The 56,023-nt window shown below is 75.8% G+C and carries 55 protein-coding genes, 1 tRNA gene and 1 riboswitch (1 of these 57 cut by a window edge); of the genes, 30 read left to right on the top strand and 26 right to left on the bottom strand.

Annotated elements, in window-relative coordinates; translation table 11 throughout:
• The 5 genes from ACRYM6_RS06415 (at position 1) to ACRYM6_RS06395 (ending at position 4,901) form a co-directional block, all read left to right on the top strand.
• Positions 1-1,002 (top strand): LacI family DNA-binding transcriptional regulator, encoded by a 1,002-nt coding sequence (locus ACRYM6_RS06415; protein WP_432541926.1) that lies wholly within the window; start codon positions 1-3, stop codon positions 1,000-1,002.
• 94 nt (positions 1,003-1,096) lie between these two features.
• On the top strand, positions 1,097-2,290 hold the full coding sequence (locus ACRYM6_RS06410) for a Gfo/Idh/MocA family protein (protein WP_432541925.1): 1,194 nt from the start codon (positions 1,097-1,099) through the stop codon (positions 2,288-2,290).
• An 11-nt stretch (positions 2,291-2,301) separates the two neighbouring features.
• A complete protein-coding gene (locus ACRYM6_RS06405; protein ID WP_432541924.1) occupies positions 2,302-3,327 on the top strand; it encodes a sugar phosphate isomerase/epimerase family protein in 1,026 nt (341 codons plus the stop codon).
• A 198-nt stretch (positions 3,328-3,525) separates the two neighbouring features.
• Entirely contained in the window at positions 3,526-4,023 is a 498-nt protein-coding gene (locus tag ACRYM6_RS06400; RefSeq protein WP_432541923.1) for a CAP domain-containing protein, read from the top strand.
• A gap of 140 nt (positions 4,024-4,163) precedes the next feature.
• Entirely contained in the window at positions 4,164-4,901 is a 738-nt protein-coding gene (locus tag ACRYM6_RS06395) for a hypothetical protein (RefSeq protein ID WP_432541922.1), read from the top strand.
• 6 nt (positions 4,902-4,907) lie between these two features.
• Here the strand turns inward: ACRYM6_RS06395 and ACRYM6_RS06390 are convergent, their stop codons facing one another.
• The 3 genes from ACRYM6_RS06390 to ACRYM6_RS06380 are packed head-to-tail and all read right to left on the bottom strand — an operon-like array spanning position 4,908 to position 8,424.
• Positions 4,908-7,091: a YhgE/Pip domain-containing protein gene (locus tag ACRYM6_RS06390; RefSeq protein ID WP_432541921.1), complete on the bottom strand. Its 2,184-nt coding sequence runs from the start codon at positions 7,089-7,091 to the stop codon at positions 4,908-4,910.
• Complete coding sequence (locus ACRYM6_RS06385; RefSeq protein ID WP_432541920.1) at positions 7,088-7,795, bottom strand: ATP-binding cassette domain-containing protein; 708 nt, start codon at positions 7,793-7,795, stop codon at positions 7,088-7,090. Before ACRYM6_RS06385 ends, ACRYM6_RS06390 begins: the two co-directional genes overlap by 4 nt.
• Positions 7,792-8,424 carry a TetR/AcrR family transcriptional regulator gene (locus ACRYM6_RS06380; RefSeq protein ID WP_432541919.1) on the bottom strand — a complete coding sequence of 211 codons (633 nt, stop codon included), beginning with the start codon at positions 8,422-8,424 and terminating at the stop codon, positions 7,792-7,794. Before ACRYM6_RS06380 ends, ACRYM6_RS06385 begins: the two co-directional genes overlap by 4 nt.
• Before the next feature lie 180 nt (positions 8,425-8,604).
• Here ACRYM6_RS06380 and ACRYM6_RS06375 point away from each other — a divergent pair, with 180 nt between their 5' ends.
• The gene (locus ACRYM6_RS06375; RefSeq protein ID WP_432541918.1) at positions 8,605-10,428 is read left to right on the top strand and encodes a VanW family protein; all 1,824 of its coding nucleotides are present in this window, start codon (positions 8,605-8,607) and stop codon (positions 10,426-10,428) included.
• A gap of 45 nt (positions 10,429-10,473) precedes the next feature.
• On the opposite strand, the gene ACRYM6_RS06370 is transcribed toward ACRYM6_RS06375, so the two are convergent.
• Positions 10,474-10,818 (bottom strand): hypothetical protein, encoded by a 345-nt coding sequence (locus tag ACRYM6_RS06370; protein WP_432541917.1) that lies wholly within the window; start codon positions 10,816-10,818, stop codon positions 10,474-10,476.
• Positions 10,819-11,085: 267 nt separating this feature from the next.
• Here ACRYM6_RS06370 and ACRYM6_RS06365 point away from each other — a divergent pair, with 267 nt between their 5' ends.
• The 5 genes from ACRYM6_RS06365 (at position 11,086) to ACRYM6_RS06345 (ending at position 15,965) form a co-directional block, all read left to right on the top strand.
• Entirely contained in the window at positions 11,086-11,832 is a 747-nt protein-coding gene (locus tag ACRYM6_RS06365; RefSeq protein ID WP_432541916.1) for a YceI family protein, read from the top strand.
• Positions 11,833-11,904: 72 nt separating this feature from the next.
• Positions 11,905-13,569 (top strand): PP2C family protein-serine/threonine phosphatase, encoded by a 1,665-nt coding sequence (locus tag ACRYM6_RS06360; protein ID WP_432541914.1) that lies wholly within the window; start codon positions 11,905-11,907, stop codon positions 13,567-13,569.
• Between the two features lie 14 nt (positions 13,570-13,583).
• A complete protein-coding gene (gene def, locus ACRYM6_RS06355) occupies positions 13,584-14,150 on the top strand; it encodes a peptide deformylase (RefSeq protein ID WP_432541913.1) in 567 nt (188 codons plus the stop codon).
• Positions 14,147-15,190 (top strand): tRNA (adenosine(37)-N6)-threonylcarbamoyltransferase complex transferase subunit TsaD, encoded by a 1,044-nt coding sequence (tsaD, locus tag ACRYM6_RS06350; protein ID WP_432541912.1) that lies wholly within the window; start codon positions 14,147-14,149, stop codon positions 15,188-15,190. Before def ends, tsaD begins: the two co-directional genes overlap by 4 nt.
• 64 nt (positions 15,191-15,254) lie before the next feature.
• Positions 15,255-15,965, top strand: a complete 711-nt coding sequence (locus tag ACRYM6_RS06345; RefSeq protein WP_432541911.1) for a TerD family protein — start codon at positions 15,255-15,257, stop codon at positions 15,963-15,965.
• 43 nt (positions 15,966-16,008) lie between these two features.
• On the opposite strand, the gene ACRYM6_RS06340 is transcribed toward ACRYM6_RS06345, so the two are convergent.
• The 3 genes from ACRYM6_RS06340 to ACRYM6_RS06330 form a co-directional block, all read right to left on the bottom strand.
• On the bottom strand, positions 16,009-16,737 hold the full coding sequence (locus ACRYM6_RS06340; protein ID WP_432541910.1) for a zf-HC2 domain-containing protein: 729 nt from the start codon (positions 16,735-16,737) through the stop codon (positions 16,009-16,011).
• The gene (locus ACRYM6_RS06335) at positions 16,734-17,303 is read right to left on the bottom strand and encodes a sigma-70 family RNA polymerase sigma factor (RefSeq protein ID WP_432541909.1); all 570 of its coding nucleotides are present in this window, start codon (positions 17,301-17,303) and stop codon (positions 16,734-16,736) included. The genes ACRYM6_RS06340 and ACRYM6_RS06335 overlap by 4 nt, the downstream gene beginning before the upstream one ends.
• An 80-nt stretch (positions 17,304-17,383) precedes the next feature.
• Positions 17,384-18,220: a DUF4394 domain-containing protein gene (locus tag ACRYM6_RS06330; RefSeq protein WP_432541908.1), complete on the bottom strand. Its 837-nt coding sequence runs from the start codon at positions 18,218-18,220 to the stop codon at positions 17,384-17,386.
• A gap of 219 nt (positions 18,221-18,439) precedes the next feature.
• On the opposite strand from ACRYM6_RS06330, the gene acs reads away from it, so the two are divergent.
• From acs to ACRYM6_RS06310, 4 genes are all read left to right on the top strand, one after another.
• A complete protein-coding gene (gene acs / locus ACRYM6_RS06325) occupies positions 18,440-20,389 on the top strand; it encodes an acetate--CoA ligase (RefSeq protein ID WP_432541966.1) in 1,950 nt (649 codons plus the stop codon).
• Positions 20,390-20,469: 80 nt separating this feature from the next.
• On the top strand, positions 20,470-21,483 hold the full coding sequence (locus ACRYM6_RS06320) for an endonuclease/exonuclease/phosphatase family protein (protein ID WP_432541907.1): 1,014 nt from the start codon (positions 20,470-20,472) through the stop codon (positions 21,481-21,483).
• A gap of 267 nt (positions 21,484-21,750) precedes the next feature.
• Positions 21,751-22,221 (top strand): phage holin family protein, encoded by a 471-nt coding sequence (locus tag ACRYM6_RS06315; protein ID WP_432541906.1) that lies wholly within the window; start codon positions 21,751-21,753, stop codon positions 22,219-22,221.
• A complete protein-coding gene (locus ACRYM6_RS06310) occupies positions 22,218-23,147 on the top strand; it encodes an alpha/beta fold hydrolase (protein ID WP_432541964.1) in 930 nt (309 codons plus the stop codon). The genes ACRYM6_RS06315 and ACRYM6_RS06310 overlap by 4 nt, the downstream gene beginning before the upstream one ends.
• A gap of 1 nt (position 23,148) precedes the next feature.
• On the opposite strand, the gene ACRYM6_RS06305 is transcribed toward ACRYM6_RS06310, so the two are convergent.
• The 3 genes from ACRYM6_RS06305 to nth are packed head-to-tail and all read right to left on the bottom strand — an operon-like array spanning position 23,149 to position 25,687.
• A complete protein-coding gene (locus tag ACRYM6_RS06305; RefSeq protein ID WP_432541905.1) occupies positions 23,149-24,345 on the bottom strand; it encodes a MarP family serine protease in 1,197 nt (398 codons plus the stop codon).
• Positions 24,342-24,995 carry an NUDIX hydrolase gene (locus tag ACRYM6_RS06300; RefSeq protein WP_432541904.1) on the bottom strand — a complete coding sequence of 218 codons (654 nt, stop codon included), beginning with the start codon at positions 24,993-24,995 and terminating at the stop codon, positions 24,342-24,344. Before ACRYM6_RS06300 ends, ACRYM6_RS06305 begins: the two co-directional genes overlap by 4 nt.
• Positions 24,992-25,687: an endonuclease III gene (gene nth, locus ACRYM6_RS06295; RefSeq protein ID WP_432541903.1), complete on the bottom strand. Its 696-nt coding sequence runs from the start codon at positions 25,685-25,687 to the stop codon at positions 24,992-24,994. The genes ACRYM6_RS06300 and nth overlap by 4 nt, the downstream gene beginning before the upstream one ends.
• A 122-nt stretch (positions 25,688-25,809) precedes the next feature.
• Here nth and ACRYM6_RS06290 point away from each other — a divergent pair, with 122 nt between their 5' ends.
• Entirely contained in the window at positions 25,810-26,364 is a 555-nt protein-coding gene (locus ACRYM6_RS06290; RefSeq protein WP_432541902.1) for a hypothetical protein, read from the top strand.
• Positions 26,365-26,586: 222 nt separating this feature from the next.
• Entirely contained in the window at positions 26,587-27,249 is a 663-nt protein-coding gene (locus tag ACRYM6_RS06285; protein ID WP_432541963.1) for a Crp/Fnr family transcriptional regulator, read from the top strand.
• An 18-nt stretch (positions 27,250-27,267) separates the two neighbouring features.
• On the opposite strand, the gene ACRYM6_RS06280 is transcribed toward ACRYM6_RS06285, so the two are convergent.
• Genes ACRYM6_RS06280 through ACRYM6_RS06265 form a run of 4 tightly spaced genes read right to left on the bottom strand, consistent with a single transcriptional unit; the run spans position 27,268 to position 28,995 of the window.
• A complete protein-coding gene (locus ACRYM6_RS06280; RefSeq protein WP_432541900.1) occupies positions 27,268-28,011 on the bottom strand; it encodes an MBL fold metallo-hydrolase in 744 nt (247 codons plus the stop codon).
• Positions 27,998-28,459, bottom strand: coding sequence for a RidA family protein (locus ACRYM6_RS06275; protein WP_432541899.1), 462 nt, complete (start codon positions 28,457-28,459; stop codon positions 27,998-28,000). The genes ACRYM6_RS06280 and ACRYM6_RS06275 overlap by 14 nt, the downstream gene beginning before the upstream one ends.
• A complete protein-coding gene (locus ACRYM6_RS06270; RefSeq protein WP_366169643.1) occupies positions 28,456-28,611 on the bottom strand; it encodes a DUF4177 domain-containing protein in 156 nt (51 codons plus the stop codon). Before ACRYM6_RS06270 ends, ACRYM6_RS06275 begins: the two co-directional genes overlap by 4 nt.
• A 33-nt stretch (positions 28,612-28,644) precedes the next feature.
• Positions 28,645-28,995 carry a WhiB family transcriptional regulator gene (locus ACRYM6_RS06265; RefSeq protein ID WP_432541898.1) on the bottom strand — a complete coding sequence of 117 codons (351 nt, stop codon included), beginning with the start codon at positions 28,993-28,995 and terminating at the stop codon, positions 28,645-28,647.
• A 313-nt stretch (positions 28,996-29,308) separates the two neighbouring features.
• Here ACRYM6_RS06265 and ACRYM6_RS06260 point away from each other — a divergent pair, with 313 nt between their 5' ends.
• Positions 29,309-31,795, top strand: a complete 2,487-nt coding sequence (locus ACRYM6_RS06260) for a penicillin-binding protein (RefSeq protein ID WP_432541897.1) — start codon at positions 29,309-29,311, stop codon at positions 31,793-31,795.
• 57 nt (positions 31,796-31,852) lie between these two features.
• On the opposite strand, the gene ACRYM6_RS06255 is transcribed toward ACRYM6_RS06260, so the two are convergent.
• Complete coding sequence (locus ACRYM6_RS06255; protein WP_432541895.1) at positions 31,853-32,320, bottom strand: GatB/YqeY domain-containing protein; 468 nt, start codon at positions 32,318-32,320, stop codon at positions 31,853-31,855.
• Positions 32,321-32,377: 57 nt separating this feature from the next.
• Between ACRYM6_RS06255 and ACRYM6_RS06250 the strand changes: the two genes are divergently transcribed.
• From ACRYM6_RS06250 to ACRYM6_RS06235, 4 genes are all read left to right on the top strand, one after another.
• Complete coding sequence (locus tag ACRYM6_RS06250; protein ID WP_432541894.1) at positions 32,378-33,307, top strand: metallophosphoesterase; 930 nt, start codon at positions 32,378-32,380, stop codon at positions 33,305-33,307.
• 76 nt (positions 33,308-33,383) lie between these two features.
• A tRNA-Pro gene (locus tag ACRYM6_RS06245) sits at positions 33,384-33,460 on the top strand.
• Positions 33,461-33,622: 162 nt separating this feature from the next.
• Entirely contained in the window at positions 33,623-35,503 is a 1,881-nt protein-coding gene (locus ACRYM6_RS06240) for a SpoIIE family protein phosphatase (protein ID WP_432541893.1), read from the top strand.
• A 242-nt stretch (positions 35,504-35,745) separates the two neighbouring features.
• Positions 35,746-36,546 carry a peptidase gene (locus tag ACRYM6_RS06235; protein ID WP_432541891.1) on the top strand — a complete coding sequence of 267 codons (801 nt, stop codon included), beginning with the start codon at positions 35,746-35,748 and terminating at the stop codon, positions 36,544-36,546.
• Positions 36,547-36,588: 42 nt separating this feature from the next.
• Here ACRYM6_RS06235 and ACRYM6_RS06230 read toward each other — a convergent pair whose 3' ends face one another.
• The 4 genes from ACRYM6_RS06230 to ACRYM6_RS06215 form a co-directional block, all read right to left on the bottom strand.
• Entirely contained in the window at positions 36,589-37,368 is a 780-nt protein-coding gene (locus ACRYM6_RS06230; RefSeq protein WP_432541890.1) for a sporulation protein, read from the bottom strand.
• 136 nt (positions 37,369-37,504) lie between these two features.
• Positions 37,505-38,305, bottom strand: coding sequence for an ABC transporter permease (locus tag ACRYM6_RS06225; protein WP_432541888.1), 801 nt, complete (start codon positions 38,303-38,305; stop codon positions 37,505-37,507).
• Positions 38,302-39,330, bottom strand: coding sequence for an aliphatic sulfonate ABC transporter substrate-binding protein (locus ACRYM6_RS06220; protein WP_432541887.1), 1,029 nt, complete (start codon positions 39,328-39,330; stop codon positions 38,302-38,304). Before ACRYM6_RS06220 ends, ACRYM6_RS06225 begins: the two co-directional genes overlap by 4 nt.
• A 44-nt stretch (positions 39,331-39,374) precedes the next feature.
• The gene (locus ACRYM6_RS06215; RefSeq protein WP_432541962.1) at positions 39,375-40,124 is read right to left on the bottom strand and encodes an ABC transporter ATP-binding protein; all 750 of its coding nucleotides are present in this window, start codon (positions 40,122-40,124) and stop codon (positions 39,375-39,377) included.
• 76 nt (positions 40,125-40,200) lie between these two features.
• Positions 40,201-40,293, bottom strand: a riboswitch (SAM riboswitch).
• A 74-nt stretch (positions 40,294-40,367) separates the two neighbouring features.
• On the opposite strand from ACRYM6_RS06215, the gene ACRYM6_RS06210 reads away from it, so the two are divergent.
• The 5 genes from ACRYM6_RS06210 to ACRYM6_RS06190 all read left to right on the top strand — a co-directional run bounded on the left by ACRYM6_RS06210 (position 40,368) and on the right by ACRYM6_RS06190 (position 45,763).
• Positions 40,368-41,108 carry a YqjF family protein gene (locus ACRYM6_RS06210; protein ID WP_432541885.1) on the top strand — a complete coding sequence of 247 codons (741 nt, stop codon included), beginning with the start codon at positions 40,368-40,370 and terminating at the stop codon, positions 41,106-41,108.
• Positions 41,109-41,230: 122 nt separating this feature from the next.
• Positions 41,231-42,589: a hemolysin family protein gene (locus ACRYM6_RS06205; RefSeq protein ID WP_432541883.1), complete on the top strand. Its 1,359-nt coding sequence runs from the start codon at positions 41,231-41,233 to the stop codon at positions 42,587-42,589.
• Positions 42,582-43,592, top strand: a complete 1,011-nt coding sequence (locus tag ACRYM6_RS06200) for a hemolysin family protein (RefSeq protein ID WP_432541881.1) — start codon at positions 42,582-42,584, stop codon at positions 43,590-43,592. Before ACRYM6_RS06205 ends, ACRYM6_RS06200 begins: the two co-directional genes overlap by 8 nt.
• Before the next feature lie 21 nt (positions 43,593-43,613).
• Positions 43,614-45,398 (top strand): prolyl oligopeptidase family serine peptidase, encoded by a 1,785-nt coding sequence (locus ACRYM6_RS06195; RefSeq protein ID WP_432541880.1) that lies wholly within the window; start codon positions 43,614-43,616, stop codon positions 45,396-45,398.
• A 5-nt stretch (positions 45,399-45,403) separates the two neighbouring features.
• The gene (locus tag ACRYM6_RS06190) at positions 45,404-45,763 is read left to right on the top strand and encodes a hypothetical protein (protein ID WP_432541878.1); all 360 of its coding nucleotides are present in this window, start codon (positions 45,404-45,406) and stop codon (positions 45,761-45,763) included.
• A gap of 161 nt (positions 45,764-45,924) precedes the next feature.
• On the opposite strand, the gene ACRYM6_RS06185 is transcribed toward ACRYM6_RS06190, so the two are convergent.
• The gene (locus ACRYM6_RS06185; RefSeq protein ID WP_432541876.1) at positions 45,925-46,986 is read right to left on the bottom strand and encodes a helix-turn-helix transcriptional regulator; all 1,062 of its coding nucleotides are present in this window, start codon (positions 46,984-46,986) and stop codon (positions 45,925-45,927) included.
• A 142-nt stretch (positions 46,987-47,128) separates the two neighbouring features.
• Here ACRYM6_RS06185 and ACRYM6_RS06180 point away from each other — a divergent pair, with 142 nt between their 5' ends.
• On the top strand, positions 47,129-47,728 hold the full coding sequence (locus tag ACRYM6_RS06180) for an RICIN domain-containing protein (RefSeq protein ID WP_432541874.1): 600 nt from the start codon (positions 47,129-47,131) through the stop codon (positions 47,726-47,728).
• 16 nt (positions 47,729-47,744) lie between these two features.
• On the opposite strand, the gene ACRYM6_RS06175 is transcribed toward ACRYM6_RS06180, so the two are convergent.
• The 3 genes from ACRYM6_RS06175 to ACRYM6_RS06165 form a co-directional block, all read right to left on the bottom strand.
• The gene (locus tag ACRYM6_RS06175) at positions 47,745-48,983 is read right to left on the bottom strand and encodes an Nramp family divalent metal transporter (RefSeq protein ID WP_432541872.1); all 1,239 of its coding nucleotides are present in this window, start codon (positions 48,981-48,983) and stop codon (positions 47,745-47,747) included.
• 84 nt (positions 48,984-49,067) lie between these two features.
• The gene (locus ACRYM6_RS06170; RefSeq protein ID WP_432541870.1) at positions 49,068-49,532 is read right to left on the bottom strand and encodes a GNAT family N-acetyltransferase; all 465 of its coding nucleotides are present in this window, start codon (positions 49,530-49,532) and stop codon (positions 49,068-49,070) included.
• Positions 49,529-50,746, bottom strand: a complete 1,218-nt coding sequence (locus ACRYM6_RS06165; protein WP_432541868.1) for an MFS transporter — start codon at positions 50,744-50,746, stop codon at positions 49,529-49,531. The genes ACRYM6_RS06170 and ACRYM6_RS06165 overlap by 4 nt, the downstream gene beginning before the upstream one ends.
• A 213-nt stretch (positions 50,747-50,959) precedes the next feature.
• On the opposite strand from ACRYM6_RS06165, the gene ACRYM6_RS06160 reads away from it, so the two are divergent.
• Positions 50,960-52,504, top strand: coding sequence for an apiosidase-like domain-containing protein (locus ACRYM6_RS06160; RefSeq protein ID WP_432541867.1), 1,545 nt, complete (start codon positions 50,960-50,962; stop codon positions 52,502-52,504).
• A gap of 3 nt (positions 52,505-52,507) precedes the next feature.
• Here the strand turns inward: ACRYM6_RS06160 and ACRYM6_RS06155 are convergent, their stop codons facing one another.
• Positions 52,508-54,142, bottom strand: a complete 1,635-nt coding sequence (locus ACRYM6_RS06155) for an ABC-F family ATP-binding cassette domain-containing protein (RefSeq protein WP_432541865.1) — start codon at positions 54,140-54,142, stop codon at positions 52,508-52,510.
• Positions 54,139-54,687, bottom strand: coding sequence for a DUF3592 domain-containing protein (locus ACRYM6_RS06150; RefSeq protein WP_432541863.1), 549 nt, complete (start codon positions 54,685-54,687; stop codon positions 54,139-54,141). Before ACRYM6_RS06150 ends, ACRYM6_RS06155 begins: the two co-directional genes overlap by 4 nt.
• 32 nt (positions 54,688-54,719) lie before the next feature.
• On the opposite strand from ACRYM6_RS06150, the gene ACRYM6_RS06145 reads away from it, so the two are divergent.
• A complete protein-coding gene (locus ACRYM6_RS06145; protein WP_432541862.1) occupies positions 54,720-55,439 on the top strand; it encodes a class I SAM-dependent methyltransferase in 720 nt (239 codons plus the stop codon).
• Here the strand turns inward: ACRYM6_RS06145 and ACRYM6_RS06140 are convergent.
• On the bottom strand, positions 55,426-56,023 hold the 3' portion of the coding sequence (locus ACRYM6_RS06140; RefSeq protein WP_432541861.1) for a glycoside hydrolase family protein. The gene runs 284 nt beyond the window's last position; the window shows 598 of its 882 coding nt (coding positions 285-882); its start codon lies off the right edge, out of view — the gene reads right to left on this strand; it ends in the stop codon at positions 55,426-55,428. The two genes, ACRYM6_RS06145 and ACRYM6_RS06140, sit on opposite strands and share 14 nt — an antisense overlap.

Raw genomic sequence — 56,023 nt, 5'->3', positions numbered from 1 at the left:
GTGTCCCGCGCAGCGCGGACCGTGACCAGCAAGGACGTGGCGCGCGTCGCCGGCGTCTCGCAGTCGACGGTCTCCTACGTCATGAGCGGCAAGCGGCCGATCTCGGAGAAGACCCGCCGCCTCGTCGAGGACGCGATCGAGCAGCTCACCTACCGGCCCAACGCCGGGGCGCGGGCGCTGGCCAGCCAGCGCACCCAGGTCATCGCCGTCGCGATGCCCTTCGACTCCGCGCTCGGGGCGGCCGGGCTCATGGCCTTCATCGAGGAGATCACCCTCGCCGCGCGCCAGCGCGACCACGACGTCCTGCTCGTCACGGCCGCCGAGGGGGTCGAGGGGCTGCGGCGGGTGGCCGGGGGAGCGCTGTGCGACGCCATCGTCCTCATGGAGGTCCGCACCGACGACCCCCGCGCCCGGATCGCCCGCGACCTGCGCGTCCCCACGATGTTCGTCGGGTTCCCCGCCGACGACCAGGGCCTGCACTGCATCGACTTCGACTTCGAGGACGGCGCCCGGCTGCTCGTCGCCGAGCTCACCCGCAACCGCCGCGTCACCGTCCTGGGGTGGGGCCCGGAGGCCGTCGAGCGCGACCTGAACTACGTCCCCCGGTTCCGCGCCGCGGCCGAGGCGACCGCGGCGGCCGCCGGCGTCGAGCTGGACTGGGTCCCGCTGCACCGCGACCGGGTGGAGCGGCAGGTGCGCGACGTCCTCGCCGGCGGCAGCCGCGCCCTGCTCGTCACCACGCACCTGGCCCGCGTCGTCCACGCCGTGCAGGACGCCGGGCTGCGCCCCGGCACCGACCTCGACCTGGTCGCGCTGGCCACCGACGCCGACGCGACCGGCTTCCCCGTCCCGGTGACGGCGGTCTCCCAGCACCCGCGGGACGTGTCGCGGCAGGCGATGACGTGGCTGTTCGAGCTGCTCGACGGGACCGCCGCCGGGACCGGCCTGCGGCGGGTGCCGGCCTCGATCGCGCGCCGCGGGTCGGTCCGCCCGGCCCCCTGAACGACGGCGACCCCGCCGGTCCCGGCTCGCTGAACCGGTTAGTAGCATCCGCACGGAAACCGCAGACGAGGACGTCCAAGGAGGAACAGCCCGCATGACCGCTGACCAGTTCGACCGGCCGGAGCTCGGGGTCGCCGTCGTCGGCCACTCCTTCATGGGTGCGGTCCACTCGCACGCCTGGCGCTCCGTCGACCACGTCGGGACCCCCCGGTTCCGCACCCGGCGCGTCGCTCTCGCCGGCCGCGACCTGTCCCGCGCGCAGGCCGCCGCGGCGCAGTTCGGGTGGGCCGAGGGCGTCGACGACTGGCGCACGCTCATCGAGCGCGACGACGTCCAGGTGATCGACATCCTCACCCCGGGCGACTCGCACGCCGAGATCGCCATCGCCGCCCTCGAGGCCGGCAAGCACGTCATCTGCGAGAAGCCGCTGGCCAAGACGGTCGAGGAGGCGCAGCGGATGACCGAGGCCGCGCAGGCCGCCGCCGCGAAGGGCGTGCGCAGCATGGTGGCGTTCAACTACCGCCAGGTCCCCGCGATCGGGCTGGCCAAGCAGCTCGTCGACGCCGGCCGCCTCGGGGAGGTCCGCCAGGTCCGCGCCGTGTACCTGCAGGACTGGATCGTCGACCCGAGCTTCCCGCTGACCTGGCGCCTGCAGAAGGACCGCTCCGGCGCCGGCGCCCTGGGCGACATCGGCTCGCACATCATCGACGCCGCGCAGTTCATCACCGGCCAGCGGCTGACCGGCGTCTCCGGGACCGTGGAGACCTTCGTCAAGCAGCGCCCGCTGGAGGCCGCCCGCACCGGGGCGAACACGGGCCTGGGGGCGGAGGCGTCGACCGAGTTCGGCGAGGTCACCGTCGACGACGCCGCGGTGTTCTTCGGCCGCGGTGACGGCGGCGCGCTCATGACGTTCGAGGCGACCCGCATGGCGCTGGGCCGCAAGAACGGGATGCGCATCGAGGTGAACGGCTCCAAGGGCTCGATCGCGTTCGACTTCGAGTCCATGAACGAGCTGCACTTCTTCGACGGCACCCTGCCCGACGCCGAGAACGGCTTCCGCCGGATCCTCGCGACCGAGCCCGAGCACCCGGGCGTGGCGAACTGGTGGCCCGCCGGGCACGGGCTGGGGTACGACCACCCGTTCGTCCACGAGCTGCAGGAGTTCCTCGGCGCCATCGCCGACGGGCGCGACCCGAGCCCCAGCTTCGCCGACGGCCTCCAGGTGCAGCAGGTCCTGGAAGCGGTGCAGCGCAGCGCCGAGAACGACTCGACCTACACCCAGATCTGAAGGGGAGAACCATGGCTGAACCGCTGAAGACCCCCCGCCCGGTGACCCTGTTCACCGGTCAGTGGGCCGACCTGCCCTTCGAGGAGGTCTGCCGGCTGGCCTCCGAGTGGGGTTTCGACGGCCTGGAGATCGCGACCTGGGGCGACCACCTCGACTCCACCCGCGGCGCCACCGACGACGACTACATCGCCGAGAAGAAGGCGACGCTCGACAAGCACGGCCTGAAGGTGTGGACGATCTCGGCGCACCTGTCCGGCCAGGCCGTGTGCGACCTCATCGACGAGCGCCACCGGGACATCGTGCCCGTCGACGTCTGGGGCGACGGCGAGCCCGAGGGTGTCCGGCAGCGCGCCGCGGAGTACGTGAAGAACACCGCGCGGACCGCGGCCCGCCTCGGCGTGAAGACCGTGACCGGGTTCACCGGGTCCTCGATCTGGCACACCGTCGCGATGTTCCCGCCCACCCCCGAGGCGATGGTCGAGCGCGGGTACCGGGACTTCGCGGACCGCTGGAACCCGATCATGGACGTGTTCGACGAGGTCGGGGTGAAGTTCGCCCTGGAAGTGCACCCCTCGGAGATCGCGTACGACTACTGGACGACGAAGCGCACGATGGAGGCCATCGGCCACCGCGAGGCGTTCGGGCTGAACTTCGACCCGTCGCACTTCGTGTGGCAGGACCTGGACCCGGTGCCGTTCCTGCGCGACTTCGCCGACCGGATCTACCACGTGCACTGCAAGGACTCCCGCAAGCAGCTCGACGGCCGCAACGGCCGGCTGGGCTCGCACCTGGCCTGGGCGGACTCGCGCCGCGGCTGGGACTTCACCTCCGTCGGGCACGGCGACGTGCCGTGGGAGGCGATCTTCCGCGAGCTGAACAACATCGGGTACGCGGGCCCGACCAGCGTGGAGTGGGAGGACGCGGGCATCGACCGCCTGCGCGGCGCCCCCGACGCCCTCGCGTTCGTCCGCGGCCTCGGTGAGCTGTTCCAGCCGCCGGCCGCCGCCTTCGACGCCGCGTTCAGCACCAAGAGCTGATCCGCAGCGCGCGCCGGCGGGCCGGGTCCCCTCGCGGGGTCCCGGCCCGCTGCGTCGCGGGGGAGGGAACCGGCGGGGTCCGCGGTGCGTCCCATCCCTCATCACCCGTTCACTTTCCGTACTCGGACGATCACGGCGAGTGTGGTTCATCTCACATCTCAGACCTGTAACGCTCACAGGACTGGTTGAGTGCGGACCATGACGACGCTCCCCCGGCGCCCCCTCCGCACGCTCACCCTCGCCGCCTCGGCCGCCGCCCTCGCCGGCCTCGCCCTGGCCGCCCCCGCCTCGGCCGACGAGGTCGTGCCCGCCCCCCTCGCCGAGCCCGGCGAGCTGCACGTCCTGGACCGCACCAACCTCGCCCGCGCCGCCGCGGGCTGCGCCCCCCTCGCCCTCGACCAGGCCCTCGTCCTGGCCGCCGACCGGCACACCGCCGACATGGCCGCCACCGGCACCATGAGCCACACCGGCACCGACGGCAGCTCCCCGCGCACCCGCCTGGCCGCCGCCGGCGCCTTCCCCCGGATCGCCGCCGAGAACGTCGCCGTCGGCTACGACGCCGCCGCGGTCGTCGACGCCTGGCTGGCCAGTCCCGGGCACCGCGCCAACCTGCTCGACTGCCGCCTCACGACCATCGGCATCTCCGAGCAGCACAGCGCCCGGGGCAGCTGGTGGACGCAGGTCCTCGCCGGCTGACGCCCGCCTCGGCGCGCCCCACCGGGTCCGGCGGGGGCATGCTGGGGCGAGCACGCGGGACCCGCGCGGCGCACCCGGCGTCGCAGGGTCCGAGCGCCGCGGGGGTGCGACGGTCGCACCCGGAGCGTCGGGAGGTCGTCGTGTCGGGTGCGCCCTGGTGGGAGGAGTTCGGCACCACCACCGTGTCGTCCACCCCCGGGACGGCCCCGCCCGCCAGCCCCGAGGTCGTCCGGACCCCCGGACCGCCCCGGCCGCCCCGGCCGCCGCGCGGGCTCCAGGTCACCGCCGCCGTCCTCGCCGTCGTCCTGCTCGGGATGCTGGGCCTGCTCGCGGCCCGCTCCCTCACCCCGCCCGGCGGCGCGGGCGCCTCACCGCAGGGCACCCCCGCCGCGCCGACCACGCCCACCGCGGCCGTGACCGGCGCCTCCGGCACCGCCACCGGCACCGCCACCAGCGGCACCGCCGCCGCCGACGCCGCCGCGACGGCCGAGCTGGAGCAGCTGCGCGCCCGCGGCCTGGCCACCCACGCCCCGCGCGGGCAGTGGGCCGCCCAGCTCTCGGCCAAGAGCGTCGGCACCACCGACCCCGTGCAGACCGCTGCCAACGGCAGCAGCACCTTCTACGCCGTCGACATCCTCGCCCAGAGCCGCGAGATCGCCTCCGGCGTCGCCGGCGGGGACGTGTTCGTGCTCCGCACCACCGACTTCGGCGACGGCCTCGTCGACGCCCGCGGCAACCCCTACTGGGTCACCCTCGCCGCCGGGCCCTTCGCCGACGCCGACGACGTCAGGACGTGGTGCGCCAGCATGTTCGCCTCCACCCCCGCCGCCGAGCGCGCGAACGTCTGCATGCCCAAGCACCTCACGCCCCCCGGCTGAGGGACCTCACAGCGACAGGCTGGGGTGCAGCTCGGCGACCGTCCAGGTCCGCCGTCGGTGGCACGCGAGCACCGTCACCGCCAGCGCCAGCACCCCGAACCCGGCGAGCACCGCCGCGTCCGCCCACACCGGGCCCGTCGCCGCGCCCGCGACCAGGTGCCGCAGGCCGTCGGCCGCGTACGACATCGGCAGGAACGGGTGGATCGCCTCGAAGAACGCCGGCGACGTCCCCACCGGGTACGTCCCGCCCGCCGAGGTCAGCTGCAGGACCAGCAGCACCAGCGCGACCAGCCGCCCCACCCCGCCCAGCAGCGCGTTCAGGCACTGGTGGACCGCCGTGAAGACCACCGCGACCAGCGCCGCGAACGCCCCCGTCGCCACCGGGTGCGGCGAGGCGATCCCCACCGCCAGCCACAGCACCAGCCACAGGACCACGGCCTGCGCCACGCCCAGCAGCGCCCCCGGCGCCCACCCCGCCACGGCCACCCGCAGCGAGGACGCCGTGGAGGCCAGCGCCCGCTGCGACACCGCCCGCAGCACCATGTACGTCACCATCCCGCCGACCCACAGCGCCACCGGCACGAACAGCGGGGCCAGGCCGTCGCTGTACCGGGGCACCGGGTGGTCCTTGACCCGCTCGGCGGCCACCGGCGCCGCGACGACCGCGGCCCGGTCGGTGCCCTCGTCGCCGTAGTCCGGGACGCGCTGCTGCCCGTCGGCCAGCTGCGTGCGCAGCGACCCCGCGCCGTCGGCCAGCTGCTGGGTGCCGCCCGCCAGCGCGGACGCCCCGTCGCGGGCGCGCGAGGCGCCGTTCAGCAGCGCGACGGCGCCGTCGTCGACGCCGCCGGCGCCCGTCGCCAGCTGCTGCGCCCCGTCGGCGGCCGACCGGGCCCCCGCCGCCAGCGTCGTGGTCCCCGCGGCCAGGGCGTCGGCGCCCTCGGCGGCCTGCGCGACGCCCTGCTGGAGCGCGGGCGCGGCCTGCGCCACCTGCTGGGCGCCCGTCGCGACCGCCGCCGCTCCCGCCGACAACCGGTCCGCGCCCGCGGCCAGGGCGTCCACCTGGGTGCGGACCTGCGGCGCGGCACCGTCGACCGAGCCGTCGGCGAGGGTCTGCTGCACCCGCTCCAGGGTCGCGACGGCCTGCGCGAGGGACGCGTCGTCGGGGTCGGCCGCGGCCAGCGCCCGCGCCCGCTCCAGCAGCTGCCCCACGACGGGGTCGAGGTCGCGGGCCGACTCCAGCGCCGGCAGGACCCGGTCGGCCGCCCGCGCCAGCGCGTCGGCGCCCTCGGAGACCTGGCCGGCCCCCGTCGCGACCTGCGCGGCCCCGTCGGACAGCTCCGCCGTGCGGGCCGGCAGGTCCGCCGTCGCGGTGCGCAGCCGGTCCAGGCCCGTCGCCAGCCGCCCGGCCCCCTGCGCCGCGCCGTCGGCGCCCGCGGCGACCTGCGCGGTGCCGTCGGCCAGCTGCTGCGACCCCGCGCGCAGCGCCCCGGTGCCGTCGGCCAGCCGCGCCGCGCCCGTCCCCAGGTCGCCCAGCCCGACGACCAGGGTGTCCGCGCCCTCGTCGGCCCGCTGCGCGCCGTCGGCCAGCTGACCGGCCCCGTCGGCGGCCTGCCCGAGGGAGTCGTGGACCTGCGAGAACGCGACGTACACGTTCTCCAGGTAGTCCGTCGTGGCGCCGGTGGCGACCTTCGTGCGGATCGTGGTGGCGATCGTGTTCGCGACCTGGCCCACGATGTAGTTCTCGGCGTCGTCGGTCGTGACCGTCAGCCGGGCCTGCCGGGGGTCGTCCCCGCCGGTCGAGGCGAGCGCGGCGGAGAAACCCTCCGGGACGCGCAGGACCGCCGCGAACTCCCCGTCGCGCAGACCCTCCTGCGCCTGGGCCTCGGTCGCGGTCTCCCAGTGGAAACCCGCCGCGGAGTCGGGGCCGGTGAGCTCGTCGACGAGCTGGCGCCCGGCCTCCACGGTGCGCGGGGAACCGTCGACGCCCGTCACGGTGGCGGGGGTGTCGGAGTTCACGACCGCCGCCCGCAGGTTCGACAGCCGGCTCACCGGGTCGGTGTTCGACCACAGGTACAGGCCGCCGTACAGCAGCGGGACGACCACCACCGCCACCAGCGCGAGCTTCGTGATGGTCGCGCGCCGGAACCGGGCCAGTTCCAGGCCGGGGAGGGAGAACCTGGGCAGCTTCACTGTTCGTCCTGTCGCAGCTCGGGGAGGTCGAGGAGGGTGCGGCCGTCACCGGGGTGCCAGCGGATGTCGGAGGTGTCGGAGCAGCTGGCCACGACGGTCAGGTCCGGCTGCTGCTCGCGCAGCGCGGCCAGCGACTCCCAGGCCCGGCGGCGGTCCTCGCCGCGGCGCAGCGAGTCCACGTCGTCGACGACGAGGACCTCGGGGCGGCCGATGAGGGCCAGCACGACGCCGAGCGTCATGCGTTCCAGCGGGTCGATGTCGCTGACGAACTCCCGCGGCCGCAGCGCGGGGACGGCGGCGCCGGCCTCGGCGGTGCGGGCCAGCGCCCGCTCGGCGCGGTGCAGCTGCTCGGCGACCTGCTCCTCGCCCACCCACGGCCGGTGCCACGGCTGGTGCAGGACGAGGCGCTCGGCGACGTGCTGCTCCACGGTCAGGGCGTCGTCGAGCTCGTTGACGCCGCGCACCTCGGCCAGCGCGACGCGGCGGCGGACCGACCGGGCCCGGGCGGGCAGCTCCTCGCCCAGCACGCTCAGCCGCCCGGTGGTCGGGCGCATCCGGCCGGCCAGGGTCAGCAGCAGCGAGGTCTTCCCGGCGCCGGCGCGGCCGCGCACCACCAGGGTCGAGCCGGTGGGGACGTCGAGGTCGACGCCGGAGTAGACGGTGCGCCCGCCCGCGCGCAGCCCCAGGCCCTCGGCGCTGATCACGACGGCACCTCCTCGGTGAACTCCTCGGTGAACGAGGCGAGCGTCGCGCTCAGCAGGCGCGTGCCCACCCCGGGGCCCTCGCCCAGCAGGGTCGAGGTGACCAGACCCTCGTGGGCGGTGACGAGCACGCGGACGAGGTCGTCGGCCGGCACGGCGGGCCGGCGCCCGATCCGGTGCAGCGCCGCGACGAGGACGGGCGCCAGCTCGGCCCGCAGCCGCGCGCGGTGCTCGGCCAGCGCGGCCGCGGCGCCGGGGTTGCGCAGGGCCTGCGCGGTGAACTCGGCGCGCACGGCGTGCCACTGCCGGTCGACGGGCAGGACCTCCAGGACGTGCCCGACGACCTGGTCCAGGTCGGTGCCGGGCAGGCCGGCGCCCAGGCGCTCGGTGACGCGGTCGACGAGCGCGGCGGCCTGGGAGGTGTAGAGGGCGGCGACGAGGTCGTCCATGGTCGCGAAGTTGGAGTAGAAGGCCCCGCGGGTGAACCCGGCGCGCTCGCAGACGCTCTCGACGCTGCTGCGGGCCAGGCCCTGCTCGCCGAGGACGTCGAGGGCGGCGGCCAGCAGGCGGGCGCGGGTCTGCTCGCGCCGGCGCGTGGTGCGCGCGTCGGGGCCGGGTGGGGCGGTGGTCACGGTCCCAGGCTAGGGCATTTCGATACGAAATGCATCCGATGCGTTGTGCATCGTCGGGGTGGATGGTCCTGGGAAGGGCACGTGAACGGCACGTGCGGAGCACACCGAACTCCTAGGCTGGACCCGCGGGCGCGTCCAGCGCGCCGCGACGGGGGATCGGACGCAGGGGGCACGAGACAGGTGACGAACACCGACCAGCCGGCGCAGCAGGAGACGGGACGGCCCGCGGGCCGGCCCCGCCGCAGCTGGGCCCGACGGCCGACCACCTGGATCGGGCTCGGCGCCGTCGTCGCCGCCGGCGGGTACTGCGCCGCGGCCCTCGCCCTCGGCGGCCACGCCCCCCGCGGCACCACCGTCCTGGGCGCCGACGTCGGCGGCCAGGACCGCGCCGCCGTCGAGCGCGTCCTCGGCGACCGCGCCCGGGACCTGCAGACCCGGCCCCTCACCCTCGACGTCACCGGCGCCGGCGCCACCACCAGCGGCCAGGTCGTCCCCGGCGACTCCGGTCTCGCGGTCGACGTCGCCGGCACCGCCGAACGCCTCACCGGGCCCGCCTGGAACCCCGCCGACCTGTGGCGCCACGTCGCCGGCGGGACCACCACCACCCCCGACGTCGACGTCGACACCGGCGCCCTCACCGCCGCGCTGCAGCCCCTCGCCGACTCCGTCGCGCTCGCCCCCGTCGAGGGGGCCGTCACCTTCGACGTCCGCGACGGCGGCGTCGTCGAACCCGCCGTCACCGCCCCCACCGCCGGCCGCAGCCTCGACGCCCGCGCCGCCGCCGGGACCGTCGCCGCCGGCTGGCTCGACGGCGGCCCGATCGCGCTGCGGGCCGCCGTCGCCGAGCCCAGCGTCGACGACGCCGGCATCCGGGCCGCCGTCGACGCCATCGCCCGGCCCGCCGTCGCCGGGGACCTCGTCGTCGCCGGCGGCGGGCGCGAGGCCACCCTCGCCCCCGCCGGGTTCGCCCCCGCGCTCGCGGTCCGGCCCGTGGACGGCGAGGCCGCCCTCGTCGTCGACGGGCCGCGCCTGCAGGCCGCGCTCGTCGCGGCCGACCCGCAGTTCGAGACCGCCCCGCAGGACGCCCGCATCCAGATCGCCGGCGACGTCCCGCAGGTCGTCCCCGCCGTGACCGGCCGCGCCGCCCCCGTCGAGGACCTCGCCGCGGCCGCGACGGCGGCGCTCACCGGGTCGGCCCCGACGCGCCGCGCCGAGGTGCAGCTCGTCGAGAGCCAGCCGGAGCTGACGACCGAGGAGCTGACCGGCCTCGGCATCCGCGAGCGGATCTCCACGTTCGCGACGACGCTGACCTCCGACGCGAAGCGCACCGAGAACATCCGCATCGCGGCCGGGTACGTCAACGGCACGATCCTGCGCCCGGGCGAGGAGTTCTCCCTCAACGACACCGTCGGCGAGCGGACCGCCGCGCGCGGGTTCAACAAGGCGCCCGTCATCGCCAACGGCCGCCTCGTCGACGACTACGGCGGCGGCGTCTCGCAGCTGTCGACGACCCTGTTCAACAACGTGTTCTTCGCCGGGCTCGACGAGCTGGAGCACCGGCCCCACTCGCTCTACATCTCCCGCTACCCCGAGGGGCGGGAGGCGACGCTGGACTGGCGCAGCATCGACAACCGCTTCCGCAACGACTCCGGGCACGGCGTCTACATCGAGGCCGGGATCGTCGGCAACAAGGTCGTCGTCTCGATGTACGGGACGAAGTTCATGGACGTGGAGTCCGTGACCTCCCCGCGCCGCAACGTCCGCCCGGGCCGGACCGTCTACGACACCTCCGCGTCGTGCCGCCCGAACTCCACCCCGCACACCGGGTTCACGGTCGACGTCACGCGCGTCATGACGCCGGTCGGCGGGGGACCGCAGCAGCGGGAGACGTGGACGACCACCTACAACACCGACAACCGGGTGGTGTGCGGGCCGGACCCGTCCGCGCCGAAGCCCGCGCCCGCTGCGCCGGCCGCGCCGGCCCCGGCCGCGCCCCCGGCGTGAGGGGCCGGCGGGGAACTCGGAGGGGACCCGGGGGACCCGGGGGGCTCAGAGGGGGATGACGTCCAGGTCGACCGCGCGCACGGGCCACAGGTCCAGGTCGAACCGGACGCCCGGCAGGGCGCGGCTCAGCTCCGACTGCAGGCGGAACCCCTCGCTGGCGTAGGCCGTGCAGGAGGAGGGGGAGTCCCAGCCGCACAGGTCCACGGGGTGGTGCTCGTCGAAGTAGGCCTGCCACCGCAGCAGGCCGGTGCGCAGGTGCTCGTCCAGGCCCAGGTCGTCCAGGTGCGTCCGGCTGAGGACGAAGCCGCCGAGGTCGGCCGGCGCCCACACGGGCGTCGGGGCCAGGTAGTCGCTCATGAGGCGCAGCCGCTCAAGTCGCTCGAAAGGCACCCGACGAGGGTAGGCCCTCCGCGCGCGTGCTCCGAGCCACCCGGCCCCTACTGCCGCAACCGTTCAGCCCCCTCCGGCAACGACAGGGCGTCGTAGTCGGGGTGGTCCGGGCGTCGACGGCCGATCACCGGGGCGTCGCAGGGCGTTCACCCGCTGTTGTCGACAGCGGCCGCACAGGGGCGTCGGTGAACCTGGGCCCCGGCCCCCTCGTGACGCCGGGGAGCAGCCCGCGCCCCCGACCCGCGTCCCGACCCGAGGTGACCCGCCATGAGCAGCACGTCCACCACCGACCGCCCCCCGGCCCCCCGCCGCCGACCCCGCCGCCGCGGCCTGTGGACCACCCTGGCGGTCCTGGCCGCGCTGCTCGTCGTCGCCGCGTTCGTCGGGCCCCGCGTCTACGCCGCCCTCGCCGCCGACGACGCCGCCGCGCCGCTGACCACCACCGCCGCCACCGCGGCCACCACCCCCACCGCCGCCTCCGACGACGCCACCCTCGACGGCACCTGGGCGATCGCCCCCGGCGGCACCGCCGGGTACCGCGTCGAGGAGGTCCTCAACGGCCAGGACGTCACCGTCACCGGCCGCACCGACCAGGTCAGCGGCGCCCTGACCGTCACCGCCGGGCAGCTCACCGCCGCCACCGTCTCCGTCGACCTCGCCAGCGTCACCACCGACTCCAGCCAGCGCGACGGCCAGTTCCGCAGCAGCCGGATCATGGACGTCGAGCAGCACCCCACCGCCGACCTCGCCCTCACCGAGCCCGTCCCGCTCGGTGGCCTCGACGTCGGCTCCACCCTCGCCGTGGACCTCGTCGGCACCCTCACGCTCAAGGGCACCACCCGCGACGTGACGATCCCCGCGACCGTCCAGCGGACCGCCGAGGACGCCGTCACCGTCACCGGCTCCCTCGGCCTGACCTGGTCCGACTACGGCGTCCAGGCGCCGGACCTCGGCTTCGTGTCCGTCCAGGACACCGGCACCGTCGAGTTCTCCGTGAGCGCCGTCCCCGCCTGAGCGGACCGCCCCGGCCGGGCGGATGCCGCCGAAGCGCTGCGGGAGGTGGGGACCCTCCCTACGCTGAACCCCATGTCGTCCGCGGGAGCGGTGGACCCGCTGCTCCTGCGCGCGTGGCAAGAGGTCTCCGAAGGGATCATCGTGCTCGACGCGCGCGAGTGGCGCGTCGAGCACGTCAACGCCGCCGGGGCGGCCGTCTACGGCCTCACCCCCGCCGACCTCACCGGCCGGCTGCTGTCGGAGGTGTTCCCCACCGCCGTCGGCGGCGCCTTCCACGCCGAGCTGCGCCGCACCCGCGCCGAGGGCGGCCTCGTCACCTGGACCGGGCCCGTGCCCGGCACGGGCCGCTGGATCTCCGTGCGCGCCCAGCGCGTCGAGCCCGCCCCCGGCGCCCCGGGCGACGCCGGCGACAAGGTCCTGTGCTCCTTCCGCGACGTCACCGCCGAGCACGCCCTCGAGGTCGAGCGCGACGAGCTGACCCGCTCCCTGGAACGCTCCCTGGAGCACACCACCCGCCTGCTGCGGCTGTCCGAGGCGCTCACCGCCACCCGCACCGTCACCGACGTCGCCGCCGCCGCGGCCGACGCCGCCCGCGACGGCTTCGGCGCCGCCTACGCCGCGCTGTCCGTCGTCGACCACGAGCGGCGGCTGCTGCGCACCCCCTTCACCGGCGACTACGCCCCCGGCGCGCAGCAGCAGTGGCAGGACCTGCCCCTGGACGGCCCCGGCCCCGGCACCCTCGCCCTGCGGCAGGGCCGGCCCCGCTTCGACGACGCCACCAGCCTGCGCACGGGCTTCCCCGACCTCGCGCACCGCTGGGAGGTCGCCGGCGTCCGCTACCTCGCGACCGTCCCGCTCGTCGCCGCCGGCCGCCCCCTCGGCCTGCTCACGATGGCCTGGCACGAGGACCTGGAGCTGTCCGGCAGCCAGCGCGCCGCGCTCGTCGCGCTCGCCTCCTACTCCACCCAGGCCCTCCAGCGCGCCCTGCTCCTGGACGAGCGGACCGCCGCCGCCCGCACCCTCCAGACGTCGATGCTCACCCGCGACCTGCCCCAGGTCGGCGACCTCGAGCTCGCCGCCCGCTACGTGCCCGCCCACGCCGGCGACCAGGTCGGCGGCGACTGGTACGACGGGGTCCTGCTGCCCGACGGGACGACCCTGCTCGTCATCGGCGACGTCGCCGGCCACGACATCACCGCCGCCGCCGAGATGGGGCAGCTGCGGATCGCGCTGCGCGCCCTCGCCGTCGACCGCGACGACCCGCCCGCCGAGCTGCTCGACCGCCTCGAGTCCGTCGTCGACTCCCTCCGCTCCGACGCGATCCTCGCCAGCTGCCTCGTGGCGCGCGTCGAGCAGGACGAGGCCGCCCGCGCCGCCGGGCTGCGGACCCTGCGCTGGGCCAACGCCGGCCACCCGCCGCCGGTCCTGGTGCTGCCCGACGGCACCGCCCGCGTCCTGGGCGCCGCCCCCGACCTGCTCCTCGGCGTCGGAGCCGGGCGCCGCACCGACCACGTCGTCGACGTCCCCGCCGGCGCCACCCTGCTGCTGTACACCGACGGCCTCGTCGAGCGCCGCGACGACGACCTCGACGCCGGGACCGAGCGGCTGCGGGCCGAGGCCGCCGCGCTGGCCGGCGCCGACCTCGCCGACGGCCTCGACCGGCTCCTGGCCCGGGTCGGCGTCGAGGCCGGCGACGACGTCGCGCTGCTCGCCGTCCGGTTCCACCCGCACGCCTGACCTACGATCTCCCGGTGACCGAGCGGGAACCGATCGTCTTCGAGGGCCGGACCGGGGTCGTGCACCCCATCACGCGGTACTGGACCCCCGTCCTGCACCACCCCTGCACCCCCGTCACCGCCTTCGACGACGGCCTCGTGCAGCTCGTCGCCGACATGTTCGCCTCCATGGACGCCGCCGACGGGGTGGGCCTGGCCGCCAACCAGATCGGCGTGGACGCCCGCGTGTTCGTCGTCGACTGCCCCGACGCCGACACCGAGACGACGGGCCGCAACGTCGTCGCGCACGTCGTGAACCCCGTCCTGCACCTGCCCACCGGCCGCAAGCGCCGCCTCGACCTCGACGGCGAGGGCTGCCTGTCGGTGCCCGGGGAGTACGCCGAGCTGGCCCGCCCCGACACCGCCGAGGTCACCGGCGTCGACGTCCACGGCGCGCCCGTGCGGATCGTGGGGACCGGCCTGCTCGCCCGCTGCCTGCAGCACGAGGCCGACCACCTCGACGGCGTCGTCTACGTCGACCGGCTGCCGGCCGGGGAACGCCAGCAGATCCTCGCCGCCGCCGGGCTGGAGGGCCCCGCGTGATCGTCCTGGGGGTCGAGTCCAGCTGCGACGAGACCGGCGTCGGGCTCGTCAGCGACGGCGTCCTGCTCGGCGACGCCCTGGCCTCCAGCATGGACGCGCACGCCCGGTTCGGCGGCGTCGTGCCCGAGGTCGCCGCCCGCGCCCACCTGGAGTCGATGGTGCCGGTGCTGCACGAGGCCCTCGACAAGGCGTCCCTGGGCCTCGGCGACGTCGACGCCGTCGCCGTCACCGCCGGGCCGGGCCTGTCGACGGCCGTGCAGGTCGGGCTGGCCTCGGCGAAGGCGCTGGCGTTCGCGCTCGGCAAGCCGCTGTACGGCGTGCACCACCTCGCCGGGCACGCCGCCGTGGACGTCCTGGAGCACGGGCCGCTGCCGCCGCGGTGCGTGGCGCTCGTCGTCTCCGGCGGCCACACGTCGCTGCTGCTGCTCGGCGACCTCGGCAAGGACCCGATCGTGCACCTCGGCGACACCATCGACGACGCCGCGGGCGAAGCGTTCGACAAGGTCGCCCGCGTGCTGGGGCTGGGGTACCCGGGCGGGCCGGTCGTGGACCGCGTCGCCCGCGACGGCGACCCGCACGCCATCGCCTTCCCCCGCGCCCTGTCCCGGCCCTCCGACCCCGCCTACGGGTTCTCCTTCTCCGGGGTGAAGACCGCCGTGGCGCGCTGGGTCGAGGCCCGCGTCGACGCCGGCGGCGAGGTGCCCGTCGCGGACGTCGCCGCCGGCTTCCAGGAGGCCGTCGCCGACGTCCTGACCCGCAAGGCGCTCGCCGCGTGCCGCGAGCACCGCGTCGACACCCTGCTGCTGGTCGGCGGGGTCGCGGCCAACTCCCGCGTCCGGGCGCTGGCCGAGGAGCGCTGCGCCGCGGCGGGCGTGGAGCTGCGGGTCCCGCCGGTCCGGCTGTGCACCGACAACGGGGCGATGATCGCCGCGGTCGGGGACCTGCTGGTGCGCGCCGGCGCCCCCGCCTCCGGGCTGGACCTGGGCGCGGACCCGTCCGCGCCGCTGACGGGGGCCCTGCTGGCCGGTCCCTGGACCTGAGGCACTTCCGCCGCCGCGCGCGCGTTGGGTCCTGCGAACCCCTCGAACGAAAGGTGTCGGACCCGTGGCGATCGACTACTCGAAGAAGGCGAACGAGCCCGGACCCACCGCGGGACCCCCCGCGGGCGGGGGAGGGGGTGTGTCCCTGTCGAAGGTCACGCTGACCAAGGCGGCGCCGAAGGTCTCGCTGTCGAAGTCCGGCGCCACCGGCGGCACCCTGCGCGTGCACCTGGCCTGGAACGCCCGCCCCGCCGCGGCCCCCGCCTCCGGCGGCGGGTTCTTCTCCAAGCTCAAGGCCGCCGCCGCCCCCCAGAGCGGCATCGACCTCGACCTCGGCGCCCTGTACGAGTTCACCGACGGCTCCAAGGGCGTCGTGCAGGCCCTGGGCAACGCCTTCCGCGACGCCGGCGCCGGTGACCCGGTCGTCTGGCTCGACGGCGACGACCGCACCGGCGGCGGCGGGGAGAACCTGTTCGTCGACCTGCGCGACGCGGCCCGCATCAAGCGCATCCTCGTGTTCGCCTTCATCTACGAGGGCGTGCCGAACTGGGCCGCCGCCGACGGCGTGGTGACGCTGCACCCGGTGTCGGGCCCCGAGATCGAGGTGCGCCTCGACGAGCACGACGACCGCTCGCCCATGTGCGCGATCGCGCAGATCGTCTCCGACGGCCGGGAGGTCTCGGTGCAGCGCGAGGTGCGGTACGTGCAGGGCGGGCAGCAGGCCCTCGACGAGGCGTTCGGGTGGGGCATGCGCTGGCGGACCGGGCGCAAGTAGCCGCCGCGGGGGACGGGCCGCCGGTCCGGCGGCCCGTCCCCCCTCAGGCCCGCGGGAACGGCAGCGCGAGCACGGTCGCGCCGGTCTCGTCGAGCACCTCGAAGGCCGTCGCGTCGCCGCGCAGCACCGCGGCCTGCATGTCGCAGACCAGCTCACCGGCCCCGACGCCGAGGAACTCCCCGGCCGGGCGCGCGGCGCCGTCGGCGGTGCGCACCACCGCGCGGTAGGTGCGGCCGGCGGCGAACCCGGCGGCCTCGAACGACACCTCCACGCCCCAGGTGTGCGGGACGACGACCGCGGGCGCGCCCACGCTCAGGCCCCCGGCGCGGCCGGCCCCGGTGACCTGCAGGGGCAGGTTCTCGACGGCCACGGCCGGCGGCGGGTCCTGCGGCCGGGTCACCACGCGCTCGGTGACGCCCACGGCGACGGCCGCGGTGACGAGGCAGGCCGCGACCGGGACGAGCACGGCCCGCAGCCGGCGGACGCGGGTCTCCCGCCGCCGCCGCCGGTCGCGCAGGACGGACTCCTCGCGCACGGCCGCCAGCACGCGGTCGCCCAGCTCCCGGGGCGGGGCCGCCGGCCCGGGCAGCCGGCCCGGGTCGACCAGGCGCAGGTCCGCGGCCAGGGGCGCGAGGTCGGCCAGCTCGGCGCGGCACGCCGCGCAGCCGTCCAGGTGCGCCCGGAGCCGGACCTCCTCGGCCGCGGGGAGCAGCCCCAGGGCGTGCAGCCCCAGCGCCTCGCGCAGCTCGCGGTGGTCCTGCGGCCCGCTCACGGCTCCACCCCCATCTCGTCCATCGCCACCCGCAACGCCTTCAGCCCGTAGAACACCCGGCTGCGGACGGTCCCCACGGGCACCCCCAGCTCGGCGGCGACCTCGGCCGGGGGGCGGTCGCGCAGGTACGTCTCCACGATCGCGGTGCGGTGCTCCGGCGTGAGCCGGCGCAGCGCCTCCTCGACCACCCAGCCCCGCAGCAGCCGCTCGCCGGGGTCCTCCGCCGCGCCCGCCGCGTCGTCGGTCACCTCCGCCACGAGGGCACCCTGCCAGGGGCGGGCCCCGGCGGCCCGCACGTGGTCGAGCAGCGTGTTGCGGGCGATGGCGAACAGCCACACCCGCAGGCTCGCCAGCCCCGGGTCGTACCGGTCGGCCGCGCGCCAGGCCCGCAGGAACGTCTCCTGCACGACGTCCTGCGCCGCGACCGGGTCACCCAGCCCGCGCAGGACGAACCGGTGCAGCTCGGCGCCGTGCGCGGCGTACGCGCGCGCGACGTCCGCCTCCCCGTGCAGGCCGTCCGCGGGCTCGTCCGCGGTCCCCGCGCGCCGTCCGTGGCGCCGTCCCATGCTCCTCCGTCCGTCCTGCGGCTGCCCGGCGGGCCCGACCGGACCGGCAGCCCCCCTCAGGCCGCCGGTCCGCCGTCCCGTCAGGGCAGGCGCAGCGCCAGGTCGCCGACCGCGGCGTCGAGGGTGCCGACGAGCGTGGCCTTCCCGGTGAGCAGCGACACCTCGTGCACCGTCGAGCGCCCGGCCCGCTCGCCGGTGCCCGGGACGACGAGGTACCCGGTGGTCCCGGTGACGTCGAAGCCGACGTCGCCGGTCAGGTCCGCGCCCAGCTTCCCCGTGGGGGCGAGGGTGCCCGAGTTCGCCGGGGACTGCACCGCGACGACGTCGGCGTTCACGTCCACGACGAACAGGGTCGTCGCGGTGGCCGGGTCGGTGTCGTTGTTCGTGTAGGCCGCGGCCGTCACGCCGGTCGTGGTCCCGGCCGCGGGCGGGGTGGTGAGGGCGGTGTCCACGGCGGTCGCCGGGTACCCGGCGTCGGTGCGGGCGAAGGACTGGCGCAGGTTCTGCCCGGTGTCGCTGACGACGCGCAGCGCGTTGGCGACGGGGTTGAAGTCGACGCCGAAGGCGGTGCCCTCCAGCGGCACGCTCAGCTGCAGGACGCGGGTCGCGGCGGCGCGGTGCACGTCCAGGACGTACACCCCGCCCCGGTCGCCGACGCCGTACACCTGGCCGTCCTGCACCCGGGCGTCGATGCCCACGAGCCGGGTGTCGCCCTGCAGGCCCCGGACGGTGCCGGTGGGCTTCACCTTCCCGGGGTGGGTGACGGAGAACGTGACGAGCTGCGTGCCGTCGACGAGCCCGACGGCGCGCAGGTGCCCGCGGGCCTCGTGGCCCCCGGGGGTCGCGGTCGCGGCGGTGGCGGGGGCGAGGACGGCGGCCGCGGTGGCGGCGGCGGCGAACGCGGTACGGGGTCGCACGGTGTTTCCTCCTGCTCGACGGTGGGGCTGAACGGCCGGTGCCGGTCGGGGGTGCTTACGCGCGCCGTCGCCGCGGTGTTCACCGGCGGCCGGAAGTTCCTCGCCGGACCCGCCGGACCCGCCGGACTCGCCGGACCTGGCGGTGTGCCCGCGACCCCGGGCGGCTAGCCTCGTCGGCAGATCCGCGAGGCCAGTCTGTCGAGGAGGACGACCGTGACCATGCAGAACGTCGGGCAGAGCGAGGCGGTGCCGACGGTGGCGCCCGACCCCGGGTTCGCGCAGCAGGCCGTGGCCCAGCCCGACCTGTACGAGCGCGCCGCCGCCGACCGGCTCGGGTTCTGGGCCGAGCAGGCCCGCGAGAACGTCACCTGGGACACCGACTTCACCGACGTCCTGGACTGGTCGAACCCCCCGTTCGCGAAGTGGTTCGTCGGCGGGAAGCTGAACGTCGCCGTCAACTGCGTGGACCGGCACGTCGCCGCCGGGCACGGCGACCGCGTGGCCCTGCACTTCGAGGGCGAGCCCGGCGACGCGCGCGCCGTCACGTACGCCGAGCTGCACGAGCAGGTGCAGCGCGCCGCGAACGCCCTGGCCGGGCTGGGCGTGCGGGCCGGGGACCGCGTCGCCATCTACCTGCCGATGCTGGTGGAGTCGGTCGTCGCGATGCTGGCCTGCGCCCGGCTCGGGGCGGCCCACTCGGTGGTGTTCGGCGGTTTCTCCGCCGACGCGCTGAACTCCCGCGTCAACGACGCGCAGGCCAAGCTCGTCATCACCTGCGACGGCTCCTACCGCCGCGGCAAGCCCACCACGCTCAAGCCCGCCGTCGACGCGGCGCTGGCCAAGGGCGCCCCGTCGGTCACGAACGTGCTCGTGGTCAAGCGCAACGGCGAGCCGGTGGACTGGGTCGAGGGCCGCGACGTGTGGTGGCACGAGGCGCTCGAAGCCGCTGCGCCGCAGCACGAGGCGGAGGCCTTCGACGCGGAGAACCCGCTGTTCGTGCTGTACACCTCCGGCACCACGGGCAAGCCGAAGGGCATCCTGCACACCTCCGGCGGGTACCTCGTCCAGACCGCCTACACGACGAAGAACGTCTTCGACGTGCGGCCCGAGCGGGACGTGTACTGGTGCACCGCCGACGTCGGCTGGGTCACCGGGCACTCCTACGTCGTGTACGGGCCGCTGGCCAACGGCCTCACCCAGGTCATCTACGAGGGCACCCCCGACACCCCCGACAAGGACCGCTGGTGGTCCATCGTGGAGAAGTACCGCGTCACCGTCCTCTACACCGCCCCCACCGCGATCCGCACCTGCATGAAGTGGGGCGAGGAGTTCCCCGCCCGGCACGACCTGTCGTCCCTGCGGGTCCTGGGCAGCGTCGGGGAGAACATCAACCCCGAGGCGTGGAACTGGTACCGCCGCGTCATCGGCGCCGACCGCACCCCCATCGCCGACACCTGGTGGCAGACCGAGACCGGCGCCCAGATGATCGCCCCGCTGCCGGGCGTGACCGCGCTGAAGGCGGGCTCGGCGCAGGTGCCGCTGCCGGGGATCGTGGCCGAGGTCGTCGACGACGCGGGCGAGCCCGTGCCGCACGGGCAGCCCGGCTACCTGGTGCTCACCGAGCCGTGGCCGGCGATGCTGCGCGGCATCTGGGGCGACGAGCAGCGGTTCAAGGACACGTACTGGTCGCGCTTCCCGGGCCGCTACTTCGCCGGGGACGGCGCCAAGCGCGACGCCGACGGCGACATCTGGCTGCTGGGCCGCGTCGACGACGTCATGAACGTCTCCGGGCACCGGCTGTCCACCGCCGAGATCGAGTCCGCGCTGGTGTCGCACCCCGACGTGGCCGAGGCCGCCGTCGTGGGGGCCACCGACGAGACGACCGGGCAGGCCGTGGTGGCGTTCGTCATCCTGCGCGGCGGGCACGAGCAGGGCCCGGACACCGTGGCCGACCTGCGCGACCACGTGGCCCGGGAGATCGGGCCCATCGCCAAGCCGAAGTCGATCATGGTGGTGGCCGAGCTGCCCAAGACCCGCTCGGGCAAGATCATGCGCCGGCTGCTGCGGGACGTCGCCGAGCACCGCGCCCCCGGCGACGTCACCACCCTGACCGACTCCTCGGTCATGGACGCCATCACCGCGGGCCTGGGCACAGCTCCCCAGGACTGACGCAGGACCGGCGCCCGACCTCCACCGCACCCCCGCGCCCGCAGCACCACCCGGGCCCGGGGGTGCGTCACCGTGGAGGGGTGCCGAACCGCCCCCGCCGCCGGACCACCCGGACCGCCCTCACCACGGGGGTCGTCACCGGTCTCGCCACCGGGGTCGTCGCCGCGGGCGCGGCCGTCGCCGCTGCCCCCGACTGGTTCGGGCTCGCCGGGTCGCGGCCGTTCCTGTGGACCGTCCCGTTCCGGGGGCCCGTCGGTCTCGGGCTGGCCGGGCTGGCCGTCGTCACCGGGCTCGCGGGCCTGCGGTGGCGCCGGGCGCTGCCCGCGGCGACGGCGCTGGCGCTGGCCGCGGCCGGGTCGCTGGCCACGACCGCCGCGCGCGGCGCCTCGGCCGGGGACCTGCCCACCGCCCGCCCCGGCGACGTGACGTTCCTGGCCGCCAACGTCCTGCACGACCGCGCCGACCCCGACGCGGTGGCCGGGCTGGCCGCCGCCGCGGACGCCGACGCCGTCTCGCTGCCGGAGTCCACGCGGGCGTACGCCACCGACGTCGCCGACCGCGTCCGGGCCCGCACCGGCACCCGGTACCAGGTCCTGCACCGCGCCGACCGCGACGGCCGGCACGGCACCGCGCTGCTCGTCGCCGACCGGATGGGGGAGTACCGCCCCACCGGGGAGCTCGCCGACGGGCTGAAGGCCGTCGTCACCGCCGCCCCCGTCTCCGGCGACGGGCCCGTGCTGGCCGCCGCGCACACCGCGGCCCCCGTCCCCGGCCTCCTGGACGCGTGGGCCGTCGAGGTCCGCGCCGTCGCCGACTGGTGCGCCCGCACCCCCGGCGCCCTCCTGGCCGGTGACCTCAACGCCACCCTGGACCACCCCGGGCTGCACCTGCGCGGGTCCTGCGTCGACGCCGGCGAGCAGACCGGCACCGGCGCCCGCGGCACCTGGCCGGCGAAGGTCCCCGCGGTCGCCGGCGCCACCATCGACCACGCCCTGGCCGACGGGAACCGTTGGCGCGCCGTCGGTTCCCGGGTCGCCGACCTCACCGGCAGCGACCACCGCGCGGTCCTCGCCCGGTGGCGACCGGTCGACTGAGCGCCGCCGCGCTGCTCCGACCGGGGGGAAGCGCCGCGCCACCGGCGGCGGCTTCGGCCGAACGCCCACCGCGCCCGCCGCGGAGCCGTACTGTCGTCCTGGTCGTCGCTCGTCCCCCTGTGCGAGAGCGACCCCTGCGTCGCCGTCGGTCCCCCCGCCGGCGGCGACGCGTCCCCCTGCCGGTGCACCCGCCCGACGCAGCTCCTAGGCTCTGGCCCGGCGCCCCGACTCCCGTGCGGGCAGCGCGACCGTCCTAGGAGGATCTGGATGACCACCCTGAACGACCGTCCCGTCGGGGCCCCCGAACGCACGATCGGTCAGCTCGTGGCCGACGCGACGAAGGACGTCACCGAGCTCGTCCGGTATGAGATCGCCCTGGCCAAGGCGGAGATCACCGCCGACGTGAAGAACGGCGCCATCGGTGGCGCCCTGTTCGCCGTCGCCGGCGTCTTCGGCTTCGTCGCGTTCGTCTTCCTCGGGGTGACCGTCGCCTACGCGCTGCACGAGGGCGCCGGCTGGCCCGTGTGGCTGAGCTTCCTGGTCGTCGCCGTCGCGATGCTCGTCGTCGCCGGGATCGCCGCCGCGATCGGCTTCGGCCGCGTCAAGCAGGTCCGCCCGCCCGAGCGCACCATCCGCACCTCCAAGGACAGCGTCGCCGCGATCAAGGCCGCCGCCACCGGCAAGCCCGTCGCGAAGACCATCGCGGCCCCCACCGGCGCGCGCCGCCTCGAGCACTGACCCCGCACCCCGCCAGCGACGCCACCGACGTCTCCGCCGTCCTCGTCGAGGGCCCGTGGCGGCACCGGCTCGTCGCCGCGCACGGGGCGCGGTTCCACGTCGCCGAGCTCGGTGAGGGCCCGCTCGTCCTGCTGCTGCACGACTTCCCGCAGTTCTGGTGGGCGTGGCGGGCCCAGCTCGTCGCGCTCGCCGCGGCGGGGTACCGGGCCGTGGCGATGGACCTGCGCGGGTACGGCGCCTCGGACAAACCCCCGCGCGGGTACGACACCCCGACCTCGGCGGCCGACGTCGCCGCCGTCGTCCGGGCCCTGGGGGAGCGCGACGCCGTGGTCGTGGGCCTGGGCATCGGGGGCCGGACCGCGTGGGCGCTGCCGTCGCTGCACCCCGAGCAGGTCCGCGGCGTCGTCGTGGTCGGGGCGGCCCACCCGCTGCTGAGCGGGCACGTCCTGCGCGACCGGCTGGGGCGCCCCGCCGGGTTCGACACCACCCGCACCGCGTTCTGGCGGCAGCTGCCCGCCCTGCCCGAGCGGTCCTTCCTGCGCGGCGACGGCGTCGAGCGGGTCCTGCGGGAACGCTCCGGCCCCGGCTGGCCCGCCGCCGAGGACGTCGCCCGCTACGCCGAGGCGATCCGGGTGCCGTTCGTGGCGCACTCGGCGCTGGAGTACCACCGCTGGATCGCCCGGTCCGCCGTGCGGGCCGACGGGCGCCGCTTCGCCGCCGCGCTGCGCGACGGCGTGCACGTGCCCGTCCTGCAGGTCCGCGGGGAGCTCGACCCGACGGTCTCGGCGGCCACGCTGGAGGCCGCGGCCCGGTTCGCCCACGGCCCGCACCGCCTCGAGGAGGTCCCCGGCGCCGGGCACTACGTGCCCGAGGAGGCCCCCGACCGGCTGGCCCTGCTGCTGGCCGGGTGGCTGGCCCGCTGGTGACCTACTCGCGGGTGCAGGCGCCCGTGGGGACCTCGGTGGTCCCCGCCGCGGCCAGCACCGCGTCGAGCTCGTCGGGGGTCAGCGCGTAGCCGGTCCGCTCGTCGTCGAGGGACTTGGCGAACACGACGCCCGCGACCCGGCCGTCCTCGGTGAGCAGCGGCCCGCCGGAGTTGCCCGGCTGCACCTGCGCGTACACCGAGTAGACCTCGCGGACGACGTCCGCGGTGTCGCGGATGTCGCGGCCCTGCGCCTGCAGCACCTGCCGGACCCGGGCCGGTTCGGCCCGGTACGGCCCGTCGAGGGGGTAGCCGGCCACGACGGCCGCGTCCCCGGCGGCCAGCTCGCCCGCGCGGGCCAGCGGCGCCACGTCCAGGTCGGGCACCGCCAGCACGGCCAGGTCGCGGCCGGCGTCGAAGGCGACGACGGTCGCCGGGTACCGCGGCCCCTGCCCGCCGGGCTGGACGAGGGGGTCGGTGACCCCCGCCACGACGTGCGCGTTCGTCACCACGCGCGCCACGCCCCCGGCCCGGTCCACGACGAACCCCGACCCCTCCAGCCCGCGGCGGCAGCTGTCCGCCACCCCGGTGACCTTCACGACCGCCGCCGGGGCCTGCCGCAGGGCCTCGGGGGCCTGCGCGGCGGGCGCCTCCACGGGCGCGATCGGCTCGGGGTCCAGGCCGGTGAAGACCCGCGGGAACCCGCCGGCCTGGGCCGCGGACCAGAACCGCGCCAGGACGTCGCCGGTGGCGGGCGGGACGACCCGGTCGACCGCCGCGACGACCCGCGAGCCCGTCACGGCCTGCACGACCGTCGGCAGCGGCGCCTGCCGCGCCGCGCCGGCGACGACCCACAGCACCAGCAGCGTCGCGACCCCGCCGGCGACGGCCCCCAGCACGGCGTCGACCAGCCGCGCCGGTGCCCAGCGCACGTGCGCCCGCACCCGGGCCGCGACGAACCCCAGCAGCACCCGCCCCACCACCGCGAGGGCGACGGTGCCCAGCACCACGACCAGCGTCCGCTGCACCCCCGGGTCCCAGCCCGCGACGACCCGCGGCAGCGCGACGACCCCCACCGCCGCCCCGCCCACCAGGCCCAGCAGGCTCCCGACGCCCACGAGGAACCCCTCGCGGTACCCCGCGACGACCTGGGCGAGCAGCAGCACCAGCAGGACGACGTCCAGGACGCCCGACGCGCTCACGCCCCGCCCCCCGCCCAGGCCAGCGCCTCCTCCAGCGAGACGGTCCCCACCGGCCCCGGCGGCCGCGTCAGCAGCCCCCCGAGGTCGAGGACCCGGACGAGCACCTCCGCCGTGAACCCCCACACCAGCAGCCCCCGCACCGCGAAGGCCGGGCCGCTGTACCCGCCGGGTCCGCGGAGCCGCCGCACCGACCCGGGGGCCAGCAGCTCGGCCAGCGGCACCCGCTCCACGCGCGCCACCTCCGAGGGGTCCACGACCCCCACCGGGCACGGCTCGCGCCAGAACGCGACGACGGGCGTGACCACGTGCTCGGAGTGGGCCAGCGCCAGCGTCGGCAGCTCCCCGAGGACGTCGACGCCCGCGGCGACCAGCCCGGTCTCCTCGGCGGCCTCCCGCAGCGCCGTCGCGGCCGCGTCGGCGTCGGCGTCGTCGCGCCGGCCCCCGGGGAAGGCGACCTGCCCGGAGTGCTGGCGCAGCGTCCCGGCCCGCTCGGTCAGCAGCACCTCCGGGCCGCCGGGCCCGTCGGCGAACAGCACGAGGACGGCCGCGGGGCGGCCCCCCGGCCCGTGCCCGCCGGCCCAGCGCAGGTCGGCGGCCGTGACGTGCGGCAACCGGGAGGCCAGCGGCCGCAGCCACTGCGGGACGCTCACGCCGGGACCGGGCCCTTGACCAGCGCCGCCGCCCGCACCGGGTCGGTCTCCCCGATCCCGTCCGAGGGGCACAGCCGCCGGACCGGGCACGCCCCGCACGCCGGGCGGCGGCTGTGGCAGGTGCGCCGGCCGTGGAAGATCACCCGGTGGTTGAACATCGTCCAGTCCTTGCGCTGGATGAGCCCGGCCAGGTCCGCCTCGACCTTCACCGGGTCCTCGTGGGTGGTGAAGCCCAGCCGTCGCGACAGCCGCCCCACGTGGGTGTCCACGGTGAGCCCGGGCACCCCGAACGCGTCCCCGAGGACGACGTTCGCCGTCTTGCGCCCCACCCCCGGCAGCCGCACCAGGTCCGCCTGCCGGGCCGGCACCTGCCCGCCGTGCTCGGCGACGAGCTGGGCCGCCGTCCGCAGCAGGTTGTCGGCCTTGGCCCGGAAGAACCCGGTGGGCTGCACCAGCGCCTCCAGCCGGTCGCGGTCGGCCGCGGCCAGCGCGTGCGCGTCCGGGTACGCGGCGAACAGCGCGGGGGTGACCTGGTTGACCCGGGCGTCGGTGCACTGCGCCGACAGGATCGTCGCGACCAGCAGCTCGAAGGCGTCGGTGAAGTCCAGCTCGCAGTGCGCGTCGGGGTACCGCTGCGCGAGGAGGCGGTGCACCCGCCGGGCTCGGCGCGTGCGGGCCAGCTGCGTCTCCACCCGGGCGAGCCTACGTGCCGCCCGCGCCGCGGCACCGGGGACGACTCCCGACGGGTGAGCGGGCACCACCGTGAGGGTGACACCCCGTCAAGGCGCCCGGGGCGGCGGACGACACGGACACCATGCCCCCGCGCGACCTCGAACCGGCCGACCTGCCGAGCGACGCCCCCGCGTCCCTCCTGGAGTCGGCCCTGGAACCCGTGCTGTCCGGCGTGCTGGCCGCCGCCGACGACCTGACGTGCCGCCAGGCCGTCCGCGTCGAGCTGGCCGAGCTGCCGCTGCCGGCCCTGCGCCGCCGCCGCGGCCTGCTGCACGAGGAGGTCCGCCGCGTCCAGCACTGGCACCGGCTCGTGCGGGCCCGCCGCGACCTGCTGGTGGCCACCGCCTGCGGCCCCGAGGCGCTGCACGTGCCCGTGGAGGCCGCCACCCACGGCGGCCCGCTGGAGCACCACCTGGAGCCCGCCGAGCCCGGCGCCGACCCCGCCGAGGGGCTGCGCGGGCTGCTGCTGCTGGACCGGCCCATCCGCGGCGGCGGGCTGCCCGACCAGCTGCACGAGCTGTCCGGGGCCCAGCAGCGGCTGTCCGAGTACGAGAGGGCGCTGCTGGCGGAGCTGGCGGTCGCCACCGACGTCCTCGCCGAGCGCTGCCGCGCGCTGTTCCGGCCCGTCGTCCCCTGACCCCGGGCCCGGCCCCGGGCCGCCCGGGCCGGGCTCCCCGCCGCTGCGGGCCGTTCGTGCGGCAGACTGTCCACAGGCGCGCCGAGGTGATGCGTGTCACGGTCAGCGCACGCGGGTCACGGGAGGTCGTCGGTGGAGCACGGGGTCGAGCGCGGGACGGACGCCGAACGTCCCTTCGAGCGCGTCGCCGAGCGCCCGGGCGGGGACCGGCTCGGTGACGTCGTGCGCCGGGCGCCGCTGTTCGCGGCCCTGGACGACGAGTCGGCCGGCGAGCTGCTGGAGTCGATGGAGCCGGTCCACCTCGACCGCGGGCAGCAGCTGTTCGGCGAGGGCGAGCCCGGCGACCGGGTCTTCGTGGTGCGCACCGGCAAGATCAAGCTGGTCCGCAGCTGGCCCGACGGCCGCGAGAACCTCCTCGCCGTCCTGGGGCCGGGGGAGATGTTCGGGGAGCTGTCCCTGTTCGACCCGGGCCCGCGGACCAGCTCGGCGCGCGCCGTGTCCGAGGCCGAGCTCATCGCCCTCAACCACGACGACATGATGCGCTGGCTCGCCCGCCGCCCCGAGGTCGCCAAGCACCTGCTGCGGGCCCTGGCCCAGCGCCTGCGCCGCACCAACGTCGCCCTCGCCGACCTCGTCTTCACCGACGTCCCCGGCCGCGTCGCCAAGGCCCTGCTGGACCTGTCCCGCCGCTTCGGGCGCCCCATCGCCGACGGCCTGCTCGTGGCCCACGACCTGACCCAGGAGGAGCTGGCGCAGCTCGTCGGCGCCTCCCGGGAGACGGTGAACAAGGCGCTCGCGGACTTCGCGTCCCGCGGGTGGCTGCGCCTGGAGGCGCGGGCCGTGGTGCTGCACGACGTCGAGCGCCTGGCCAAGCGCGCCCGCTGACCGCCCGGGGCGGGCCGCTCAGCGCGGCGCGCCGGGGTCCAGGTACCTCAGCTGCGCGCGGACCGACTGCGCCGCCGCGTCCCGCAGGCCCGCGGGCAGGTCCCCGTGGACGGCGGTGACGAGCGCGCCGAGGTCGCGGTGCCCCGCGGCCCACGCCGCGCGCACCTGCTCCAGCCGTTCCAGCCGGTGGTCCAGCTGGGTCCGCAGCGCGGCCCGGGCGTCGTGCCGGGCGGGCCCGTGGCCGGGCAGGACGACCGCCGCGTCCAGCGAGAGCAGCAGCTCCAGGGAGCGCAGGTGCTCGCCCAGGTCGCCGTCGGCGGCCAGGACGGTGCTGCCGCGCCCGAGCAGGGTGTCGCCGGTCAGCAGCTCCCCGGTCGCCAGCAGCACCGACACCGAGTCGGCCGTGTGCCCCGGCGTCGCCAGGACCTCCAGGCTCAGGCCCGCGGCCTCCACGTGCCCGGCCGCGGTGACGACGGGGGCGGGGTGCTCGGCCAGGAACGCGGGCAGCCCCCCGACGTGGTCGGGGTGGTGGTGGGTGCCGACCACCAGGGCGACCCGCCGGCCCGCGAGCGCCGCCGTGATCGCGGCCCGGTGCGCGGCGTCGTCCTCGCCGGGGTCGACGACGACCGCGTCGGGGGAGCCGGGCGCGGCCAGCAGCCACGTGTTCGTCCCGTCGAGCGTCAGGGGGCCGGGGTTGCCGGCCAGGACGCAGGTGGCCCGGTCCGTGACCGGGCCACCCGTCCACGCCTCAGCTGCGGACACGCACCGTGATCTCGACCTCGACGGGGGAGTCCAGCGGCAGGACGGCCACCCCGACGGCGCTGCGGGCGTGCACGCCGGCGTCGCCGAAGATCTCCTGGAGCAGGTCCGAGGCCCCGTTGACCACGCCGGGCTGCCCCGTGAACGAGGGGTCGCTGGCGACGAAGCCGACGACCTTCACGACCCGCTCGATGTTGTCGACCCCGCCGGCCACGGACGCTGCGGCGGCGACGGCGTTCAGCGCGCACGTCGCGGCGAGCTGCTGGGCCGTCCCGGCGTCGACCCCGGCCCCGACCTTGCCGGTCACGGCCAGCTGCCCGTCGACGAACGGCAGCTGCCCCGAGGTGAGGACGAGGTCCCCGTCGCGGGTGGCGGGCACGTAGCTGGCGACGGGCGGCACGACGGCCGGCAGCGTCAGGCCCAGCTCGGCCAGGCGCGCGGAGGCGCTCACGGCTTGGGCCGCTTCAGGTAGGCGACGAGGCCGTTGCCGTCGGGGCCCGTGACGACTTGCACGAGCTCCCAGCCGTCGCTGCCCCACTGGTCCAGGATCTGCTTCGTCGCGTGGACGATCAGGGGGACGGTGGCGTACTCCCAGGTGGTCATGGCGGCCACCGTAGTGGCCGCCACCACCTCGGGTCAGACGGCGTGGACCTCGGTGTCCAGCGCCGCGGGCACGGTGGTGCCGGACCCGGTGACCTGGCCGGCGGCCGCGCCCAGGGCCGCGTCGCGGGCGGTCTCCAGCAGACGGCGCCAGGACTGCACGTTCGGGCGGCGCTTGAGCAGCGCGCGGCGCTCACGCTCGGTCATGCCGCCCCAGACGCCGAACTCGATCCGGCTGTCCAGCGCGTCGGCCAGGCACTCGGTGCGCACGGGGCACCCGCCGCAGATCTGCTTGGCGCGGTTCTGCGCCGAACCCTGCACGAACAGGTCGTCCGCCGTGCTGGCCTTGCAGGCTCCACGACTGGCCCATTCCAACGTCCACGTCATCGACGGCCCCTCCCGTCAGCGTCCCTCCCGGCCGGGAGCCTGGCGGCTCCGGTTCCCCCCGGGGTGCGGGACGATCCCTGTGAATCTTCCTGAGTGCCCACCTGCGGGCACACCGGCAGCGTATGGTCGGGTCGCGGCCGGCCCCAGAGCACCTTGTGACGAACCTGGGTAGTCACTTCGGGCTAGCGCCACTCACCCGTTCGTGGAGATCGGCGGGTGCACGGGGTATCGGGCCGGTCACGATCCTGCGCGCGGACCGCGGAGGACGTGTGCAGGGCTTCGGCCCCCGGCACCGTCCGCTTACGCTGACCGCATGGCCCCTCGCTCCACGCAGCACGCCCGGCGCCCGGTCTTCCGCCTGCTCGCCGCGTTCGCCGCGGTCAGCGCCGCCGGTGGTGTGCTCGGCGCCGGTCTCGTCGTCCCGGCCGTGGCCGCGACGGGCAGCCTGACCAGCGAGGGCGTCGACATCTTCAACGAGCTGCCCGGGGACCTGGGCGACAAGTCGCTGTCCGAGGCCTCGACGATCCTGTGGTCGGACGGCACGGTCATGGCGAAGGTGTACGACCAGAACCGCTCGGTGGTGGCGTTCGACCAGATCGCGCCCGTGATGCGGGAGGCGATCATCGCCATCGAGGACGACCGGTACTACTCCCACGGCGCCGTGGACATGAAGGGCATCGTCCGGGCGCTGGTCTCCAACGCCGGGGGCGGCGGCACCCAGGGCGCCTCGACGATCACCCAGCAGTTCGTGAAGAACGTCCTGGTCCAGCAGGCCGTGGAGGAGGGTGACTCCGCCGCCGCCGCGGCCGCCGTCGAGGCCGACGGGGTCGACGGGTACGCGCGCAAGCTGCGGGAGATGAAGCTTGCGATCGGGGTCGAGAAGGAGATGTCGAAGGACGACATCCTCGCCGGCTACCTGAACGTCGCCTACTTCCAGAACAACGTGTACGGCGTCGAGGCCGCCGCGCAGTACTACTTCTCCAAGCCCGCCTCCCAGCTGACGCTGCCCGAGGCGGCCGTGCTGGCCGGGATGGTGCAGAACCCCGCCGCGTACAACCCGGTGAAGTACCTCGAGGCGTCCACGAAGCGGCGCAACGTCGTCCTGGGCCGCATGCTCGAACTCGGCAAGATCGACCAGGCCACCCACGACCAGGCCGTCGCGACGCCGCTGGAGATCCGCCCGAACCCCAGCCGCCAGGGCTGCCTGTCGGCCGGGACGGCGGCGTACTTCTGCGACTACGTCGTGCACGTCGTGGAGTCCGACCCCGCGTTCGGGGCGACCACCGAGGACCGCCGCAACCTGCTGCGCCGCGGCGGCCTGACCATCAAGACCACCCTCAGCCCGGTCGTCCAGGGCAACACCCAGCAGGCCGTCAACGACGGCGTGAACCCCGGCCAGGAGGCCCGGTCGGCGGCCTCGATCGTCGAGCCCGGCACCGGCCACATCCTGGCGATGGCGCAGAACACCACGTACTCGCCCGACGAGGACCAGATCGGCGTCACGACGCTGAACTACAACGTCAGCCAGGCCATGGGCGGCGGGTCCGGGTTCCAGCAGGGGTCGACGTTCAAGGCGTTCACGCTCGCGGCGTGGCTGAAGGCCGGCAAGTCGATCGACTCGACCGTCGCGGCGCCGTCGTCGGGCAACGACCCGTTCAGCGCGTTCACCGCGTGCGGGCAGAAGCTGCGCGGCGGCCGGTACCCGTACAGCAACTCCGAGGGCGGCGGCGGCGGCACCATGACGGTGCGCGCGGCGACGGCGAACTCCGTCAACACCGCCTACGTCGCCATGGAGAAGCAGCTCGACCTGTGCGACCTCGCGGCGACCGCGCAGTCGCTGGGCGTCTACAAGGCCGCGCCCACGCCGCTGGACACCATCGCCTCCAACCCCAAGACCCTCGACCTCGACCGGCTGCCGTCGATGACCCTGGGCACGAACCTCGTGACGCCGCTGTCGGTCGCCGGGGCGTACGCCGCGTTCGCGGCCGAGGGGAACTTCTGCAAGCCGACCGCGATCCTCGAGGTCCTCGACGCGAACGACCAGCCGCTGCAGATCCCGTCCGCGGACTGCAAGCAGGTCCTCGACGTCAACGTGGCCCGCAACGTCACCGAGGCGCTGCGGGGCGGCTGGACCAGCGGGACGGCCCGGAACGTCTCCGGCAAGTCCCTCCTGGCCGGCCGTCAGGTCGCCTCCAAGACGGGGACCACGAACCAGAGCCGCGACACCTGGTTCGCCGCCTACACCCCGCAGATGGCCGGGGCCGTGTGGGTCGGCCACCACGGGACGGTGAAGAGCCTGAACGGCGAGCGCATCAACGGCCGCCGCACCGGTCGCGTGTTCGGCGCCACGATCGCCGGGCCGATCTGGACGAACGCCGTCGGCCGCAGCCTCACGCAGCTGAACGCGCCGAAGCTCACCTTCACCGACGGCACCAGCCAGGGCCTGAAGACGACGACCGTCGACGGCCGCGTCCGGGTCCCCAACGTCGTGGGGCGCAGCGTGTCGTCCGCGACCTCCGCGCTGGAGGCCGCCGGGTTCAGCGTCAGCGTCTCCAGCAAGCGCGTCGCCTCCGAGTCCGTGGCCGCGGGCCTGGTGGCCGCGCAGAGCGCCCGGTCCGCCGCCGCCGGCGCGACCATCACCCTGACCCGCAGCTCCGGCCCCGCGCCGAAGCCCACGCAGCAGGCCCCGGCGCCGACGCAGACCAGCGAGGCGCCCCCGGCGCAGGCCCCGGCGGAGACGCCGGCGCAGCAGCCCCAGCCGCAGTCGGAGCAGCAGCCGGAGCAGCAGCCGGCGCCCTGAGGCCGGACGCGCGGAGGCCCGCCGGGGGAGCACCCCCCCGGCGGGCCTCTTCGCGTCTCAGGCCTGCAGGCGGGCCCGCACGGCGCCCGAGAGCCGCTTGCCGTCGGCGCGGCCCGCGACCTTGCCCTTCAGCTGCGACATCACCGCACCCATCGCGCCCATGCCCGTCAGCCCCTCGGAGGTGGCGATGAGCACGGCCTCGTCGACCAGCTCAGCCAGCTCCTCGTCGGACAGCGGCGTCGGCAGGTACGTCTCCACCACGCCCAGCTCGGCGCGCTCGCGGGCGGCCTGCTCGGTGCGGCCCGCGCCGTCGTACGCCTCGGCGGCCTCCCGGCGCTTCTTCGCCTCGCGCTGCAGGACGGTGACGACCTCCTCGTCGCTCAGCACGCGGGCCGCCTTCCCGGCGACCTCCTCGCCGCGGACCGCCGTCAGGACCATCCGCAGCGTCGCCGACCGCAGCTCGTCGCGGGCCTTCATCGCGGTCGTCAGGTCGGCCTGCAGGGAGTCCTTGAGGGTGTCGCTCATGCGGTGATCCTCCCACCCCCGTCGAGCCGTTTCCCGGCCGCGCGCGAGGATGGGCCGATGCCCAGCGAATCGACGGCCCGCGTCCTGAAGGCCACCGCCGCGACCGCCGCCCTCACCGCCCTGGCCGGCGCGGGGGCGCTCGGCTACGCCGCCGGGTACGAGGTGCGCGCGTTCACGCTGCGGCACGCGCTCGTGCCGGTGCTGCCCGTGGGGGCCCGGCCGCTGCGGGTCCTGCACCTGTCCGACCTGCACCTGGTGCCCTCGCAGCGCCGCAAGCGGGAGTGGGTCGCGGCCCTGGCCGACCTCGAACCGGACCTCGTCGTCAGCACCGGCGACAACCTCGCCGCCCAGGACGCCGTCCCCGCCGTCCTGGAGACGTACGCGGGGCTGCTGGAGCGCCCCGGCGTCTTCGTGCTCGGCTCCAACGACTACTGGGCGCCGCAGCCGCGGAACTGGGCGCGCTACCTCAAGGGCCCGTCCCGGGTCCCCGAGCCGGAGGTCCCGCGGCTGCCCACCGGGGAGCTGGTCCGCGGCTTCATCGACGCCGGCTGGGTCGACCTCGACAACGTCCGCACCCGCCTCACGGTCGCGGGCCTGGACCTGGAGCTCGTGGGCGTCGACGACCCGCACCTGCGCTACGACCGCTACCCCGACGTCGCCGGGCCCGCCGCCGCCGACGCCGACCTCACCATCGGCGTCACGCACGCCCCCTACCGCCGCACCCTGGACGCCATGACCGCCGACGGTGCCGGGATGCTCATCGCCGGCCACACCCACGGCGGGCAGCTGTGCGTGCCCGGCGTCGGCGCTCTCGTCACCAACTGCGACCTGCCCCGCGCCCAGGCGTCGGGCCTGTCCCGGTGGCACGCCGCCGGCCACGACGCCTGGCTGCACGTCTCCGCCGGGCTGGGGACCTCCCCGTACGCACCCGTGCGCTTCGCGTGCCGCCCCGAGGCGACGCTCCTGGAGCTCGTGCCCGTCCGCTGAGCGGGGGAGGGTTGGTTCGGAGCACCCGCGCCGATGGGCTACTCTTGGCGAGGCCGTTCACGCGGCTCAGCAGCATCGGGGTGTGGCGCAGCTTGGTAGCGCGCTTCGTTCGGGACGAAGAGGCCGCAGGTTCAAATCCTGTCACCCCGACCATCAAGACCGCAGGCCAGAGGCCCGGAACCGCGAGAGCGGGGCCGGGCCTCTGGCATGGTGGGCGACTGACTGCGTGACTGTCCTCCAGCTGGGACAGGAGCACGGAGCTGACCTCACGACGTGTCGGGGGCGGCGGATCTCTCGGACGACGGGATGCAGCACGTGACGGATGCCTCGCACCTGGACCTGGCTGCGGTCTTCAACGCGGTCCCCACCGCGTTCGCGGTGTTCGACACCGACCTGCGGTTCGTGACCGTCAACCGGGCCTTCCTGGAGTCGTCCGGCCGCACCCGGCCCGAGCTGATCGGCCGGTCGGTGTTCGACGTCTTCCCCGACAACCCCGACGACCCGGGGGCGCGGGCGAGCGCGAACCTCGAGGCCTCGCTGCGCCGGGTGCTGCGGACCGGGCGCCAGGACACCATGCCGCTGCAGAAGTACGACATCGCCGACGCCGACGGGCTCTTCCGACCCCGCTGGTGGAGCGCGGTGAACGCCCCGGTGATCGACGACGCCGGGCAGGTGGTGCTGGTGCTGCACCGGACGGAGGACGTCAGCGACTACGCCACCGAGAAGTTGCGGCAGCGCTCCGGTTCCGGCGTCGGCCTCTACGCGGCCCTGGAGGACCAGTCCCCGGCCGAGGCGGACCTGTACGTGCGCGGGCAGGAGCTGCGTGAGGCCCTGACCACCGAGACCGCGGGGGCGCGGCGCCTGGCCGGCATGGTGCAGGTGGCGCGGGAGCTGAGCGGGGCGGAGACCGTCGCGCAGCTGACCGACATCATCGTCGGCCGGGGCCTGGGGATGCTCGGTGCGGGCGGCGGCGCCGTGGCCGTGCGGACGGGCACGGGCGGCACCGAGGTGCTGGAGCTGACCCTGACCGACTCCCTGGGGGACCAGGCCCGCCGCACCTTCGCGCGCATCCCCGTGGACAGCCCGCTGCCGGTGGCCGTCGCCGCGGCGACGGGGCGGGTGGTGGTGCTGGCGGACCGCGAGGCGGCCGTGCGGTCCACCCCGTTGATGGAGGAGGCCGTCACCAGCACCGGCCTGGGCACGTGGGTGTCCCTGCCGCTGCAGGCCCGGGGCCGTTCGCTGGGCGGGCTGACGATCGGCTGGCGCGACCCGCAGGACTTCACCGACCGCGACGTCGAGCTCATGGAGGCGTTCGCCGCCCAGTGCGCCCAGAACCTCGCCGCGCTGCAGGTGCAGGAGCAGGAGCGCCGCGTGGCGGGGGAGCAGCGGCGCATGTCCGAGACGCTGCAGCGCAGCCTGCTCACCGCGCCGTTCGAGCCGGACCACCTGCAGATCGCGGTGCGCTACCTGCCCGCCGCGTCCGACGCCCAGGTCGGCGGCGACTGGTACGACTGCTTCCTGGGCCCGACCGGCACCACCACCCTGGTCGTCGGTGACGTCGCCGGGCACGACCGCGACGCGGCCGCCGCCATGGCGCAGGTCCGCAACCTGCTGCGCGGCGTCTCCATCACCCTCGGCGCCGCGCCCGCCGCCGTCCTGAGCGGTCTGGACACCGCCATGCACCACCTCGGCGTGGGGGTGATCGCCACGGCCGTCCTGGCGCAGGTGGAGCAGACCGACGAGCAGCGGGCCGCCGGCCTGCGCACCCTGCGGTGGTCCAACGCCGGGCACCCCCCGCCGGTCCTCATCGCCCCCGACGGCGCCGCGCGCCTCCTGCAGACCGCCCCGGACACCCTGCTGGGCCTGGTGCCCGGCACCGACCGCCACGACCACACGGTGACCCTGGACCCCGGGGCCACCCTCGTCCTGTACAGCGACGGCCTGGTCGAACGCCGGGACGCGCCGCTGCAGCAGGGCATGGAGTGGCTGCGCGCCACCCTGGAGCAGCTGCACCACCTGCCCGTGGAGGAGTTGTGCGACGCGCTGCTGGGCCGTCTCGACGGCTCGCCCGAGGACGACGTCGCGCTGCTGGTCCTGCGGGCCCACCCCGAGGAGGGTCCCCGTCCCCGCGAGGCCGGTCCGCGAGTGCTGCCCCCCGCACCCCCGGGCGCGGCGCCGCCCCTCAGCCGGTCGTAGCGGGGAGCCGACGGCGCGCGGGTGCGTCCGTCGTGCGGACCGCACCCGGGCGCTCCGCCTCGCACCGCGGGTCGACGTGCACCCTCGCCGCGCTCACCCCGGTTCCGTCCTGTCCACCACCGTGAAGTTGCCCCGTCGAACGGTGTAACAGGTGCAGGAGCTGTCGCGTCCTCTCACCGACGGAGCCGGGACCGCAGTCAGCGGGCCCGAACCACCGTCCTGGTCCGAGAGGCACGAGCACCATGAACTCCCAGCACTCCAAGGTCCTCACCGCCGGTGTCCTGACCGCCGCCGCCCTGCTCGGCGGGGCCGGGGTCGCCGCCGCGGCCGGCCCGGTCACCGGGACCGGCACCGGCTCGGGCGCCCACGGCGTCCCGGCGCAGACCGTCATCCACTTCGCCCACGGCGCCACCTCCGCCTCGGTCAGCGGGAAGGTCGGCCCCGAGGAGGACGACCGGTACGTCTTCGACGCCAAGGCCGGGCAGACCGCCCACATCCACCTGGCCCGTTCCACCAGCGCCCAGACCTGGACGCTGGTCGGTCCCTCGGGTCCGGCGGTGCACGACGCGCACAGCCCGCGCCAGTCCGACTTCACCTACCGGCTGCCCGAGAGCGGGCGGTACTACGTCGACATCGTCTCCACCCGCCCCTCCAGCTACCGGCTGGACCTGTCCATCCCCACCACCAAGCCCACCACCGGCAAGCCCGCGGCTCAGCCGGACAAGCCGGTGGTGGCCGAGGCCACGAAGATCGACTTCGCCCCCGGGCGCACCAGCGCGACGGTCACCGCGAAGGTCGGCCCGCGCGACCGCGCCGCGTACACGTTCGCCGCGAAGGCCGGGCAGCGCGCCCGGATCCAGCTGGACGGTTCGGGCACCGGGACGTTCACGCTGATCGCCCCCGACGGCACCCCGCTGCACACCACGCACAGCCGCAACCAGCGTGATGTGACGGTGACGCTGCCGGCGTCGGGTCTGTACCGCGTCGACCTCGCCGACGACGTCCACGCCGGGTCCCAGCAGCTGACGCTCAGCGTCCGCTGACCACGGGACCGCCGGGCCCGGTTCCCCGGGCCCGGCGGGGTCTCACCAGCCCCAGCCGCGCCGGGCGCCGAGCTCGTGCACGGCGCGGTCCAGCGTCGCGGCCACCCGGGCCCGGTCGGTGTCGGTGTGCGACAACCGCAACCGGCTCACGACGTCGCGGCCCTCGGTGAGCAGGCCGCCGCGGCGGTCGGCCTCCAGGACGACGTCCACGCCGTGGGCGTCGGCGAGGAAGGTGACCTCCAGCTCGTTCACCTTCCGCACGTGAGCGGGCGGGGCGAACTCCAGCTCCTGGTAGAAGGGCAGGTCGGAGCCGCGCACGCGGCCCTTCTCCACGTCGGCGTGCTTGAACCGCCAGCCGAGGGACCCGAGGGCGTCGACCACGGCCTGCTGCACCGGCAGCGGCGCCACGGTGAGGCCGTCGAGGTCGCCGGGGTCGACGGCCCCGGCGATGACGAGCCGGGTCGCCACGCCGACGGCCACCCCGCGCAGGTGCCAGCCGCCGATCGCGGTGATCGGCGTCTGCCACGGCAGGGTCAGCGCGAACGGCAGCTCGGCCCGCTGCCCGGGCACGGTGGTGAACCCCGCGCCGACGCGGGCGCTGCCGAAGGCGACGTCCTCGCGCCACTCGGTGTCGCCGCTCTCGACCTCCACCCGGGCCTGCAGGGCGACGACGACCTCCTGCACGTCCTGGGGCACCTTGCCGCCGGTCACGACGACCCGGCCCCGCACGGGGCCACCCGGCCGCGCGACGTCGTCCTCCAGCACCGTGTCCACCGTCGCCGCACCCGCACCGAAGCGTGCGGCCAGGTCGCGCAGAGCCATCCCGTCCTCCGTCCCCGGGGCCGCCGGCCGGCCCCCTCCCGGAGGACGGCCGGGACGGGCGCCGCGTTCCCCGGGGCGGGGACGACGGGGGCCCGGCCCCGCCGCAGCAGGACCGGGCCCCCGGGGGACGGGCGGGTCAGTCCCGCGACGCCTTGACCCGTCCCTCGACGAACCCGAGCACCACGTCGGACGCCTTGCCCAGCAGCGCCAGCAGGATGATCGCCAGCAGCACCTGGTCGGTGCGGGACGTGTTCTGCCCGTTGGTCATCTGGTAGCCGAGGCCGATGGAGGAGGAGATGAGCTCGGCGGCGACGAGGAACAGCCAGCTCTGCGCCAGCCCCAACCGCAACCCGGACAGCAGCGCGGGTGCGGTGGCGGGCAGCAGGATCGAGGTGAACAACCCGATGCCGCGGCGGCCGTAGGCGCGGCCGACCTCGACGAGCGCGGGGTCGAGGTGGGTCAGGGAGGAGACCACGGTCGTGTAGACGGGGAAGAACGCCCCGATCGCGACGAGGGTGATCTTCGGGGGTTCCCCGAGCCCGATCCACAACCCCAGCAGCGGGACCCACGCCAGCGACGGCACCGCGCGCAGCGCCCCGAGGGTCGGGGACAGCAGGCGGTACGCCAGCCGGGACGACCCCGTCAGCCCGCCGAGGACGAGACCCGCGGCGGCGCCGAGCGCGAACCCGACGAGCACCCGCTGCACGCTGATGGCGATGTTCGTCTGGAGCTGACCGGTGGTCCACAACTGCTGCGCGGCGGTGAGGACGTCACCGGGCGGCGGGAGCTGGCTGGGCAGGAACACCCCGGCCGCGGTGGTCGCCCACCAGGCCGCCACGAGGGCCACGGGCACGACGGCCCCCAGCCACCAGCCGGACCGGACCCGGCGCGCCGGGGCGTCCGGGGTCCGCTCCCGGGCGGGAGTGGCCACGCTCACGACGCGGACGCCTTCTGCGCGAACTCCGGCACGAGCAGCGTGTCGAGCGCCGTCGTCGCGGCGTCCTCCGACGGGACGTCACCGGTGGCGGCCATGAGCGGGACGATCCCGGCCAGCACCGTCCGCTGCGCCTCGCCGGGAACCCCGTCGAGGTCGAGCGTGGTGCGTTCCAGGACGCGGGCGGCGACCTCGGGCGACAGCTGCGCGGCGGTCGCGTACAGCGTCGCGAGCTCGGCGGGGTTCGCCAGCGCCCACGCGCGGGCCGTCGCGTAGGCGTCGACGACCTGCTGGACGAGGTCGGGGGAGTCCTGGATGAACTCCTCGCGGGCGTTGAGGACGCCGTAGGTGTTGAAGTCGACGTTGCGGTACAGCAGCTTCGACCCGGCCTGGATCTCGGTGGCCGCCATGTTCGGGTCCAGCCCCGCCCACGCGTCGACGTCGCCGCGTTCGAGGGCGGCGCGGCCGTCGGCGTGCTGGATGTTGAGGATCTCGACGTCGGAACCGGACAACCCGGCCTGGGCGAGCGCCTGCTGGAGGAAGAAGTACGGGTCGGTGCCGGTGGTGGCCGCGATCTTCTTGCCGCGCAACCCCGCGACGTCGGTGACGGTGGAGTCCTTCCCGACGACGAGCGCGGTCCACTCCGGCTGGGAGTACACCTCGACGGTCTGCACGGGCGAGCCGTTGGTCCGGGCCTGCAGGACGGCCGACCCGGCGGTGGAGGCCAGGTCGAGGTTGCCGTTGCGGAGGAACTCGTTGGCCTTGTTGCTGCCCTGCGACTGCTCCCACTGCACGGTCAGGCCGGCGTCCTCGAGGATCTTCTGCTCGCGCACGACGAGGCTGAGGGGGTTGTAGAGGGCGTAGTCGAGGCGGACCCGGTCGCCGCCGCCGGACCCGCTGCTCGCGGTGGGGGCGGCGCTGCCGGAGGAGGACTCGCCCTGCACGCAGCCGGCCGCGGTGAGGGCGAGGGAACCCAGGCCGAGGCCGAGCAGGGCGCGACGGGTGGTGGTGCGGGGCAGCGTGGACACAGTTCTCCCGGGGGTGCGGTGGTGGGGGGTGCGCGGGGGGTCGTTCAGGCGGTGCGGGGGACGCCGAGCAGGTCGAGCAGCTCGACGCGCAGCCGGGCGGTGGCGGCGTCGGCGCGGTCGCGGGGGCGGGGCGCGTCGACGACGAGGTCGCGCACGACGCGGGCACCCGCCTCGTCGTCGTTCCCGTCCTTGCCGAGCACCAGGACGCGGTCGGCCAGGTGCAGCGCCTCGTCGACGTCGTGGGTGACGAACACGACCGTGGCCCCGGTGCCGCGCTGGACCTCGTCGAGCAGGTCCTGCATGCGCAGCCGGGTGAGGGCGTCGAGGGCGGCGAACGGCTCGTCGAGCAGCAGGACGCCGGGGCGGCGGACCAGCGCCCGGGCCAGCGCGGTCCGCTGGGCCATGCCGCCGGAGACCCGCCGCGGCCGGTGCCCGGCGAAGTCCTCCAGGCCGACGACCTCCAGCCAGCGCAGCACCTCCTCGCGCCCGGCGGCGCGGGCGGTGCCGCGGGGCAGGCCGAAGGCGACGTTCCCGGCGAGGTCGCGCCAGGGCAGCAGGCGCGGTTCCTGGAACACGACGGCGGTGCGGGGGTGGACCCCGCGGACGGGCTGCCCGGCGACCTCGACGGTGCCGGCCGACGGGGTGTCCAGGCCGGCGACGAGCCGCAGCAGCGTCGACTTCCCGCAGCCGGAGGCGCCCACGAGCGCCACGGTGCTGCCTGCCCGCAGGTCCAGGTCCAGCGGCGCGAGCACGCGGTGCCCGCCGAAGGAGCGGCTCACGCCGCGCAGCCGCACGCCGGCGGCGTCGACGCGGGTGGCGCCCGGGGCGGACGCGGACGCGGTGGCGGTGGGTGTGGTCGTCACGCGATCTCCTCCATCGGTCCCGGCATGAGCACCACACCTCACGGGGAGGCGGTTGCTGCGGCGTCGACGAGCCAGGTCTCTCGGCCGCTCTGGATGGTGGGCACACTGTAGGCCAGCCACGGGGGTGGTGCCGAACGGGTCGCCGGACCGGGGCGCCTCCGGCACCCTGTCGGGGTGGTCGACCGCCTGCCCTCGCCCGAGGCCGTGGCCCTGCACGGGCCCGTGATGATGCACCAGCACTGGGACGACCTCGCGTTCCTGCACTGGGCCGTGGACCCCGCCCGGGTCGCGCCGCTCATGCCGCCGGGGGTCCGCCCCGACGTCCTCGACGGCGCCACCTACGTGGGCCTCATCCCCTTCACCCTGCGCGGGGCCGGGCCGGGACGGCGGGGCAGCGTCCCGTACGCGGGAACGTTCCTGGAGACGAACGTGCGGTTCTACTCCGTGGACGACGAGGGCCGCCGGGGGGTGGTGTTCGCGAGCCTGGACGCGAGCCGGCTCGCCGTCGTCGTCGGCGCGCAGCTGGCGTTCGGCCTGCCCTACCGCTGGTCGTCGATGCGCCACGCGGTGCGCGTGCGGGACGGGGCGCGGGAGCTGCTGTGGACGTGCCGGACCCGCGCGGGGGTGCGCAGCCGCGTCGCCGTCCGCGAGGGCGCACCGGCCGTCGACGACCTCGGGGTGTTCCTCACGTCGCGGTTCGGGCTGCACGCGCAGCACCTGGGCCGCACCTGGTGGATCGCCAACGAGCACGAGCGGTGGCCGCTGCGCTCGGCCGAGGTCCTGGAGCTGGACGACGGGCTGGTCGCGGCGGCGGGGTTCGAGGTGGCCGGCCCGCCGGACCACGTCGCGTTCGCGCGGCGGGTCACGACCCGCTTCGCGCTGCCCCGGGAACTGGGGCGTGAGACGGTGCGTTGACCACCGCGTACCGTCCCCGGAACCAGGAGAGGACCGCCGCCGCCGATGTGCGACGACGATCACGACGACCCTTCAAGTACCTGCGCGAGCACCCCGCCGCCCGACCACGGTGAGGTGGTCGCGTGACCGACGTGCTCGCCCTCCTCCTGGGCGTGCTGGTGGTGTTCGTCATCACCGTGGCCACGGGGTACTTCGTGGCCCAGGAGTTCGCCTACATGTCGGTGGACCGCTCGGGCCTGGGGGCCCGCGCGGACGCCGGGGACCCCGGCGCGGGCCGGGCCCTGGCGGTCACCCGCCGCACCTCCTTCATGCTCTCCGGTGCCCAGCTGGGCATCACCGTCACGGGCCTGCTCGTCGGGTACGTGGCCGAACCCCTCATCGGGGAGTCCCTCGGGGCCCTCCTGGGCGGGGTCGGCATCCCGACCGCCGTGAGCGTCGGGATCGGCGGCGTCATCGCCATCGTGTTCTCCACGTTCGTCCAGATGCTCTTCGGCGAGCTGTACCCGAAGAACCTGGCGATCGCGAAGCCCGAGCCGCTGGCCGTGCGGCTGAGCCGCTCCACGCTGATCTACCTGCGCGTGTTCGGCGTGCTCATCGCGTTCTTCGACGCCTCCTCCAACGCCCTGCTGCGGGCGCTGAGGATCGAGCCGGTCCACGACGTCGAGCACGCCGCGACGGCCAAGGACCTCGAGGCGATCGTGGAGGAGTCGCGCGAGAGCGGCGACCTGCCGCCGGAGCTGGCGGTCCTGCTGGACCGGATCCTCGACTTCCCGCAGCGCGACGTCGAGCACGCGATGATCCCGCGCTCGCGGGTCGACACGATCGGCGAGGGCGACGACCTGGGGCTGGTGCGCGCGCTGATGGCCGTGGGCCACTCCCGCTACCCGGTGCTGGCCACCGGGACCGACGACGTCCTGGGGGTCGTGCACCTGGCCGACCTGCTCACCACGACCGAACCCGACAGCGCCCGCGCCACCCGCGTCATGCGGCCCCCGCTGGTGGTCTCGACGTTCACGACGCTGCCGGACGTGCTGCGCCAGCTGGGCGAGACGAAGAACCAGCTCGCCTGCGTCGTCGACGAGTACGGCGGTTTCGCCGGCGTCATCACCGTCGAGGACCTCGCCGAGGAGCTCGTCGGCGAGATCACCGACGAGCACGACGAGGACGACCCCGCGGGGTACGTGCCGGTGGAGGGCGACGGCGTCTGGGAGATGTCCGGCGAGGTGCACGTCGACGAGGTCGAGCGCTCCCTCGGGGTGGACCTGCCGCGCGGCGACTACGAGACGATCGCCGGGCTCGTGATGGCCACCCACGGCGGTCTGCCCGCCGAGGGCGCCGAACTGGTCCTCGACCTGCCCTCCGACCCCGCCGAACCGGCGGCCGAACCCCGCACGCTGTCCGTCCGCGTCCTGACCGTCGAGCGGCACGTGCCCGCCCGGGTGCGGCTGGAACTGTCCGAGGAGGTCGTGGCCGGTGACTGACAACTGGCTCGTCGTCGTTCCGGTGACCGTGCTGATCGTCGCCCTGAGCGCGTTCTTCGTCGCGGTCGAGTTCGCCCTCCTGGGCGCCAAGCGGCACCGCCTGGAGGAGGCCGCCGGGACCGCCGCCGGCCGCGCCGCCCTGAAGAGCTCGCACGAGCTGACCGTGCTGCTGGCCGGTTCCCAGCTCGGCATCACCGCCTGCGTCCTGCTGCTGGGGGCCATCAGCAAACCGGCCGTGCACCACTGGCTGACCCCGGCCTTCGAGGCCCTCGGGGCGCCCGCGGTCGCGGCCGACGTCCTCGGGTTCGTCATCGCCCTGTTCGTGGTGACGTTCGTCCACCTCGTGGTGGGGGAGATGGCCCCGAAGTCCTGGGCCATCGCGCACCCCGAGCGGTCGGCGCTGCTGCTGGCGATCCCGATGCGCGCGTTCATGTGGGTGTTCCGGCCGGTCCTGAAGCTGCTCAACGAGGCGGCCAACGTCCTGGTCCGCCGCTCCGGGGTCGAACCCGTGGACGAGCGGGCCACCGCGCACACCCCGGAGACGCTGCGGCACCTGCTGGAGCACTCCACGAACGTGGGGGCGCTCGACGCGAGGTTCTCCGCGCAGCTGTCCGGCGCGCTGGACCTGGAGCGGCTGACCGTGCGCGACCTGCTGCGCCCGGGGGCCGTCCCGGCGTGCGTGGCGGCCGGCGCGACCGTGGACGACGTGCGGGAACTGACCCGGCGCACGGGGCACCTGCGGATCCTCGTCGGGGCCCCGCAGGCGATCACCGGTGTCATCCACGTCCGCGACACCCTCACCGAACCGGCCGGCGCGCCCCTGGCGCCGTTCGTCCGCGACGTGTTCGAGCTGGACGCCGGGACCACGGTCCACGCGGCGCTGAAGCGGATGCGCGAGACCAGCAACCACCTCGCCGTCGTGACCGACGGGTCGCGCGTCGAGGGGGTCGTGACGATGGCCGACGTGCTGCGCCGGCTGTTCCCCCGCACCGCCGCCGCGTAGCCCGCGTGGCACGATCGGCCGGTGACTGAACCTGAGGTCCCCACCTGGGAGGAGCGGTTCCGCGCCGGCCGCGTCGGGCTGCCGGAGTGGGCCGAGGACGCCCCGGCGCGGTGCGTCGTCGACGCCACCGTCGCCGGGGTGCTCGAGGTGCACTCCTTCGACGCCGCGACGGGGGAGCTGCACCGGCTGACCGACCGCCCCGAGGGGACCTCGGGGGCGACGATCGACCCGGCCGGGGAGTTCGCGTGGTGGTTCGACGACACCGCCGGCGACGAGTTCGGCGTGTGGCGGCGGCAGCCCTTCGGGTCCGCCCCCGGTGAGGGCGTCGAGGACCCGCTGGGCCTGCCCGCCGCCTACCCGGCGGGGTTGTGCCTGGGCCGCAGCGGCACCGTCGTCGTGGGGTCGCAGGACGACGGGTACGGCACCCGCGTCGACGTCGTCTCCGCGCAGGGCACCCGGCGGCTGTACGAGCACCGCGAGGACGCCTGGGTGGGGGACCTGTCCCCCGACGAGCAGTGGGTCGCGATCGCGCACTCCGAGCACGGCGACTCCCGCCACCCCGACCTGCGGGTGCTCTCCCTGGCCGACGGCTCGACCGTCGCCGAGCTGTCCGACGGGCCCGGCAAGGGCGTCTCGCCGGTGGGTTTCTCCCCGGTGCGCGGCGACGCGCGGCTGCTCGTGGAGCACGAGCGGTCCGGGCGGGCCGAACTGCTCGTCCTGGACCTGCGGACCGGCCGCGAGGTGCAGATCGTCCTCGACGCCCCCGGCGAGGTCGCCGGCGCGGAGTGGACCCGCGACGCGACCGGGCTGGTCGTGCTGCTCGACCACGAGGCCCGGACCCTGGTGCACCTGGTGGACCTGGGGACCGGTGCGGTGCAGCAGGTCGGGCCGGCCACCGGGACCGTCTCGGGCGCCACCGCCCGGCCCGACGGGGACGTGTGGATGACGTGGTCGTCCTCCGAGCAGCCGTCGACGGTCCGGACGCTGGACGGGAGGGTCCTGCTGCGCGCGCCGGGGGAACCGGCGCCGCCGTCGGTCGCCGTCCGCGACGTGTGGGCCGACGGGCCGGGGGGCCGGGTCCACGCGCTGCTGCGGACGCCGGACGGTGCGGCCGGGCCGCTGCCGACGGTCGTGGAGGTCCACGGCGGGCCGACCGCGCACGACACCGACGCGTTCCGGCCGTACTGCGCGACGTGGGTCGACGAGGGTTTCGCCGTCGTCCAGGTGAACTACCGCGGGTCCACCGGGTACGGCTCGGCGTGGCGCGACGCCCTGGAGGAACGCGTCGGGCACACCGAGCTCGAGGACGTCGCGGCGGTCGTCGACCACCTCGTCGCCGCGGGCGTGTGCGACCCGGACCGGCTCGTCCTGGCGGGCGCGTCCTGGGGCGGTTACCTGACGCTGCTGGGGCTGGGCACCCAGCCGCAGCGGTGGGCCGTCGGGCTGGCCGGGGTCCCGGTCGCCGACTACGTCGCGGCGTACGAGGACGAGATGGAGGGGCTGAAGGCGTTCGACCGGTCCCTGTTCGGCGGGTCGCCGCAGGAGGTCCCCGGCAAGTACGCCGACTCCTCGCCCCTCACGTACGTCGACGCCGTCCGCGCGCCGGTCCTGGTGCTGGCCGGCCGCAACGACCCGCGCTGCCCGATCCGGCAGATCGACAACTACCTCGAACGCCTCGCCGCGCGCGGCGCCACCCACGAGGTGTACCGGTACGACGCGGGGCACGGGTCGCTGCTGGACGACGAGCGGGTCCGGCAGATGCGGGTCGAGCTGGACTTCGTGCGGCGGCACCTGCCCGTAGGGTGAGCCGCGTGAACACGACGTGGTGGCGCACCCACCCGGTGGGCCACCGGCTGCTGGCCGTGCTGGCCTGCGAGCTGCTCCTGGTGGCCGTCCCCGGCCGGGGGTTCGGCGCGCTGGTGTGGCTGGCCCTGCACGTCTGGCTCCTCACGCGCGTCCGGCGCAGCAGCTGGACCGCGTGGGCCGTCCTGCTGGGCCTGTCGGTCCTGGGCGCCGGGTCCGGGGTCGTCCCGGTGCTGCGGGACGGTCCCGCGTTCCCCGCGCTCGCCGCCGCGGGCCTGAACGTCGCGGTCGCCGCGCTGCTGCTCACCCCGACGGTGCGGGGCTGGGTCGGCCGGTCCGGGCTCCTGTCCCTGCCCGGCGAGCACTGACCCCCGCGCCCGGTGCCTCGTCGGGGACGGGCGCCTCAGCCGAGGAACGTCAGGTGCAGCAGCGCCACGTTCAGCGCCACGACGAGCGCGACGGCCACCGTCGCGAGCACGGTCGTGGCGGGCCGGTTCACGTGCTCGCCCACCCGGCTGAGGGGACGCGTTCACGCGTCGGCCGGACGGGTCCGGGCGCGGTCCTCGACGAGGGGGAGCAGGCCGAGGCGCCGGCCGGCGAGGACGGCGTTGAGGCGGTCGTTCACCCCGAGCAGCCGGTACAGGTTCTGCAGGTGCTTGTGCACGGTGCGTTCGCTGAGGTGGAGGTGGTGCGCCATCGCCGCGGCGGTCCACCCGCGGTCGAGGTGACCCAGGACCGTGAGCTGGCGCGCGCTGAGGGCCGGGCCGTCGGCTCCGGCCCGGGCGACGGCGGTGTGGACGACGACGGCGCTGGAACCCGGCAGCGCCGGGCGCCACCGCAGGCGCAGGCCACCACGAGCCGTCGGCAGGACGCCGGTGGGGGCGTCCGGGCCGAGCGAGAACCGGCTGACTCGCGCGAGCGTCGACAGCGGGACGTCGTGGTCGTCCAGGAGGTCGGCCGCGACCGCGTTGCAGTACGTCGCCGTCGTGCCCCGGAACAGCACGAGCCCGGCTCCGGAGGCGACGGCGCGGTCCAGGTCGAGCACGAGAGCCGTCCGGCCGCGGTCGCGGGCGGCCAGCCGCAGGTACGGCTCGAAGCGGCCGAGGGCGGCCACGTCCGCGTCCGTGAAGGGCGTGCTGCGGTTCACGCCCCAGCACTGGATGGCGGGGCCACCCACCAGATCGTCCGCGACCGGGGGGTCGTCGGTGAGGTGGGCGGTCAGCAGGGCGTGCGGGACCCGGTTCGGTTCCAGCAGTTCGCGGCGCATCGGGTTGGCGGCCCACTCGCGGGGGGTGCACAGTTCCTCGACCCGGCGGGCGGGCAGCTCCCCGTGAGCCGTCAGGTAGGGGATCGCGGGGCTGCTCAGGACGACGTCGGGGGCGTCGGCGGGGATGAGCGGCAGGAGCAGCTCGGGGGTCTCGGTGATGTGCGGGCGCCCGGCGCTGTCGACGCGGACGTCGGCGACGACGTCGCCGGGCACCACCCGGTCCAGGAACCGCAGGCCGGCGGCCAGTTGCTCCCCGGGGTCCCGGACGTCGAGCAGTTCCAGCCCGAGGCGGTGCACCAGCGCCGCGCGGCGCGCCGAGAGCATGCCCCCTCCTACCACGGTCCGTCACCCGCCGCATGCGAACAGTGCGCAGTACGCACCTCTGCGTAGCGCTCGTGGTGGGGACTGCGCGGTGGTCCGTAGAACGGTCGGTGTCCCACCGGCCCCCAGGACCCAGGAGTTCACCATGTCCCGCAGCCCCCTCACCGCGATCGCCGGCGTCCTCAGCGGCGCCGCGCTGGTCCTCACCGTCGCGGCCGCCCCGGCGAGCGCCGCCGGGCTCGACGGCGTCTTCGCGATCAAGAACAAGACCACCGGCAAGTGCGCCGACCTGCCCGGCTTCGGGGCGGGCACGCAGGGCGGCCCGGTCAACCAGTTCACGTGCCGGTACCCCTCGGGTGACAACCAGGCGTGGCGGTTCGTCCCGAAGGGGACCGCCACCGGGGGGTCGGGCACGAAGTACAACCGCTACCTCATCCGCAACACCGCGGACGGCCGCTGCCTGGACGCGCCGGGGACGGGGGACAACGCGAACGGCGCGAAGATCGTCGAGTACAGCTGCAACCCGGACCCGTCCAAGGACAACCAGCTCTGGTACACCGTGCCGAAGGACGTCACCTACCCCGACGGCACCCGCCGCACCGGGGTGTGGATCGTCAACGAGAAGAGCCGGAAGTGCCTCGACGTCTCCGGCTACCGCGCCGGGAACGACGCCCGTCTCACCCTGTTCTCGTGCACGACGAGCCAGAAGGACGACCACCTCTGGGCCATCACCAGCCGCCCCTGACCCCTCCCGAGCGCGCTCAGCCGAGGAACGTCAGGTACAGCAGCGCCACGTTCAGCGCCACGACGAGCGCGACGGCCACCGTCGCGAGCGCGGTCGTCGCAGGCCGGTTCACGTGCTCGCCCATCAGCGTGCGCGAGCTCGTGAGCCGGACCAGCGGGATCAGCGCGAACGGGATCCCGAAGCTCAGGACGACCTGGGACACCACGAGCGCCCGCGTCGGGTCGACGCCGATCCCGAGGCAGACCAGGGCGGGGACCAGCGTCACGGCGCGGCGGGCCAGCAGCGGTACGTGGACCCGCAGCAGACCCTGCATGATCACGGCGCCGGCGTAGGCGCCGACGGACGTGGACGCCAGGCCCGAGGCGAGCAGCCCGATCGCGAACAGCAGCGCGGCGCCGGTGCCGAGGTGGGTGGCGACGGCGGCGTGCGCGCCCTCGAGGGTGTCGGTGCCCTCGACGCCGCGCAGGGCGCTCGCGGCCAGCAGCAGCATCGAGATGTTCACCAGGCCCGCGACGAGGAGCGCGGCGACGACGTCGACGCGGGTCGCGCCGAGCACCCGCCGCCGCCGGCCGGGTGCGACGGTCCCGTGGTGGTCGCGGGCCACCGCCGAGTGCAGGTACACGGCGTGCGGCATGACGGTGGCGCCCAGCATGCTCGCGGCGAGCAGGACGGTCTCGGCGCCCTCGAACCGGGGGACGAGCCCGGCGACGGCCTCGGCCGGGTCCGGCGGGGCGAGGACGACGCCGGAGACGAACCCCACGACGATGACCAGCAGGAACCCGACGATGACGGCCTCGAACCGGCGGACCCCGGTGCGGTTGTGCAGGGCCAGCACGAGCAGCGAGACGGCGCCGGTGATGAGGCCGCCCACCAGCAGCGGCGTCCCGAACAGCAGGTGCAGCGCGACGGCGCCGCCGATGACCTCGGCGAGGTCGGTCGCGACGGCGACGAGCTCGGCCTGCGCCCAGTACGCCAGCCGCGCCTTCCGGCCCAGCCGGTCGCGCAGGACCTCCGGCAGCGTGCGGTCGCTGACGACGGCGAGCTTGGCCGACAGGTACTGCACGAGGACGGCCATCGCGTTGGCGGCGACGAGCACCCACAGCAGCAGGTACCCGTACCCGGCGCCGGCGGTGAGGTTGGCGGCGACGTTGCCCGGGTCCACGTACGCGATGGCCGCCACGAACGCCGGGCCGAGCAGGCGGAACAGGCCGCGCTCGGGGCGGGCGGGCGCGGAGGTGCGGGCGTCCGTCGTCATGGGAGCATCATGCACGAGAGTTCGGCGGACCGAACTCCGGTGTTCGCGATTCCTCGACTTCCGGTGGCCGGGGTCCCGCGCGGGTCAGGCCAGCGACTTGGCGTAGCAGACGGCCAGCGGGCTGTCGGCCCACTCCCCGAACGGGGTGACCCGCTCGTACCCCAGCGCCTCGTACAGCGCCATCGCCTCCGGCTGCTTGGTCCCGGTCTCCAGCCGGGCCCGCCGGGCCCCGGCCGCGCGGGCGTCGGCCTCGAACCGGGCCACCAGCGCGCGGGCGACCCCGCGGCCCCGGAAGCGCTCGTGGACGAAGACGCGCTTCATCTCCACCGTCGCCCCCCACCCCGCCTCGTCGACGTCGACGCGGGCGATGCAGCCCGCCGGTTCGGCGTCCACGTACGCGACGTGGCACACGGCGGCGGACGAGAGCGGGTAGTCCGTCCACGGCTCCCCGGGCAGGCGGTACCGGGCGTTCAGCTCGGCGACCGCCGCCGCGATCAGGGAGGTCAGGTCGGGGTCGCCGAGCGGGCGCGGGTGGATCGAGGTCGTCACCGCTCGACCGTGTCACGCACCCGGCGGCGGCGCTGCGACGGGACGGCGGGGACGGCGGGGTCGATGGGCGCGCGGCCGTTCCGGTCGACGCGGGTGGCCTCGGCCAGGATCAGCAGGCCCAGCAGGGCCAGGACGAGCGCGACCAGCGCGGGCGAGGCGTACCCGAACCCGGCGTCGATGGCGAGGCCGCCGAGGAAGGCGCCCAGCGCGTTGCCGATGTTGAACGCGGCCTGCATCGCGGCCGAGGCCATCGACGCCCCGCCGCCGGCGGCCAGGATGCCGCGGGTCTGGATGGGGGCCGACATCACGAACCCGATGAAGGCGAACAGGAACACCCCGGCCGCGGCGGCGACCCGGTTCTCGGCGAACAGGAAGAGGAACCCGAAGACGGCCATCTGCCCGACGAACCCGAGGGCCAGCGTCCGGTACGGGCGCCAGTCGGCGAGGCGGCCGCCGAGGATGTTCCCGGCCGTGGCGCCGAGGCCGAACAGGACGAGGACCCAGCTGACCGAGCCCTCGGAGAACCCCGAGACGTCGGTGAGCAGCGGCGCCACGTAGCTCAGCACCGTGAACATGCTCGCGAAGCCGACCGTGGTGATGAGCAGCGTCCACCACACCTGGTGGCGGCGGAACGCGGCGAACTCCGAGCGCAGCGAGCCCGTGCGGGTCTCGACCTCGGGCACGATCGCGAGGATCGCGGCGATCGTCACCAGGCCGATGAGCCCGACGAGGGCGAACGTGAGGCGCCAGCCGAGCTGCTGCCCGACGTACGTGCCGGCCGGCACGCCGACGACGTTCGCGACGGTCAGGCCGGTGAAGACGAGCGCGAGGGCCTGCCCCTGCTTGCCCGCCGGGGCGATCTTGCGCGCCACGACGGCCGAGGCGCCGAAGAACGCCCCGTGCCCCAGGCCCGAGAGGAAGCGCGCCCCGACGAGGGCCTCGAACCCCGGGGCGAGGGCCGTCGCGGCGTGGCCGACGACGAACAGCGCCATGAGGCCGGTGAGGACCTTCTTGCGCGGCCACGAGTGGGTCAGGGCCGTCAGGGTGGGGGCGCCGACGACGACGCCGAGGGCGTACGCCGAGATGAGCCAGCCGGCGGACGCGATGGACACGTCGAACGTGGCGGCCATCTGGGGCAGCAGGCCCATGGCCACGAACTCGGTGGTGCCGATGCCGAAGGCACCGACGGCCAGGGCCAGGATGGCGAGGGGCACGGGCGGTCTTCCTCCGGGGACGCGGGGTGCGGGGGCGTCGGGCAGCGCGCGGCGGCGTGCCGACCCCCCGATCATCGCCGTCGGCGGCCCTCCTGTTCCACCCGTCCGGGGCGCTGTCCCGGAACGTCTGCGCACCAACGCGTCCCGGGCGTGGCGCGAACCCCTCACGAACGCCTCAGCCTCGGCGGCCGGGCGCCCTGCCAGACTGCGCCCGTGAGCACGCCGTGGTCCTCCGTGGAGATCGCCCTGCCCGCCACCGTCGCGCACGACGACCCGTACACCGGGGTCGACGTCGAGGTCGTCCTCACCCACGCCTCGGGGCGGGTCGTGCGCCGGCCGGCGTTCTGGGACGGCGGGAGCACCTGGCGCGTCCGGTTCTGCGCGGCCGGGCTGGCCGGGACGTGGACCTGGGCGGCGTCGGCCTCCGTCGAGGACCCCGGGCTGACCGTCACCGGGACCCTGGACGTCCCGGCGGGCACCGGGGACGGGGTGTTCGAGCGGCACGGTTTCTGGCGCGTGCCCGAGGGGGGCCGGCACCTGGTGCACGCCGACGGCACCCCCGCGTTCCTCGTCGGGGACACCGCGTGGGCGCTGCCGTGGCGGGCCACCGTCGAGCAGGCCGAGGTGTACGCCGCCGACCGGGCCGCGAAGGGGTTCAACGCGGTGCTGCTCATGAGCGTGCAGCCCGACACGCGCGCCGTCGGGCCGCAGGACCGCGGGGCCGACGAGGGGTTCGCCGTGGCGTTCGACGACCTGCCCGGCGGGACCCTGCAGCGGTTGCGGCCGGACTACTTCCAGCACCTCGACGCGCTGGTGGGGGTGCTGCGCCGCCACGGGATCGTCCCGGTGCTCCAGCCGGTGTTCCAGGGGTTCGGGTGGAAGGGCCTCGACGCCGCGGGCACCGTGGTGCCGCCGGCGCAGTACGCCCGCTACTGCCGCTACCTGGTGGCCCGGTACGGCGCCGGGCCGGCGGTGTGGCTCGTCGGGGCCGACGGGACGGGGGACGAACCGCAGATCGCCGCCGGGGGCCGCGAGGTCCACGCGTGGGACGACTACGCCCAGCCCACCGGCATCCACTACCGCCCGCACACGACGGCCGACTCCCACCAGGACGCCGACTGGCTCGACTTCCAGTGGTGCCAGACCGGTCACCGGGGCGACCACGTGCCCGAGCGCGTCGCCGACATGGCCCGCAACCTGCCGCCGAAGGCCGTCGCCAACGGTGAGCCGACGTACGAGAACACCGCCCGGACGGGTTTCGCCGCCGGGTGGTGGCAGGGCCACGAGGCGTGGGGCAACCTGTGCGCGGGAGCGGCGATGGGCGTCGTGTACGGCGCGGGCAGCCTGTGGCAGTGGCAGCTGCACCCCGGCGAGACCGGTCAGTCGCCGCTGTTCTCCGCCCCCGGCGCCGGCTGGCGCGAGGCGCTGGCGTTCGAGGGGTCGAACTACCCGGGGGTGCTGAACCGCGTGCTGCACGGGCTGCCCTTCACGGGGGCGCGGCCGGACTGGTCGCACACCCCGAACCCGCGCAACCTCCTCGTCCCGGGCGTGTTCTTCCTGGCCTACTGCGCTGACGGCGGCGACCTGCGGGTCGTGGTCCGCGACGGCGTCCCCGAGCCGTACCGCGTCGTCGACCCCCGCACCGGGGAGGTCCTGGCCCGCGGGGTGCTCGGCGCGGACGGGACCGTCCCCGACCCCGGCGGCGCGCCCCGCGTCGTGGTGTTCTGCCGCGACTTCACCGGGTCCGCCCTGGAGTGAGCCTCACAGCTCGCGGACGGTCCCGCCCTCCACCACGAGGCGCCGGGTCACCTCGACGGCCTCCAGCAGCCGCCGGTCGTGGCTGACCAGCAGCAGGGTCCCGGTGTAGCCCGCCAGCGCCTCCTCGAGCTGCTCGATCGCGGGCAGGTCGAGGTGGTTGGTGGGTTCGTCCAGGACGAGCAGGTTCACCCCGCGGGCCTGCAGCAGCGCCAGGGCGGCGCGGGTGCGCTCGCCCGGTGACAGGCTCGCCGCGGTCCGGCCGACGTGGTGCGCGCCGAGGCCGAACTTCGCCAGCAGCGTGCGGACCTCCGCGTCGGGCCAGGCGGGGACCTCGTCGCCGAAGGCGCGGGCCAGGGTCCGGTCGTCGAGGAACGCGCCGCGGGCCTGGTCGATCTCGCCGACCTCCACGCCCGACCCGGTGGCCGCCGAACCGCCGTCGGGTTCCAGGCGCCCCAGCAGCAGGTTCAGCAGCGTCGACTTCCCCGCGCCGTTCGGGCCGGTCACGGCCACCCGGTCGCCCGCGTCGAGCGACAGCGTCACCGGCCCGAGGGTGAACGACCCGCGCCGCACGACGGCCTCGCGCAGCGTCGCGACGACCGACCCCGACCGGGGGGCGGGCGCGATCGACATCTGCAGCACCCACTCCTTGCGGGGTTCCTCCACGACCTCCAGCCGCTCGATCATCCGGTCGGTCTGGCGGGCCTTGGCGGCCTGCTTCTCGCTGCCCTCGCGCATCTTGGCGCGGATGTTCTTGTCCGGGTCGCCCTTGCGGACGGCGTTGCGGACGCCCTGGGCCATCCAGCCGCGCTGCATCCGGGCGCGGGCCTCCAGACCGGCCTTGGTGTCGGCGAACTCCTCGTAGGCCTCCCGGGCGTGCCGGCGCTGCACCTCGCGCTCGGCGAGGAACGCGTCGTACCCGCCGCCGACGACGCGGACGAGCTGCTGGGCGAGGTCGAGCTCGACGACGCGGTCGACGGTGCGGGCCAGGAACTCGCGGTCGTGGCTGACGACGACGGCGGGGGAGCGCAGCCCGGTGACGAACCGCTCCAGGCGGGCCAGGCCGTCGAGGTCGAGGTCGTTGGTGGGCTCGTCGAGCAGGAACACGTCGTAGCGGGACAGCAGCAGCGCGGCGAGACCGGCGCGGGCGGCCTGCCCGCCCGACAGCGACGTCATCAGCGCCTCCGGGGAGGCGCCGAACCCGATGTCGGCCAGGGCCTCGCCGCGGCGCTCGTCGAGGTCGGCGCCGCCCAGGGCCAGCCAGCGGTCCAGGGCGGTGGCGTAGCGGTCGTCGGCCCCGGCGGCCCCCTCCGCCAGCGCCTGCGCGGCGGCGTCCATCTCGTCCTGCGCGGCGGTGACGCCGGTGCGCCGCCCCAGGAACTGCCCGACCGTCTCGCCCGGGCGGCGGTCCGGTTCCTGCGGCAGGTACCCCACCGTCGCGGTCGGCGGGGACAGCGCGACCGACCCCGTCTCGGGACGGTCCAGGCCCGCCAGGAGCTTGAGGAGGGTGGACTTGCCGGCGCCGTTCGCGCCGACGAGGCCGACGACGTCCCCGGGGGCGACGACGAGGTCCAGGCCGGAGAACAGCGCGCGCGTGCCGTGCGCGGCGCTGAGGTCCTTGGCGACGAGGGTGGCGCTCACCGCCTCATCCTCTCCCGGCGGGCGGCCTCGCGGCGCCGGCGGGCCACCCGCGGCGGCACCGGCCGCGCGGGGACCGCCGCGGGGGCCGGCCGCGGTGGGGGCGGCGGCCGCCAGGGTTTCAGGAGCAGGCCGAACAGGGCGAGGAAGAGCGACATCAGCCCGACGAGCCAGCCGAAGACGGCCGCCCACCAGGACAGGTCGGTGGACTCCCGCGTGGACCAGACGCGCGACGGCTTCCGCGGGTCGTACCGGACCGTGACGCGCGACCCCACCGGCACCCGCGAGGCCGCCGACGTGACCCGGGTGCGGACCTGCACCGTCCGGCCGGAGACGGTGGTGAACCGCAGCGTCCACCGGTCGTTCCGGCTGCGCAACGCCTCGTCGAAGTCGACGACCTCGGCGGTGGTGACGACGCCCCGGCGGCCCAGCACCACGGCGGTGTGGACCGTGGGGGCCATGACCAAGGCGGCCAGGAGGGCGGTCAGGACCGTCCCGCCCACGGTGAGGACGGCCCAGGTCCCCCACTGGTGCCGAGGTCCACGCATCCTGCGATGGTGCGCCGCGCGAGGATGTCCCGGTGACCGGAACCGACCACGCTCGCTCCTTCGGCGCAGCCGCCGGGGCCTACGCCCGCGCCCGTCCGGGGTACCCCGACGACGCCGTCGACTTCCTCGCCGCCGGTGCCCGCCGCGTCCTCGACCTCGGCGCCGGGACGGGGAAGTTCACCGAGGCGCTCCTGCGGAGGGGCCGCGAGGTCGTGGCCGTCGAGCCCTCGACCCGGATGCTCGCCGAGCTCCGCGCCCGCCTGGACGTCGAGGCGCGCGAGGGGACCGCGGAGGCGACCGGGCTGCCGGACGCGTCGGTCGACGCGGTCGTCGTCGCGCAGGCCTGGCACTGGGTGGACCCGGCGCGGGCCGTGCCGGAGGTGGCGCGGGTCCTGCGCCCGGGCGGGACGCTGGGCCTGGTGTGGAACGTGCGGGACGAGTCGGTGCCGTGGGTCGGGCGGGTGTGGGCGATCGCGCAGCGCGGCACCGAGCACGAGATGCGCGCGAGCGCCGGGAACGTCGGGGCGCCGTTCGGGGCGGGGGAGTCGTTCACGACGCGCTTCGAGCACGTGACCGACCGCGCGGGGGTCCTCGACCTGGTGGCCTCCCGCAGCTACGTCATCGTGCTGCCCGAGGCGGAGCGGGCCGACGTGCTCGCCGAGGTGGGGCGCGTCCTCGACGGGGAGTTCGGGGCGGGAGCGGAGATCCGCGTCCCGTACCTGACGCACTGCACCCGCTTCACCCTCGGGTGAGCCCGGGCGCGAGCGCGGTGCGCAGCTCGTGGTCGCCGGTGGGGGTGCGGGCCTCGAAGAACAGGCGGCGCCGGCCGTCGGGCAGGTCGAGCACGTCGAGGTAGCGGACGTCGGTGACGGGGGCGTCCGGGACCGGCACCCCGTCGGTGGTGGCCCAGCCGGTGCGCTCGAACCAGTTCTCCGCCGCGCTCGCGCGCCCGTCGTAGGCCAGGAGCTCGCGCCCGCCGCCGACGTCGACGACGGCGGTGACGCGGGCGCCGCGGGCGTCCCACGCGCCGGGGCGGGGGGTGAGGACGGTGCGCGGGGCGGACCAGGTGAGGCCGTCGCGGCTGGTGCACAGCGCGCTGGACATGCGGTCCTCCTCGCCGGGTTCGGACAGGTCGTGGGCGCACACCCACATCCGCCACGTGCCGTCCGGTCCGCGCCGCACGACGGGGTCCTTGAAACCCGTCGCGTCGTCCCCGGGCAGCACGGGGACGACCGCGGCGCCGGGCAGCTCCTCCAGCGTCGGGGCGTGCAGGGCGCCGATCCACCAGTGCGGCCCGCCGGGGGTGGCGAACCCGACGAACAGCCGCCAGCCGTCC

This window comes from Kineococcus rugosus, from assembly GCF_050871975.1.
Classification (GTDB): Bacteria; Actinomycetota; Actinomycetes; order Actinomycetales; family Kineococcaceae; genus Kineococcus.
This window is presented reverse-complemented; position numbering and strand designations above follow the sequence as displayed.

What these genes read in the sequence shown, in the direction of transcription:
- ACRYM6_RS06265 (WP_432541898.1), bottom strand. Translation starts at nt 28,995, where the DNA reads ATGACGTGGACGTTGGAATGGGCCAGTCGTGGAGCCTGCAAGGCCAGC.
- ACRYM6_RS06235 (WP_432541891.1), top strand. Translation starts at nt 35,746, where the DNA reads ATGAACTCCCAGCACTCCAAGGTCCTCACCGCCGGTGTCCTGACCGCC.
- ACRYM6_RS06185 (WP_432541876.1), bottom strand. Translation starts at nt 46,986, where the DNA reads ATGCTCTCGGCGCGCCGCGCGGCGCTGGTGCACCGCCTCGGGCTGGAA.
- ACRYM6_RS06175 (WP_432541872.1), bottom strand. Translation starts at nt 48,983, where the DNA reads ATGACGACGGACGCCCGCACCTCCGCGCCCGCCCGCCCCGAGCGCGGC.
- ACRYM6_RS06255 (WP_432541895.1), bottom strand. Translation starts at nt 32,320, where the DNA reads ATGAGCGACACCCTCAAGGACTCCCTGCAGGCCGACCTGACGACCGCG.
- ACRYM6_RS06230 (WP_432541890.1), bottom strand. Translation starts at nt 37,368, where the DNA reads ATGGCTCTGCGCGACCTGGCCGCACGCTTCGGTGCGGGTGCGGCGACG.
- ACRYM6_RS06335 (WP_432541909.1), bottom strand. Translation starts at nt 17,303, where the DNA reads ATGGGACGGCGCCACGGACGGCGCGCGGGGACCGCGGACGAGCCCGCG.
- ACRYM6_RS06315 (WP_432541906.1), top strand. Translation starts at nt 21,751, where the DNA reads ATGACCACCCTGAACGACCGTCCCGTCGGGGCCCCCGAACGCACGATC.
- ACRYM6_RS06405 (WP_432541924.1), top strand. Translation starts at nt 2,302, where the DNA reads ATGGCTGAACCGCTGAAGACCCCCCGCCCGGTGACCCTGTTCACCGGT.
- ACRYM6_RS06400 (WP_432541923.1), top strand. Translation starts at nt 3,526, where the DNA reads ATGACGACGCTCCCCCGGCGCCCCCTCCGCACGCTCACCCTCGCCGCC.
- ACRYM6_RS06260 (WP_432541897.1), top strand. Translation starts at nt 29,309, where the DNA reads ATGGCCCCTCGCTCCACGCAGCACGCCCGGCGCCCGGTCTTCCGCCTG.
- ACRYM6_RS06365 (WP_432541916.1), top strand. Translation starts at nt 11,086, where the DNA reads ATGAGCAGCACGTCCACCACCGACCGCCCCCCGGCCCCCCGCCGCCGA.
- ACRYM6_RS06290 (WP_432541902.1), top strand. Translation starts at nt 25,810, where the DNA reads ATGCCCCCGCGCGACCTCGAACCGGCCGACCTGCCGAGCGACGCCCCC.
- ACRYM6_RS06360 (WP_432541914.1), top strand. Translation starts at nt 11,905, where the DNA reads ATGTCGTCCGCGGGAGCGGTGGACCCGCTGCTCCTGCGCGCGTGGCAA.
- ACRYM6_RS06150 (WP_432541863.1), bottom strand. Translation starts at nt 54,687, where the DNA reads ATGCGTGGACCTCGGCACCAGTGGGGGACCTGGGCCGTCCTCACCGTG.
- ACRYM6_RS06410 (WP_432541925.1), top strand. Translation starts at nt 1,097, where the DNA reads ATGACCGCTGACCAGTTCGACCGGCCGGAGCTCGGGGTCGCCGTCGTC.
- acs (WP_432541966.1), top strand. Translation starts at nt 18,440, where the DNA reads ATGCAGAACGTCGGGCAGAGCGAGGCGGTGCCGACGGTGGCGCCCGAC.
- ACRYM6_RS06270 (WP_366169643.1), bottom strand. Translation starts at nt 28,611, where the DNA reads ATGACCACCTGGGAGTACGCCACCGTCCCCCTGATCGTCCACGCGACG.
- ACRYM6_RS06250 (WP_432541894.1), top strand. Translation starts at nt 32,378, where the DNA reads ATGCCCAGCGAATCGACGGCCCGCGTCCTGAAGGCCACCGCCGCGACC.
- ACRYM6_RS06180 (WP_432541874.1), top strand. Translation starts at nt 47,129, where the DNA reads ATGTCCCGCAGCCCCCTCACCGCGATCGCCGGCGTCCTCAGCGGCGCC.